The organism is Sphingobium sp. (assembly GCF_036170395.1).
Lineage (GTDB): Bacteria > Pseudomonadota > Alphaproteobacteria > Sphingomonadales > Sphingomonadaceae > Sphingobium.
The window spans coordinates 1-53,145 of sequence record NZ_JAVHPD010000058.1 but is presented as its reverse complement, the minus strand read 5'-3'; the positions used below and the strand labels follow the sequence as shown (position 1 = coordinate 53,145).

The 53,145-nt window shown below is 67.4% G+C and carries 50 protein-coding genes and 1 pseudogene; 23 read left to right on the top strand and 28 right to left on the bottom strand.

What is annotated here, in order from left to right; genetic code table 11:
• The 7 genes from V2B31_RS14910 to V2B31_RS14880 all read right to left on the bottom strand — a co-directional run.
• A partial coding sequence (locus tag V2B31_RS14910; protein ID WP_328279870.1) for a murein hydrolase activator EnvC family protein occupies positions 1-1,090 on the bottom strand: 1,090 nt, incomplete at its 3' end.
• 169 nt (positions 1,091-1,259) lie between these two features.
• A complete protein-coding gene (locus V2B31_RS14905; RefSeq protein WP_328279868.1) occupies positions 1,260-1,697 on the bottom strand; it encodes a 23S rRNA (pseudouridine(1915)-N(3))-methyltransferase RlmH in 438 nt (145 codons plus the stop codon).
• A 123-nt stretch (positions 1,698-1,820) separates the two neighbouring features.
• Positions 1,821-2,210 (bottom strand): ribosome silencing factor, encoded by a 390-nt coding sequence (rsfS, locus tag V2B31_RS14900; protein ID WP_328279866.1) that lies wholly within the window; start codon positions 2,208-2,210, stop codon positions 1,821-1,823.
• 12 nt (positions 2,211-2,222) lie between these two features.
• Positions 2,223-2,852: a nicotinate-nucleotide adenylyltransferase gene (locus tag V2B31_RS14895; RefSeq protein ID WP_328279864.1), complete on the bottom strand. Its 630-nt coding sequence runs from the start codon at positions 2,850-2,852 to the stop codon at positions 2,223-2,225.
• Positions 2,853-2,904: 52 nt separating this feature from the next.
• A complete protein-coding gene (locus V2B31_RS14890; RefSeq protein ID WP_328279862.1) occupies positions 2,905-3,081 on the bottom strand; it encodes a hypothetical protein in 177 nt (58 codons plus the stop codon).
• A 244-nt stretch (positions 3,082-3,325) separates the two neighbouring features.
• Entirely contained in the window at positions 3,326-4,789 is a 1,464-nt protein-coding gene (rmuC, locus tag V2B31_RS14885) for a DNA recombination protein RmuC (RefSeq protein ID WP_328279860.1), read from the bottom strand.
• A gap of 232 nt (positions 4,790-5,021) precedes the next feature.
• Positions 5,022-6,005 (bottom strand): GlxA family transcriptional regulator, encoded by a 984-nt coding sequence (locus V2B31_RS14880; RefSeq protein ID WP_328279858.1) that lies wholly within the window; start codon positions 6,003-6,005, stop codon positions 5,022-5,024.
• A gap of 130 nt (positions 6,006-6,135) precedes the next feature.
• Between V2B31_RS14880 and V2B31_RS14875 the strand changes: the two genes are divergently transcribed.
• The 3 genes from V2B31_RS14875 (at position 6,136) to V2B31_RS14865 (ending at position 8,517) form a co-directional block, all read left to right on the top strand.
• Positions 6,136-6,969, top strand: a complete 834-nt coding sequence (locus tag V2B31_RS14875) for an alpha/beta fold hydrolase (protein WP_328279856.1) — start codon at positions 6,136-6,138, stop codon at positions 6,967-6,969.
• A 135-nt stretch (positions 6,970-7,104) separates the two neighbouring features.
• Complete coding sequence (locus V2B31_RS14870) at positions 7,105-7,884, top strand: SDR family NAD(P)-dependent oxidoreductase (protein WP_328279854.1); 780 nt, start codon at positions 7,105-7,107, stop codon at positions 7,882-7,884.
• 120 nt (positions 7,885-8,004) lie between these two features.
• On the top strand, positions 8,005-8,517 hold the full coding sequence (locus tag V2B31_RS14865; protein WP_328279852.1) for a hypothetical protein: 513 nt from the start codon (positions 8,005-8,007) through the stop codon (positions 8,515-8,517).
• Here the strand turns inward: V2B31_RS14865 and V2B31_RS14860 are convergent.
• Positions 8,472-9,656: an aminotransferase gene (locus V2B31_RS14860; protein ID WP_328279850.1), complete on the bottom strand. Its 1,185-nt coding sequence runs from the start codon at positions 9,654-9,656 to the stop codon at positions 8,472-8,474. The two genes, V2B31_RS14865 and V2B31_RS14860, sit on opposite strands and share 46 nt — an antisense overlap.
• A gap of 348 nt (positions 9,657-10,004) precedes the next feature.
• Between V2B31_RS14860 and V2B31_RS14855 the strand changes: the two genes are divergently transcribed.
• The 3 genes from V2B31_RS14855 to V2B31_RS14845 all read left to right on the top strand — a co-directional run bounded on the left by V2B31_RS14855 (position 10,005) and on the right by V2B31_RS14845 (position 17,417).
• Complete coding sequence (locus V2B31_RS14855; protein WP_328279848.1) at positions 10,005-16,121, top strand: SdiA-regulated domain-containing protein; 6,117 nt, start codon at positions 10,005-10,007, stop codon at positions 16,119-16,121.
• 319 nt (positions 16,122-16,440) lie between these two features.
• The gene (locus tag V2B31_RS14850) at positions 16,441-17,133 is read left to right on the top strand and encodes a Bax inhibitor-1/YccA family protein (RefSeq protein WP_328279879.1); all 693 of its coding nucleotides are present in this window, start codon (positions 16,441-16,443) and stop codon (positions 17,131-17,133) included.
• On the top strand, positions 17,133-17,417 hold the full coding sequence (locus tag V2B31_RS14845) for a TFIIB-type zinc ribbon-containing protein (protein ID WP_328279878.1): 285 nt from the start codon (positions 17,133-17,135) through the stop codon (positions 17,415-17,417). Before V2B31_RS14850 ends, V2B31_RS14845 begins: the two co-directional genes overlap by 1 nt.
• A gap of 115 nt (positions 17,418-17,532) precedes the next feature.
• Here V2B31_RS14845 and V2B31_RS14840 read toward each other — a convergent pair whose 3' ends face one another.
• The 4 genes from V2B31_RS14840 to V2B31_RS14825 all read right to left on the bottom strand — a co-directional run bounded on the left by V2B31_RS14840 (position 17,533) and on the right by V2B31_RS14825 (position 22,146).
• The gene (locus tag V2B31_RS14840; protein ID WP_328279846.1) at positions 17,533-17,826 is read right to left on the bottom strand and encodes a GIY-YIG nuclease family protein; all 294 of its coding nucleotides are present in this window, start codon (positions 17,824-17,826) and stop codon (positions 17,533-17,535) included.
• Between the two features lie 62 nt (positions 17,827-17,888).
• Positions 17,889-18,182 carry a hypothetical protein gene (locus V2B31_RS14835; RefSeq protein WP_328279844.1) on the bottom strand — a complete coding sequence of 98 codons (294 nt, stop codon included), beginning with the start codon at positions 18,180-18,182 and terminating at the stop codon, positions 17,889-17,891.
• Positions 18,182-20,968: a DNA polymerase I gene (gene polA / locus V2B31_RS14830; protein WP_328279842.1), complete on the bottom strand. Its 2,787-nt coding sequence runs from the start codon at positions 20,966-20,968 to the stop codon at positions 18,182-18,184. Before polA ends, V2B31_RS14835 begins: the two co-directional genes overlap by 1 nt.
• 41 nt (positions 20,969-21,009) lie before the next feature.
• Positions 21,010-22,146: a serine hydrolase gene (locus V2B31_RS14825; RefSeq protein ID WP_328279840.1), complete on the bottom strand. Its 1,137-nt coding sequence runs from the start codon at positions 22,144-22,146 to the stop codon at positions 21,010-21,012.
• 176 nt (positions 22,147-22,322) lie between these two features.
• On the opposite strand from V2B31_RS14825, the gene V2B31_RS14820 reads away from it, so the two are divergent.
• A complete protein-coding gene (locus tag V2B31_RS14820; RefSeq protein ID WP_328279838.1) occupies positions 22,323-23,156 on the top strand; it encodes an alpha/beta fold hydrolase in 834 nt (277 codons plus the stop codon).
• Positions 23,157-23,185: 29 nt separating this feature from the next.
• Here V2B31_RS14820 and V2B31_RS14815 read toward each other — a convergent pair whose 3' ends face one another.
• Positions 23,186-23,932 carry a glutaminyl-peptide cyclotransferase gene (locus V2B31_RS14815; RefSeq protein WP_328279836.1) on the bottom strand — a complete coding sequence of 249 codons (747 nt, stop codon included), beginning with the start codon at positions 23,930-23,932 and terminating at the stop codon, positions 23,186-23,188.
• The gene (ygfZ, locus tag V2B31_RS14810) at positions 23,929-24,666 is read right to left on the bottom strand and encodes a CAF17-like 4Fe-4S cluster assembly/insertion protein YgfZ (protein WP_328279834.1); all 738 of its coding nucleotides are present in this window, start codon (positions 24,664-24,666) and stop codon (positions 23,929-23,931) included. Before ygfZ ends, V2B31_RS14815 begins: the two co-directional genes overlap by 4 nt.
• A 153-nt stretch (positions 24,667-24,819) precedes the next feature.
• Here ygfZ and V2B31_RS14805 point away from each other — a divergent pair, with 153 nt between their 5' ends.
• A complete protein-coding gene (locus V2B31_RS14805) occupies positions 24,820-26,151 on the top strand; it encodes a dihydroorotase (protein ID WP_328279832.1) in 1,332 nt (443 codons plus the stop codon).
• Here V2B31_RS14805 and rarD read toward each other — a convergent pair.
• Positions 26,148-27,050 (bottom strand): EamA family transporter RarD, encoded by a 903-nt coding sequence (rarD, locus tag V2B31_RS14800; protein ID WP_328279876.1) that lies wholly within the window; start codon positions 27,048-27,050, stop codon positions 26,148-26,150. The genes V2B31_RS14805 and rarD overlap by 4 nt on opposite strands.
• On the bottom strand, positions 27,047-27,268 hold the full coding sequence (locus V2B31_RS14795; RefSeq protein ID WP_328279874.1) for a hypothetical protein: 222 nt from the start codon (positions 27,266-27,268) through the stop codon (positions 27,047-27,049). The genes rarD and V2B31_RS14795 overlap by 4 nt, the downstream gene beginning before the upstream one ends.
• 157 nt (positions 27,269-27,425) lie before the next feature.
• On the opposite strand from V2B31_RS14795, the gene V2B31_RS14790 reads away from it, so the two are divergent.
• A complete protein-coding gene (locus V2B31_RS14790; protein WP_328279830.1) occupies positions 27,426-28,166 on the top strand; it encodes a hypothetical protein in 741 nt (246 codons plus the stop codon).
• Positions 28,167-28,234: 68 nt separating this feature from the next.
• On the opposite strand, the gene queF is transcribed toward V2B31_RS14790, so the two are convergent.
• Positions 28,235-28,696 carry a preQ(1) synthase gene (queF, locus tag V2B31_RS14785; RefSeq protein ID WP_328279828.1) on the bottom strand — a complete coding sequence of 154 codons (462 nt, stop codon included), beginning with the start codon at positions 28,694-28,696 and terminating at the stop codon, positions 28,235-28,237.
• A gap of 98 nt (positions 28,697-28,794) precedes the next feature.
• Here queF and V2B31_RS14780 point away from each other — a divergent pair, with 98 nt between their 5' ends.
• From V2B31_RS14780 to V2B31_RS14750, 7 genes are all read left to right on the top strand, one after another.
• Entirely contained in the window at positions 28,795-30,006 is a 1,212-nt protein-coding gene (locus V2B31_RS14780; protein WP_328279826.1) for a hypothetical protein, read from the top strand.
• Between the two features lie 153 nt (positions 30,007-30,159).
• Positions 30,160-31,005 (top strand): sulfurtransferase, encoded by an 846-nt coding sequence (locus tag V2B31_RS14775; RefSeq protein ID WP_328279824.1) that lies wholly within the window; start codon positions 30,160-30,162, stop codon positions 31,003-31,005.
• Entirely contained in the window at positions 31,002-32,231 is a 1,230-nt protein-coding gene (gene metC / locus V2B31_RS14770; RefSeq protein WP_328279822.1) for a cystathionine beta-lyase, read from the top strand. Before V2B31_RS14775 ends, metC begins: the two co-directional genes overlap by 4 nt.
• Entirely contained in the window at positions 32,232-33,488 is a 1,257-nt protein-coding gene (locus tag V2B31_RS14765) for a mechanosensitive ion channel family protein (protein ID WP_328279820.1), read from the top strand.
• Between the two features lie 44 nt (positions 33,489-33,532).
• Entirely contained in the window at positions 33,533-34,051 is a 519-nt protein-coding gene (locus tag V2B31_RS14760; protein WP_328279817.1) for a sterol desaturase family protein, read from the top strand.
• A gap of 79 nt (positions 34,052-34,130) precedes the next feature.
• Positions 34,131-34,997, top strand: coding sequence for a prolipoprotein diacylglyceryl transferase (gene lgt, locus V2B31_RS14755; RefSeq protein ID WP_328279813.1), 867 nt, complete (start codon positions 34,131-34,133; stop codon positions 34,995-34,997).
• The gene (locus tag V2B31_RS14750; RefSeq protein WP_422247660.1) at positions 34,987-36,051 is read left to right on the top strand and encodes a class I SAM-dependent methyltransferase; all 1,065 of its coding nucleotides are present in this window, start codon (positions 34,987-34,989) and stop codon (positions 36,049-36,051) included. Before lgt ends, V2B31_RS14750 begins: the two co-directional genes overlap by 11 nt.
• 35 nt (positions 36,052-36,086) lie before the next feature.
• Here V2B31_RS14750 and V2B31_RS14745 read toward each other — a convergent pair whose 3' ends face one another.
• The 4 genes from V2B31_RS14745 to secB form a co-directional block, all read right to left on the bottom strand.
• On the bottom strand, positions 36,087-36,755 hold the full coding sequence (locus V2B31_RS14745; protein ID WP_328279811.1) for a DUF4136 domain-containing protein: 669 nt from the start codon (positions 36,753-36,755) through the stop codon (positions 36,087-36,089).
• A 161-nt stretch (positions 36,756-36,916) separates the two neighbouring features.
• Entirely contained in the window at positions 36,917-37,921 is a 1,005-nt protein-coding gene (gene trpS, locus V2B31_RS14740) for a tryptophan--tRNA ligase (RefSeq protein ID WP_328279808.1), read from the bottom strand.
• Positions 37,922-37,941: 20 nt separating this feature from the next.
• Positions 37,942-39,516 (bottom strand): murein biosynthesis integral membrane protein MurJ, encoded by a 1,575-nt coding sequence (gene murJ / locus V2B31_RS14735; RefSeq protein ID WP_328279805.1) that lies wholly within the window; start codon positions 39,514-39,516, stop codon positions 37,942-37,944.
• A gap of 123 nt (positions 39,517-39,639) precedes the next feature.
• Positions 39,640-40,140: a protein-export chaperone SecB gene (secB, locus tag V2B31_RS14730; protein ID WP_328279803.1), complete on the bottom strand. Its 501-nt coding sequence runs from the start codon at positions 40,138-40,140 to the stop codon at positions 39,640-39,642.
• A 183-nt stretch (positions 40,141-40,323) separates the two neighbouring features.
• On the opposite strand from secB, the gene V2B31_RS14725 reads away from it, so the two are divergent.
• From V2B31_RS14725 to V2B31_RS14710, 4 genes are all read left to right on the top strand, one after another.
• Positions 40,324-40,977, top strand: coding sequence for a Tim44/TimA family putative adaptor protein (locus tag V2B31_RS14725; protein WP_328279800.1), 654 nt, complete (start codon positions 40,324-40,326; stop codon positions 40,975-40,977).
• 4 nt (positions 40,978-40,981) lie between these two features.
• Positions 40,982-42,241, top strand: a complete 1,260-nt coding sequence (gene mltA / locus V2B31_RS14720; protein WP_328279795.1) for a murein transglycosylase A — start codon at positions 40,982-40,984, stop codon at positions 42,239-42,241.
• 3 nt (positions 42,242-42,244) lie between these two features.
• Positions 42,245-42,796, top strand: a complete 552-nt coding sequence (locus V2B31_RS14715) for a Smr/MutS family protein (RefSeq protein WP_328279793.1) — start codon at positions 42,245-42,247, stop codon at positions 42,794-42,796.
• A gap of 103 nt (positions 42,797-42,899) precedes the next feature.
• Entirely contained in the window at positions 42,900-44,585 is a 1,686-nt protein-coding gene (locus V2B31_RS14710) for a putative bifunctional diguanylate cyclase/phosphodiesterase (protein WP_328279791.1), read from the top strand.
• A gap of 217 nt (positions 44,586-44,802) precedes the next feature.
• Here the strand turns inward: V2B31_RS14710 and dapE are convergent, their stop codons facing one another.
• Complete coding sequence (gene dapE, locus V2B31_RS14705; RefSeq protein ID WP_328279789.1) at positions 44,803-45,942, bottom strand: succinyl-diaminopimelate desuccinylase; 1,140 nt, start codon at positions 45,940-45,942, stop codon at positions 44,803-44,805.
• 54 nt (positions 45,943-45,996) lie between these two features.
• On the opposite strand from dapE, the gene V2B31_RS14700 reads away from it, so the two are divergent.
• Positions 45,997-46,440: a cupin domain-containing protein gene (locus tag V2B31_RS14700; RefSeq protein ID WP_328279788.1), complete on the top strand. Its 444-nt coding sequence runs from the start codon at positions 45,997-45,999 to the stop codon at positions 46,438-46,440.
• Entirely contained in the window at positions 46,440-47,468 is a 1,029-nt protein-coding gene (locus V2B31_RS14695; protein WP_328279785.1) for a S66 peptidase family protein, read from the top strand. Before V2B31_RS14700 ends, V2B31_RS14695 begins: the two co-directional genes overlap by 1 nt.
• Before the next feature lie 145 nt (positions 47,469-47,613).
• On the opposite strand, the gene V2B31_RS20065 is transcribed toward V2B31_RS14695, so the two are convergent.
• Positions 47,614-47,838 carry a DUF3601 domain-containing protein gene (locus V2B31_RS20065; protein WP_443022113.1) on the bottom strand — a complete coding sequence of 75 codons (225 nt, stop codon included), beginning with the start codon at positions 47,836-47,838 and terminating at the stop codon, positions 47,614-47,616.
• A 300-nt stretch (positions 47,839-48,138) separates the two neighbouring features.
• Positions 48,139-49,395: a dipeptidase gene (locus V2B31_RS14690; RefSeq protein WP_328279782.1), complete on the bottom strand. Its 1,257-nt coding sequence runs from the start codon at positions 49,393-49,395 to the stop codon at positions 48,139-48,141.
• 90 nt (positions 49,396-49,485) lie between these two features.
• On the opposite strand from V2B31_RS14690, the gene aat reads away from it, so the two are divergent.
• The gene (gene aat, locus V2B31_RS14685; RefSeq protein ID WP_328279780.1) at positions 49,486-50,235 is read left to right on the top strand and encodes a leucyl/phenylalanyl-tRNA--protein transferase; all 750 of its coding nucleotides are present in this window, start codon (positions 49,486-49,488) and stop codon (positions 50,233-50,235) included.
• A 35-nt stretch (positions 50,236-50,270) separates the two neighbouring features.
• Here the strand turns inward: aat and V2B31_RS14680 are convergent.
• From V2B31_RS14680 to ftsH, 4 genes and pseudogenes are all read right to left on the bottom strand, one after another.
• A pseudogene (locus V2B31_RS14680) lies at positions 50,271-50,441 on the bottom strand (DUF2155 domain-containing protein); the annotation flags it as partial.
• A 245-nt stretch (positions 50,442-50,686) separates the two neighbouring features.
• A complete protein-coding gene (locus V2B31_RS14675; protein WP_328279778.1) occupies positions 50,687-51,085 on the bottom strand; it encodes an NADH:ubiquinone oxidoreductase subunit NDUFA12 in 399 nt (132 codons plus the stop codon).
• A gap of 50 nt (positions 51,086-51,135) precedes the next feature.
• Positions 51,136-51,669: a DUF192 domain-containing protein gene (locus V2B31_RS14670; RefSeq protein ID WP_328279776.1), complete on the bottom strand. Its 534-nt coding sequence runs from the start codon at positions 51,667-51,669 to the stop codon at positions 51,136-51,138.
• Positions 51,670-51,786: 117 nt separating this feature from the next.
• A partial coding sequence (ftsH, locus tag V2B31_RS14665) for an ATP-dependent zinc metalloprotease FtsH (protein WP_328279774.1) occupies positions 51,787-53,145 on the bottom strand: 1,359 nt, incomplete at its 5' end.

The window sequence follows — 53,145 nt, the reverse complement described above, 5'->3', positions numbered from 1 at the left end:
GGCCGGTGATGAGGGTGGTCCAGCCCTGGCCATGGTCGATGATGAGGATCTGGCCGTAATCGCGATAGGGGCCGGCGAAGGCGATGCGGCCCGTCGTCGGCGCGATCGCCTGCGCGCCGGGCTGCGTCACCAGGGTGAGGCCGCGCGAGCGGACGCCGCCGTCATTGACTTCGCCCATTCCGGTGACGAGCTGGCCGATGACGGGGAGGCGGTAGGCGGGCGGGCCGCTGGCGCTGCGTTCGCGTTCGGGGGCGGGCGCTGTGGCTTCGCTCGGGCGGGCTGGGCGGAGCAGCGGGCCGGAGAGGGCGGCGAGCCGGTCGCGCAGGTCGCCGGCTTCTTCCAGCCGGTCCATCAGGTCGACGATGTCGCGGGCTTTCTCACCCAAGGCCAGCGCGCGTTCGCTTTCGAGGCCGGCATTGGCGCGATAGTCGCGGGCGGCGACGCGCTTCTGCGCTTCCAGTGCGGCGAGCGCGTCCTGCCGCTGCTGTCGGTCGGCCTGAGCGCGGGCGAGCGAGTCGGCGGCCTGCTGGGCGGTGGCGCGGAGCGCCCGGCTTGCTTCCAGCTCGGCGCGCAGGCCGGCGGTGCGCTGTTCGATGACGGGAAGAACCTGGCCCAGCACGGCGCGCATATGGACGGCGTTGGCGACCGATCCGGGCTGCACCAGCGCGAGGGCGAGGGGGCGGCGGGCCATCATCTGGAGCGCGGCGGTCAGGCGGACCACGGGTTCCTGCTTGGCGGCGAGGCGGGCAGCCTGGGCGCGCTGCTGGCGGGCGATGATAGCGATCCGGGCGCGGGCGGCGGCGATGTCCGCCTCCGCCTGCTGGATGCGGGCGGCGAGCGCGGCGGCGCGGCGGCGGGCCTGCTCGGCCTCATCGCGGGCGAGGCTGGCCTGCTGCTCCAGCCGGGCGGAACGCTCGCGCGCCTCGTCCGACTGGCGGCGGGCGTTTTTGAGCGCCTGCTGTTCCTGCGCCAGCGTCGTGCCGGCGGTGCCGGGGAGGATGATCGCGTTGTCGGGGGCGGCTGGCAGGCGCGTGGCGGCGAGGGCCGCTAAGCCCGTCAGTCCGACCGCGATGAGGAAAGCCCGCTTCACCCTATGCCCCCGATTTCCGCCTGAGTAAGGGCAAAGGGGCGGTATGGCTAGAGCAGCGCCCCCATGAATATGAGCCGTTTGCCCTGCGCCTGTGGAAGGGGGTAGTGAGGGCTTCGACAGGCTCAGCCCGAACGGACGTGGGGTGATCTCGATTCGAGGCGGGTTGCCCTTAGCCGTCGCGATGATAGGGGTGGCCTGAGAGGATCGAGCAGGCGCGCCAGAGTTGCTCGGCGAGCATGGCGCGCGCCATCATGTGCGGCCAGGTCATCGCGCCGAAGGCGATGAGGAGGTCGGCATTATTGCGATCGGCGTCATCGAAGCCGTCGGCCGCGCCGATGAGGAAGCGGCATTCGCGCGTGCCCGCGTCGCGCCAGCCCTCGACCCGGCGGGCGAAATCGAGCGAGGTGAGTTGCTTGCCCTTTTCGTCCAGCATCACCGTTATGGTGCCGGGCGGGGCGGGGGGTAGCTTGCCGCCCCCGCCCTTGCCCAAGGCGTCGGGGAGTTCGGTGATGCGGTGGGGCATGGTCAGCCGCTTGATATAGCGGTCGACCAGATCGGCCTCGGGTGAGCGGCCGATTTTCCCGCGGGCGATGATGTGGAGGAGCAAGGCGGCACCTGACACCGTTCGCCCTGAGCGAAGTCGAAGGGCGAGGCTGAGCGGAGCGAAGCACTTCGCCTTCGCTCAGTGATGGGCTTCGACTTCGCTCAGCCCGAACGGAACAGCGTGATATCAGGCGTTGCCGGCGATCGGTGCGTCGACGAAGCCCCACATGCGTTCCAGATTGTAGAAGCTGCGCACTTCGGGCTTGAACAGATGCACGATCACGTCGCCCGCGTCGATCAGCACCCAGTCGGCGACCGGGAGTCCTTCGACCCGCGCGGAGCGGCCGGTTTCCTTCTTGATCCGCTCGGCCAGATGCTGGGCCATCGCCGCGACCTGACGCGACGAGCGGCCGCTCGCGATCACCATATGATCGGCGATGCTGCTCTTGCCTTCGAGAGGGATGGAGATGGTTTCCTGCGCCTGGTCGTCGTCGAGCGACTGCATGACAAGGGCGTGCAGGGCGGCCACGGAATCGGCGCTGGGCGCGATGTCGTTGGCGGGGGCGGGGTTAGACAAACAAGCTCCAATCTAGACGATGTACCGGCGCGTGAGCGGGTCGCGCACACGCGTTGCTTCATATTCGCGATGCCAGAGGGGGTCCGCCTGCCGCAGCAGGGTCGCCGATCTTGGATCAGGGCGGAAGCGCAATAGCACGAGCGCCGGCACACTCCAATTCGTCCAGTCTGCACTCTGGCGCGCGGGCCGGACGAAGCGCCGCAGCCAGCTCGTGGCCGCAGAGCCACGGGCGGCGTCATCATAACCCGGTCGGGCGATGACGGCAATGGGCAAAAGCCGGGCTATGCCGCGCCAGTCCCTCCACTGGCCGAACTGGGCGAGATTGTCGCCCCCCATCAGCCAGATGAAGTCATGGCGCGGATAGCGGTGACGCAGGCTGCGCAGCGTGTCGATGGTGTAGCGGGTGCCGAGCTGCCGCTCGATCGCGGTGACGCGGATCGGCGCCCGCCGGGCGATGCGCCGGGCGTGCGCGACGCGGGCGCGGAGCGGGGCCATGCCCTTGGCAGCCTTCAGCGGGTTGCCCGGCGATACCAGCCACCAGATTTCATCGAGGTCGAGCGCGTCGCGGGCGAAGAGAGAGATGGCGCGGTGGCCGCCATGGGCCGGGTTGAAGGAGCCGCCGAGCAGGCCGATGCGTGACATGGCCCAGCCATGCCAGCGCATGGGGCGCGGGGCAATGGGCGCATCGCGGGGTTTAGCGCCCGTCCATCATCGGCCGACGCTTGGCGACATAGGGTATCTGATCGAGCTTCGCCATCAGATCGGCGAAGGGATTGTCGCGATCGGGCGCGTCCCGCCGGGCGGGCGGACGCGGCTCCCGCTCGCCATCGCGCCGCTTGGGCGGACGGCGGATGAAATTCACCTTCCACATGGCACTCTCCGTGGGGCAGGCGGCGCGGATTGTAAGGTCGCTGTGCTGCCTTGTTCAGGTGAGATACGCGGGGGGAAGGCGTATGTTCCTGTATTTCTCGGGCGTGACCACCAGGTTGATGCAGCGGCGTCAAACCCTGACGTCACCCCGGGCTTGACCCGGGGTCCCGCTTATTATGCCTGAGCTGCGAAGAAGCGGGACCCCGGGTCGAGCCCGGGGTGACGAGGTATTTGATGACGATGCTTCAGTCGGCCAGCGACAGGTCGGCCGAGGGCAGGGCGCGGGCTTCGTCGGACTGGGGGTCGCGGGTGAGGACGTCGAGCGGCTCCACCGCCTCGATCTCCTTGCCGCCGGTTTCGACATTGAGGTCGCGGAAGCGGCGACCGGCGGGGAGGACGCTGCGGTCGAAGCTGCCGACGAACTTGTTGTAATTGTCGACGGCGCTGGTGAGTCCCGAACCGAGGCGCTTCAAGTGCGTGGCGGCGGTGGCGAGGCGTTCGTAGAGCTGCTTGCCGAGTTCCGCGACTTCGCGGGCCTGGTCCTGCATCTTGGCCTGCCGCCAGTGGCCGGCAAGGGTGCGGGCCAGCGGCAGGAAGGTCGCCGGGCCGCAGATGATGACGCGGTTGCGGGCGGCGCGTTCCCACAGGTCCATGTCGGCTTCCAAGGCGGCGGTGACGAAATTGTCGCCGGGGACATACATGATGACGAAGTCGGGGGCCTTGGCGAACTGTTCCCAATAGGCCTTGCGCCCCAGCGCGTCGGCATGGGTGCGGACGGCGCGGGCATGGTCGGCGAGGTGGCGGTCGCGCAAGGCCGGATCGACCTGATCGACCGCGTTCAGATAGGCTTCGAGCGAGCATTTGACATCGACCACCAGCTGCTGGTCGCCGGGCAGGCGGATGATGAAGTCGGGGCGCAGACGGCCTTCCTCCACCGCGACCGAGACTTCCTCCTGAAAATCGACGAAGGGGGAGAGGCCGGCGGTTTCGATGAGGTTCTTGAACTGCTGCTCGCCCCAGCGGCCGCGGGTCTTGGGCGCGGCGCGCAGGGCATTGACGAGCTTGGCGGTTTCCTCGGTGACGCGGCCCTGGCCCTGCTGCACCTGGACGATCGCCTCGCGCAGTTCGGCATAGCTGCCGACCCGCTCCTTTTCGACCCGGGCCAGCCCTTCCTCATAGCGTTTGAGCGTGGTTTCGACCGGGTTGAGCAGGGTCTTCAATTGCGCCTCGCTCTTCTCGCTGGCCTGGGCGAAGCGCTGGTCGGCGCGGGTCAGGAACTGGGTCTGGGCGCTTTCTAGCAGGCGGCCGCCGATTTCGCTGAACTGGGCGGACAGCTGCTCCTTGGCGTCGCGGAGCGCGACGATCTGCGCCTCGAAGGCTTCGGCGCGGGCCTGGGCGTCGGAGCGCAGCGCCGCGAGGTCACGGAGAGCGGCTTCGCGCTCGGTGCGGAGGGCGTCGAGCTGGCGGGCGGCGTCGGCTTGCGCCGATTCGAGGCGGGCGGCGTGGGCAGTTGCTTGACTTACGCGCTCCTGTTCGACGGCGAGTTCGGCGATGGCGGCGTTGCGCTGGGCCGTCGCGGTGTCGAGGCGAGCGGCGAGGTCGGCCTTTTCGGCGGCGAGCGGCGCGAGGGCGCGGCTGCGCAGCAGCCAGCCGGCAAGGAGGCCCACCAGCAGCGCGACGACGATCGAAAGGGCGGCGAGGCTGTCCATTTGCTTTCCCGATAAGAACGAAAGGCGAACCTAGCGGCAGGGGGCGATGGCGGCAAGTGGAACAGCGAGTGGGACAGCTGATTGGCGGTGTGAAAAGTCGTTAGGTGGCTGGCAAACTCCCTCTTTCGTCATGCCGGGCGCGACCCGGCATCCCGCTTTTCAGTGACCAACGCAGAAGAAAAGCGGGGCCCCGGATCAGGTCCGGGGCGACGAGTGAAGGGAGGTTCGTCGGTCACGCCGCCTGTGCCGTGGGAGCGGCGAAGCGGGTGCGGTAGTCGCCGGGGGAGAGGCCGACGAGGCGGTGGAAGAGTTTGCGGAAGGCGGCGGGGTCTTCGTAGCCGACGCTCCAGGCGATCTGGTCGACGGTGCGGCGGGTGAATTCGAGATGCTCGCGCGCTTTCGCGACTCGCAGATGCTGGACATATTCGATCGGAGTCATGGCGGTTGCCGCCTTGAACCGGCGCTGGAAGGTGCGTTCCTCCAGCCCCGCCTGCGCCGCCATGTCGCGCGTGCCGATCGCCTTGCCCTCGCGCGCGGCGAGCCAGTGCTGGACCCGCAGCACGGCTTCGTCGCCATGGGTCATGCGCGGCATGAAGCGGGCGAAATGGCGCTGCTCGCGCCCCGCCGGATCGACCAGCATGAACTTGCCGGTTTCCAGCATGACGGTGGGGCCGAGCATCCGGTCGACCAGCCGGAGGCCGAGATCGGTCCAGGCCATGAGGCCGCCGGCGGTGATGAGGTCGCCATCGTCGATCACGATGCGGTCGCAGTCGAGCTTCACCGCCGGGAAGCGGGCGCGGAAATCCTCCGCGAACCACCAGTGGGTCGTCGCCGGGCGGCCGTCCAGCAGGCCGGTCGCGGCGAGCAGGAAGGCGCCGCCGCAATTGGAGGCGAGCGTCGCGCCCGCGCCGTGGCGGTCGAGCAGCCAGCGGGCATAGGGGGCGGCTTCCTGCGCGTCGGGGACGCCGGAGAGGCGGCCGGGGACGAGCCAGATGTCGGGGGTGCCGTCACCGCCCGGATGCGTGTCATGGCTACGGGCGAAGCAGCCATCCGGTTGGCTTTGCCAGTGGCTGACGCGCAGGATCGGACCGCCATGGCCGGCCGAGAATTGCCCCGCGATGGCGAGCAGGTCGGTCATGCCATGGACCATCGCCTGCTGGCAGCCGGTATAGAGAAGGATGCCGATTTCGCCCCTGATCCGGTCGGTCATGTCCATGCGGGTGCCCTTTGTCGGAATCGGCCCGCTTAATGTCGGGGCCGCCAATGCCGATCCTCCGTCATCTCCCCTAATCCTGCAAGCACAGGGCGCATGGGCGTCCAGACCAAGGGACGGAAGGGACTTCATCATGAGCAGCTTCATCACCACCAGCAAGGACGGCGCGCGCATCTTCTACAAGGATTGGGGTCCGCAGGGCGGACAGCCGATCGTCTTTTCGCATGGCTGGCCGCTGTCGGCCGACGCCTGGGACGCGCAGATGGTCTATTTCGCCGACCGGGGCTTTCGCACCATCGCCCATGACCGCCGCAGCCATGGCCGCTCGGACCAGACATGGGCCAACAACAATATGGACCAATATGCCGACGATCTGGCCGACCTGATCGAGGCGCTCGACCTGACAGATGTGATTCTGGTCGGCCATTCGACCGGGGGCGGGGAAGTGACCCGCTATGTCGGCCGGCATGGCACGGCGCGGGTTGCCAAGCTGGCGCTGATCGGCGCGGTGCCGCCGCTGATGCTCAAGACCGAGGCCAATCCGGGCGGCCTGCCCATCGAGGTGTTCGACGGCATCCGCAAGGGGACGTTCGACAATCGCAGCCAGTTCTTCCGCGACCTCACCATCCCCTTCTACGGCTATAATCGCGACGGGGCGGCGGTGTCGGAGGGGATCAAGGACGAGTTCTGGCGGCAGGGGATGATGGGTGGCCTGAAAGGGCAGCTCGACAGCATCCGCGCCTTTTCCGAGAGCGACTTCCATGCCGACCTCGCCAAGGTCGATGTGCCGACGCTCGTCCTGCATGGCGACGACGACCAGATCGTGCCGATCGGCGCGTCCGCGCTTTCCACCGTCAGGATCGTTACGGGTGCGACACTGATCGTGTATGAAGGCGCGGACCATGGGCTGACCCAGACGCATCAGGACCGGTTCAACGCCGACCTGCTCGATTTCATCAAGGGCTGACCACGCCAATCCGTTCGCCCTGAGCGAAGTCGAAGGGCCTGACCGACCGAAGGGAGGTCACTTCGCCTCCGCTCAGTGAGGGGCTTCGACTTCGCTCAGCCCGAACGGACTTTAGGATTTTCAAGGAGATTTCCCATGAGCAACGATACTATCCTCATCACCGGCGCGTCGGACGGGATCGGCGCGGTCTATGCCGACCGGTTCGCCAAGCGCGGCGCGAACCTGATCCTGGTCGCGCGGCGGGCCGACCGGCTGGCGGCTTTGGCCGAGCGGTTGCGGGGCGAGATTGGCGTTAGCGTCGAGACGATCGCGGCTGACCTCGCCGATGCCGGCGACCTCGCCCGCGTCGAGGCGCGGCTGCGCGACGATGACGCGATCACCGGCCTCGTTAACAATGCGGGGATCGCAGGCGAGCAGGCGTTCGTCGAGACCGATCCGGCTTACCTCACCGGCATGATTAATCTCAACATGTTGGCGGTGACGCGGCTGTCGCGGGCAATCGCGCCGCGACTGGTGGCGAACGGCGCGGGCATGATCGTCAACATCACGTCGGTGACGGCGCTGATGCCTGATGCGTTCACGGCGGTCTATCCCGCGACCAAAGCCTATGTGCTCGCCTTTACCGAGGCGTTGCGGGTGGAACTGGGGTCGAAGGGGGTGACGGTGCAGGCGGTGCTGCCGGGGATCACCCGCACGCCGATCTGGACCGAGGCGCAGATCGCCAACATACCGCCCGAGATGGTGATGGATGTCGCGGTGATGGTCGATGCGGCGCTGGCCGGGCTCGACATGGGCGAGGCGATCACCATTCCGGCGCTGCCGGATCGGGGCGATCTCGACGCCTATCTCGCGGCGCGGGATGCGCTTCGGCCCAATTTGTCGCTGTGCGAGGCGGCGGAAAGATATCGGGGCTGAAACCTAAGCCGTCATTCCGCGCGGGCGGGAAGCCATCTCCGGCCATGGCGTCTGGTGGCGTCGTCGGGAGATGGATCCCCGCTTTCGCGGGGATGACGGTACTTCAAAGGGAGATGTGTCATGATTTTGGGTTTGTCTCTTCCCGCCTTCATCGCGCTGCATGTCGCGATCAGTCTGGTGGGTATCGTGAGTGGGTTGGTGGCGCTGGCGAGCCAAGCGCGGGGGCGGTTTCTGGGGCGGGTGCAGGGGCTGTTTCTGGGCACCACCTTACTGACCAGCCTGACCGGATTTCTCTTTCCGTTTCGCGGGTTCACGCCGGCGATCGGGGTGGGGATCCTATCGACGCTGGTGCTGGCGGTGGCGCTGGCCGCGCTCTACGGCTTGGGGCTGCGGGGCCGGGCGCGGATCGTCTATGCGGCGAGCGCGACGGCGGCCTTGTGGCTCAACCTGTTCGTGCTGGTGGTGCAGGCTTTCCTGAAGGTGCCGGCATTGAATGCGCTGGCGCCGACCGGGAGCGAACCGGCCTTTGTCGCGGCGCAGGCGCTGGTGCTGATCGCGATGCTGGTGCTGGGCGCGGCCATCGTGCGTCAGCGGAGCGCGGCGCGCAAGCTCGCGAGCCGCTCGATCGCCTGATCGAGAGTCGCGTCGCTCTTGCAGAAGCAGAGCCGCACCAGATGGGTGACTGGCTCCGTGGGGTAGAAGGCGGAAATCGGGATCGCCGCCACCCCGGCCTCCGGGATGATCCGCTCGCAGAAGCTCACATCGTCCAGCGCGATGCCCGATGCCGGCAGATCGATCGTCAGGAACCAGGTCGCGCCGCTTGGGCGCACGGCATAGCCGGCGGCGCTCAGCCCCGCCGCCAGCCGGTCACGCGACGCCTGGTTGGCGGCGCGCTGATCCTCGAACCAGGCGTCGGGCCACGCCAGCGCCTCCGCCACCGCCCATTGCAACGCGGGCGGCGTGGTGAAGGTCAGGAACTGGTGCGCGCGCACCAGCAGGGTGGCGAGGGGCGGGGCGGCGCACATCCAGCCGACCTTCCAGCCAGTGACGGCGAAGATCTTGCCCGCCGACCCGATCTTGACGGTGCGGTCGCGCAATCCCGGCAGCGCGATGAGCGGGCGGTGGCGGCGGCCGTCATAGGTGAGATGCTCCCAGACCTCGTCGCAGATGGCGATGAGATCGTGCGCGACGCAGACCTCGGCCAGCAAGGCCAGTTCCGCGTCGCGCAGGACGATGCCGGTCGGGTTCACCGGATTGTTGAGCAGCAGGATGCGGGTGCGCGGGGTGATCGCTGCGGCGAGCGCTTGACGGGTGATGCGCCAGTCGGGCGGGGTCAGCCTGACGATGCGGGCGACCCCGCCGGCGCGCTCCACCAGCGGGAGGTAGGCGTCATAAAGCGGGGCGAGCAGCAGCACCTCATCCCCCGGCTGCACCAAGGCGAGCAGGCTGGCGGCGATCGCCTCGGTCGCGCCGGAGGTGACGATGACTTCGGCGGGGCTAAGATCAAGCCGCTGGTGCCGGGCATAATGATCGGCCACGGCGGCGCGCAGCTCGGGAAGACCGGGCGCGGGCGGATATTGGCTGGAGCGGGTGAGCAGCGCGTTCGCCGCCGCCTCCAGAATGGCGCGCGGGCCGGGGCTTTCGGGAAAGCCCTGCCCCAGGTTGATCGCGCCGGTGTCCCGCGCGCGGGCCGACATATGATCGAAGATGGTCGCTGGCATGGCGCGATAGACCGGATGGCCGATCGGCGCGCGCGCGGGAATGTCGCTCATCGTCGCGGCTCTGCCGTGGGCGACGGCCGCAGGCAAGGGCTATCAGGCGCGGGCCGACAGCAAAGAGGCTGTTTCAAGATAAAGTCAAACTAACAGGGGCAGAGCGCAAGCAGCAATATTCAGAAACATAAACGGCGCAGCGACCGTAATGAAACATACATAAGGAAAATTTAACCCCTGCTCTGCAAGGCGATTCGATTCGCGAGCGGGGCGTTGAATGGCCATCGTGCGGCAATATTGTCGCGCGACGTCATCACTTGTCTCGATCCCGTCTCGATGGCTTCCGGCACATATTGGGGTTGCGCATGAGGCCGGGAGGGCCGGGCGCTGGGGATTGGGAGCGTTGAAATGGCTGTGGATCTGGGCGGCGTCGCGTTCGGCTGCGATGAATCGAACCTGCTGACCGACGGAAGCGATGCGACGACGGGGCCGGTCGGCCCGCTCGCCAAGAGCGGCAACGCCGCGACCAGCGCCGGCCAGGGGGGCGACGCGAGCGCCTATGGCAATATCAGCGATTATGGCGCTCTGCTCGCCAGCAGCATCGAGTCTGCGCCGGCCGACGCGCCCGTTACGACCTTCGCCGACGCGCCAGCGGCGCCCGGCATCGACATCGACCTGTCGACCTATGTGATGATCGGCCGCTACGACCTGCCCGAACCGACCCGCACGGTCGCGCCCACGGGCAATCTGCTGGGGCAGGAATCCTCGGGCGTCACCTATAATTGGGACACCAACACCCTGTTCATCATCGGCGACGGCGGCACCGCCATCACCGAAGTCAGCCTGACCGGCGAACTGGTCAGCACCATGACGCTGGCGGCGGGCAGCAGCCCGCAGGGCACGACCTTCTACGACACCGAGACCATCACCTATATCGGCAACGGCCAGTTCGTGTTCGCCGAGGAACGCTATCGCCAGGCGGTGAAGTTCACCTATGTCGCCGGCGGCACGCTGACCCGCGAGGCGGCCCAGACGGTCGACCTCGGCACCGACATCGGCAATGTCGGGCTGGAGGGGCTGACCTGGGATCCGCTGACCGGCGGCTTCATCTTCGTGAAGGAAAAAGACCCGCTCGGGGTGTTCCAGACCACGATCGATTTCGACAATGGTACGGCGAGCAACGGGTCGTCGACCACGGTCAACAGCACCAACCTGTTCGATCCGACCGTGCTCGGCCTGTCCGACCTGTCGGACGTCTATGCCTTTTCGAGCAATGCCGCCTTCGTCGGCACCTCGCAGGAAGGCACGCTGCTGATCCTGAGCCAGGAAGCGGGCAAGGTGGTCGAGATCGACCGCGCCGGCAATATCCTGAGCACGCTGGTGCTGACCGCGCCCTTCACCCAGAGCGGCCTCAGCCTTCAGGCGATGACGGTCGAGGGCATCACCATGGATGCGCAGGGCCGCATCTATATCGTGAGCGAGGAAGGCGGCGGCGATTTCGACCATCCGCAGCTCTGGGTCTTCGATTCGGCGACCGGCCAGAATGAAGCGCCGACCGATCTCGACCTGTCGAACGCGCTGACGTCGATCCTGGAGAACACAAGCACGGCGAGCCGCGTGAAGGTCGCCGACCTGGTGCTGACCGACGATGGCCTGGGCACCAACCAGTATAGCGTGACCGGCGCGGACGCCCAATATTTCGAGGCGGACAGCAGCGGCCTCTACATCAAGGCGGGCGTCACGCTCGATTATGAGACCAAGACCAGCTACAGCGTCACGGTCGAGGTGGACGACACGAGCGTCGGCAACACGCCCGACGCCAGCGTCGCCTACAGCCTGTCGGTCACCAATGTGGTGAACGAGAGCGCGGCGGGCACGGTCATCGTCTCCGAAGTCGCGCCCTGGGCGAGCGGCAATTCGACGCTGGGCGCCGACTGGTTCGAGATCACCAACACCGGCTCCACCGCGATCGACATCAGCGGCTGGAGGGTCGACGATAATAGCAACAGCTTCGGCTCCTCCGTGGCGCTGGCGGGCGTCACCAGCATCGGCGCGGGCGAATCGGTGATCTTCATCGAGCGGGGCAGCGCGGTCGACGCAACGACGCTCATCAACAGCTTCAAGTCGCTGTGGTTCGGCAGCAATGTGCCCGCCGGCATCCAGATCGGCACCTATACCGGCAGCGGCATCGGCCTTGGCACCGGCGGCGACGCGGTCAACATCTACAACAGCAGCGGCGTGCTCCAGACCAATGTGAGCTTCGGCAGCTCGCCGTCGAGCGCGCCCTATGCGACCTTCGACAATGGGCTGGGCGCGACCGGCGCGATTTCGACGCTGAGCGCCAATGGCACGCGCGGCGCATTCGTCGCGACCAACGCCTCGACCGAAATCGGATCGCCCGGCACGGTCGGCGGCGTTCCCGCGCCGGTCAACCAGGCCCCGACCGCGATCGGCCTGACCAGCGAAATCACCTCCATCGTCGAGAACAGCAGCACGGTGAGCCGCATCAAGGTGGCCGGCATCGTCGTCACCGACGATGATCTCGGCACCAACACTCTGGCGGTCACCGGCGCGGACGCGCAATATTTCGAGGTGGACAGCACGGGCCTCTACATCAAGGCCGGGGTTCTGCTCGATTATGAGACCAAGGCGAGCTATTCGGTCAATGTGACGGTGGACGACAGCAGCGTCGGCGGCACCCCCGACGCCAGCGTCACCTTCAACATGACGGTGACCGACGTCAACGAGCCGACCATCCGCATCACCGAGGTCGCGCCCTGGTCGAGCGGCAACAGCCCGGTCGGAGCCGACTGGTTCGAGGTGACCAATTTCGGCGCCACCGCCGTGGACCTCACCGGCTGGAAGATGGACGACAGTTCGGCGACCCTCGCCAATGCCGTGTCGCTGACCGGCATCACCAGCATCGCGGCGGGCGAATCGGTCATCTTCCTCGAATCCAGCTCCGCCTCGATCGTCTCGACCTTCATCAGCAACTGGTTTGGCGGCCAGGCGCCGGCGGGGCTTCAGATCGGCACCTATAGCGGCGCTGGCATTGGCCTCAGCACCGGCGGCGACGGCGTCGTGCTGTTCGACAGCGCCGGGGCGGTGCAGGCGGCGGTCGCCTTCGGCGCGTCGCCCTCCTCCGCGCCCTATGGCACGTTTGACAATTCGGCGGGCCTGAACGGGGTCACCCTCTCGACCAAGAGCACCGAGGGCACTAACGGCGCCTTCACCGCCGAAAACAGCCCGACCGAGATCGGATCACCCGGCGAGACAGGCCGCTTCACCCTCCAGCTGCTGCATTTTTCGGACGCCGAAGCGGGTGCGCTGGCGCCGTCTACGGCGCATTTGCTGGCAGCGATGGTGGATGCGTTCGAGGGGGATTATGGCAACTCGATCACGCTGGCGAGCGGCGACCTGTTCCTGCCTGGGCCGTTCCTGGCGGCGGGCACCGACCTGTCGATCAAGGGCGTGCTCAACCAGGTGAGCGGATCGACCATCTCGCTTTCGTCCGGGGTCAACATCCCGATCGGGGCGGTCGACGTGCAGATCATGAACCAGATCGGGGTCGAGCTGTCGACCATCGGCAATCATGAGTTTGACCTGGGATCGCGCGTGCTGCGCGACGCGATCTCGCCCAATCTGGGGGCGGCCGGCTATGTCGGGGCGAACTATGCCTATCTGTCGGCCAATCTCGATTTTTCGGGCGACGCCGATCTCAACCCGCGCTTCACCAACACGGTGGGCACGGGCACGCTCGCCAATGAGGAAGCGTCGGACCTGAAGGGCCGGATCGCGCCGTCGGCGGTGATCTACGAAGGCGGCGAGCCGATCGGCTTCGTCGGCGCGACGACGCAGATGCTGGAGCAGATCAGCTCGCCCACCGGCACCGAGGTCAAGGGCTTCCCGACCGGCCCCGGTGCGAACGGCGAGACCAACGACATGGCGCTGCTCGCCGCGCAGCTTCAGGTCGCGATCGACGATCTGATCGCCCAGGGCGTCAACAAGATCGTGCTGGTCTCGCACCTTCAGGACTATAATTACGAAGTGGCGCTCGCGCCGCTGCTGCATGGCGTGGACATCATCATCGCGGGCGGCAGCCATGCGCGCTTCGGCGATGCCGACGACACCGCCGTCGCCTTCCCCGGCCATGACGCCGATTTCGTCCAGACCTATCCGATCGTCACCACCAATGCCGACGGCAAGACGACGCTGATCGTCAACACCGACGGCGAATATACCTATCTCGGCCGGCTGGTCGTCGATTTCGACGCCAATGGCGACATCATCATGGACAGCGTGACGGACAATGTGCCGATCAACGGCGCCTATGCCTCGACGGAAGAGAATGTCGCCGAGGCGTGGGGCGACCTGGACGGCGACCTCAGCGACACCGCCTTTGCCGACGGCACGCGCGGCGAGCAGGTGCAGGATCTGACCGAGGCGGTCAATGCGGTGATCCTGGCCAAGGACGGCAATGTCTATGGCTATAGCGAGGTCTATCTGGAGGGCGAGCGTTCGGCGGTCCGCACCCAGGAGACGAACCTCGGCAATCTGTCGGCCGACGCCAATGCCGCGGCGGCGCGCAACGCGCTCGGCCTCGCCGACGATGTCGCGATCGTCTCGATCAAGAATGGCGGGGGCATCCGCGCCCAGATCGGCACGATCGTCAATGGCGACGATGGCGTGTCGGTGGTCAAGCTGCCGCCCGAGACCGATGGCGAGGTCAGCCAGCTCGACGTCGAGAATGCGCTGCGCTTCGACAACAAGCTGATGGTGTTCGACACGACCGCGCAGGGGCTGCTCAACATCCTCAATTCGCCCAATGCGCTGGCGCCCAACAATGGCGGCTTCATCCAGATCGGCGGGGTGCAATTCTCCTATGATCCCACGCTCGCGGCCGGCAGCCGGGTGCGCGACGTGGCGCTGGTCGACGCCGACGGCAACAAGGTCGCGATCATCGCCGAAAATGGCGTGGTCAACCCCTATGCCCCGGCGCTGATCCAGGGCATCGTGCTCAACTTCACCGCCAATGGCGGCGACGGCTATCTGTTCAAGGCCAATGCCAGCAACTTCCGCTATGTGCAGGTGGACGGCACGCTGTCGGCGGCGGTGGACGAAGCGCTCGACTTCACCGCCACGACGACGATCGACGCCTATGCCGGATCGTCGGCCAATCTGCTGGGCGAGCAGAAGGCGTTCGCCGACCATATGCAGGATCGCTACGGCACGCCCGAGACCGCGTTCGACGAGGCCGATACCGGCCAGGCGCTCGACACCCGCATCCAGAACCGGTCGGCGCGCGCCGACACGGTGCTGGCGGGCGACTTCATCCTGAAGGGCACGGCCGGCGCCGACGTGCTGATCGGCCGCGACGGCGACGACATGCTCACCGGCTTCGCCAGCAACGACGCGCTGCGCGGCGGATCGGGCAATGACAGGCTGACCGGCGGCGAGGGCAATGACCGGCTGACCGGCGGCACCGGCAACGACATCATCGACGGCGGCGAGGGCAACGACCTCATCTTCATGCGCGGCGCGAACGGCATCGACGCGATCGATGGCGGCGCTGGCGTCGACCGGCTGATCGCCGAGAGCGACAATAGCCGCTTCGCCTTCAGCGCGATAACGGGGGTCGAGAATATCTCGGCCGACGGCCATGCCAATGTCGCTATCTACGGCACCAGCGCGGCGGACAATTTCGACTTTTCCGCGACCTCGCTGGTCGGCATCGTCGCGATCAACGCCGGATCGGGCGACGATGTCATCGTCGGCAGCGCCGGGGCGGATGTGATCCTGGGCGGAGGCGGCCTCGACACGCTGTCGGGCGGCGGCGGCAACGACCTGATCGAAGGCGGCCTCAGCGCCGACAGCATGAACGGCGGCGCGGGCGACGATGTCTTCCGCATCGGCCTTGCCAACGGCTTCGACGCGATCGACGGCGGCGCGGACTTCGACAGCATCCTCGCCACCGCCGACAATGTCCGCATCGGGCTGACCGCGATCAGCAATGTCGAGCTGATCTCGGCCGACGGCTACGCCAACGTCACCATCTCGGGCTATACGACCAACGACGTGCTGGACTTCAGCGCGACGAGCCTGACCGGCATCGCGTCGATCAGCGGCCATTCGGGCGACGACCGGATCGCCGGCAGCGCCGCGGGGGATGTCATCATCGGCGGCAATGGCGCGGACCTGCTGAGCGGCGGGGCGGGCAATGACCGCTTCGTCTACAACAGCTATTTCGAGAGCCGCACCGGCATCCGCGCCGACCATATCACCGACTTTGCGACCGGCGACCTCATCGACCTGCGCACTGTCGACGCCGACCTCAACACCGATGGCGTGCAGACGTTCAGCTTCGTGGGCAGCGCCGCCTTCACCGACGTGGGCCAGCTGCGCGTCGGCACCGTCGGCGGGCAGACCGCTCTCCTCGGCAATGTCGGCGGATCGCTCGGCTCCGACTTCATGATTATCCTCGACAATAACCACGCCATCACCAGCGCAGACCTGCTGCTGGTGTGACGCGCCGGACGCGCCTTCCTTCGGGAAGGCGCGTCCCGTTCGTTGCGGCTGGGCGGAACCGCGAATGTAATAAAGTGTGTCCGCCGTCGCCATCTCTTGCAGCGCGGCGTTGGACCCACCAGATTGCACATGCGGGCCGGGCCCCTCTGGCGACATGGATTTCCCCCCTTGATCCTGTCGCGATGTCGGACCGCATCGAGTGCGCTCGGTGCAGGTTTTGCGACGCTTATAGCCCCCTCTCCAGCGTCGCGGGAGACCGCACCGGGCTCACTCGACCCAGTTTTGGATGGAGTGAACAGACGTGAATAATCCCGTTCGTATGCCTGGCCTGGGCGCCAGCCGGTCGGTCGATACCGACGCCGGGCTGCGCGCGCACATGCTGGGCGTTTTCCGCAACATGGGCGTTGGGCTGGTCATCACCGGCCTGGTCGCTTTCGCCATCGCCAATACGCCGGCGCTGGCCGCCGCGATCTTCGGCACGCCCTTGAAATGGGTCGCGATCTTCGCGCCTTTGGCGTTCATCTTCTTCTTCAGCTTCCGCATCGAGAAGATGACGACGGCCGGCGCGCGCATGGCCTTCTGGGCCTTTTCCGCCGTCATGGGCGTGTCGATGGCGAGCCTGTTCCTGGTCTTCACCGGGGCGAGCATAGCGCAGGCCTTCTTCTCGGCGGCGGTCATGTTCCTCGCCATGGCGCTGTGGGGCTATACCACCCAGCGTGATCTGACGAAAATGGGCAGCTTCCTCATCATGGGCCTGATCGGCATATTGGTGGCGGGGCTTATCAACCTCTTCATCGGATCGTCGGCGGTGGCGATGGTCGTCTCGATGCTGGCGGTGGTGATCTTCACCGGCCTCACCGCATGGGACGTGCAGCGGATCAAGTCTGAATATTTCGCCTATGCCGGCCATGAGATGGCGGCGAAGATGCAGGTGATGGGCGCGCTGTCGTTGTATTTGAACTTCGTCAACCTGTTCCAGGCGCTGCTCAGCCTGACCGGCGAGCGCGAGTGATGCGGGACGCCGCGCAAGTCTCGGCCATGCTCTGCCCGGTCTGTCATGTCGGTTTGGCGATGACGGACCGGCAGGGGGTGGAGATCGACTATTGCCCGCAATGCCGGGGCGTGTGGCTCGATCGGGGCGAACTGGACAAGATCATCGAGCGGTCGGCGGGCGGGATCGCGCCCGCGCCGCCGGTGGCCTCGCCGAGCTATCGCCCGGATCGGGCGCATTACGACCATGGCGTGAGCTTCCAGAAGAAGCGGAAGAAGAGCTTTCTGGAGGAATTGTTCGATTGATCCGGCGGTTCAGGAAGAAGGAAGTGAGATCCCAGCATTCGCTGGGATGACGAGTAATGAACCTTTAACCGTCATGCCAGCGTAGGCTGGCATCTCTCTTGTTCTTGTCCGCCCCTCAATCCGGATGCAACGTATCGAACAGGTCGATCCATTTGGGATTGATGCTTTCGATCAGGCGGACTTTCCAATCGCGCTTCCATGCCTTCATCGCCTTTTCCCGCGCGATGGCTTCCGCGATCGTCGCGTGGCGTTCGGCATAGACCAGCCGGTCGATCCGGTAGCGGCGGCAGAAATCCGACCCGGTCCCTTCGCGGTGTTGCATGGCTCGGTGGGGCAGGCTGGAGGTCACGCCGATGTAGAGCACGCCATAGGCGCGGTTCGTCATGATATAGACCCAGCCGCCGATCATGGGGCCAAGGTGGCGCAGAAGGCAGAGAGATGCCAGCCTGCGCTGGCATGACGGCTATCTTTTTAAGTCGATGTCGCTTGCAGATGCGCACGCAATTCGTCGGGCACGTTCACCCAGGCCGTGTCCGGCGTCAGCTTGAGCCGGATGCCATATTCATCGACAGCGGCAGCCAAGATTTGCGAAAACCATTGTTCATGAGTCCACGCCCGAGGAACCGGACTTTGCAGTTGCCGCCGCGATCCATCCCAATGCACTTCCATTGCAGCACGATAGATAAGGTCAAAGCTGGTCCGCGCGGGGCGAACATAAATTTTGCCCTGGAGGTCGATGCCGACTTCTTCGATCTCCTCTACCATCAATGCGCCGCGCCCCAACTCGGCCCTGTGCCGATTTCCACGCCCAAGGGCACGCTCAGCTTCACTAGGGGTTCGGCGGCGCTCTCCATCACCCGGCGGATGACGGCGCTGGCGGCGTCCACGTCACCCTCCGGCAGCTCGAAGACCAATTCGTCATGGACCTGGAGCAGCATCTTCACGTTCGGCAAGCCGGCCGCTTCCAGCGCCGGTCCCATCCGCGCCATCGCGCGTTTGATGATGTCGGCGCTCGTTCCCTGAATGGGCGCGTTGATCGCGGCGCGCTCGGCCCCCTGGCGCTCATGCTGGATCGGCGCGGAGATGCGCGGGAACCAGGTCTTCCGGCCGAACAGCGTCTCGGTATAACCCAGCCGCCGCGCCTTCTCGATCGTTTCGTTGATATAGACGCTGATGCCGGGGAAGCGTTCATAATAGCGGGAGATCATGTCCTGCGCCTCGTCCGCGCTGATTTCCAGCCGGCCGGCGAGGCCCCAGCGGGATATGCCGTAGAGGATGGCGAAGTTGATCGTCTTGGCCCGTCCGCGCGTGTCGCGGTTGACTTCCCCGAACAATTGCTCGGCGGTGGCGGCGTGGATGTCCTCGCCGGCGGCGAAGGCGTCGCGCAGCGCGGGCACGTCGGCCATATGGGCGGCGAGGCGCAGTTCGATCTGGCTATAGTCGGCGGCGAGGATGACGTTGCCCGGTTCGGCGACGAAGGCATGGCGGATCTGGCGGCCGACTTCGGTACGGATCGGGATATTCTGGAGATTGGGATCGGTCGAGGACAGGCGGCCGGTCTGCGCGCCGGTCAGCGAATAGCTGGTGTGGACACGGCCCGTATCCTTGTTGATCTGCGCCTGGAGCGCATCGGTATAGGTGGATTTGAGCTTCGAGAGTTGCCGCCATTCCAGTATCTTGGCGGCGATCGGCGCGCCCTGCGCCTTCAGCTGCTCCAATATGGTGACGTCGGTCGAATAGGCGCCGGACTTGCCCTTCTTGCCGCCCTTGTAGCCCATCTTGTCGAACAGGATCGCGCCAAGCTGCTGGGTCGAGCCGATGGCGAAGGGCTGGCCGGCGATCTCGTGGATTTCGGTTTCGAGCGCGGCGATGCCGGCGGTGAATTCGGCGGAGAGGCGGGAGAGGGCCTCGCGATCGACCTTGATCCCTTCGAACTCCATGCCCGCGATCACGCCGACCAGCGGGCGGTCGACCAGTTCGTAGACGCGGGTCGCGCCTTCGTTGGCGACGCGGGCCTTGAACCGTTGCCAGAGGCGCAGCGTCACATCTGCATCCTCGGCCGCATATTCGGTGGCGCGATCGAGCGGGACTTCGCCAAAGGTGATCTGGTTCTTGCCCGATCCGACCACATCCTTGAAGCTGATGCACTGGTGGTTGAGGTGGACCCGCGCCGCCTCGTCCATGCCATGCCCGGCGAGGGACTGCCCGGCGTCGAGATCGAAGCTCATGACGATGGTGTCGTCATAGGGCGCGACTTCGATGCCGTGGCGGCGCAGGACGGTCAGGTCATATTTGAGATTCTGCCCGACCTTGAGGACAGCGTCGTCCTCCAGCAGGGTTTTGAGTTTCGCGAGCACCAGCGCCTTGTCGAGTTGCGCGGGCCGTTCGGCGAACATGTCGGTGCCGCCATGGCCGACGGGGATGTAGCAGGCGGCGTTCGGGCCGGTGGCGAGGCTGATGCCGACGAGGCCGCAGGAGGCGCAGTCGAGCATGTCGGTTTCGGTGTCGACCGCGACGACGCCCTCCGCCGTCGCCGCGGCGATCCAGCGGTCGAGCGCCTCTTCCGTTACGACCGTCTCATAGAGGCTGCGGTCGATCGCGGGTTCGTCGGCGAAGGCGGGCGGGGGCGGGGCGGCTTCGTCGGTCGCCGCCGCCGCTGCCGCCGCCACCGCGACCGCCGCCGCCGGTGCGCCGAGCCGGCCGAGCAGCGTCTTGAAGCCATGATGTTCGAGGAACGCCTGTAGCGGTTCCTTCGGGATGCCCTTGAGCGTCAGTTCTTCGAGCGGTTCGGGCAGGTCCATGCGATCGTGCAGCGCCACCAGCCGGCGCGACAGGCGAGCCATGTCGGCATGGGCGATGAGATTTTCCTGCATCTTCGATTTCTTCATCAGCGGCGCGGCGTCGAGCGCCGCTTCGAGGCCGCCATATTCGGTGATGAGCTTCGCCGCTGTCTTGGGGCCGATGCCCGGCACGCCGGGAACATTGTCCACGCTGTCGCCCATCAGCGCCAGCACGTCGCCCAGCAATTCCGGCCCGACGCCGAACTTCGCCAGCACATAGTCCGCGCCGCGCCGCTCATTCTTCATCGTGTCGTACATATCGACGCCGGGCTGGATGAGCTGCATCAAGTCCTTGTCGGAGCTGACGATGGTGACGTGCCAGCCCTGCGCGACCGCCGCCTTGGTATAGCTGGCGATGATGTCGTCGGCCTCGTAACCGGCTTCCTCGATGCAGGGGAGGGAGAAGGCGCGGGTCGCGTCGCGGATCATCGGGAATTGGGGCACCAGGTCTTCCGGCGGCGGCGGGCGGTGCGCCTTATACTGGTCGTACATGTCGTTGCGGAAGGTGTGCGACCCCTTGTCCAGCACGACGGCCATGTGCGTCGGCCCCTCGGCGCGGCCCAGTTCCTCGGCCAGCTTCCACAGCATCGTCGTATAGCCATAGACCGCGCCGACCGGCTGGCCGTGCCGGTTGGTGAGCGGCGGAAGCTGATGATAGGCGCGGAAGATATAGCCCGAGCCGTCGACGAGATAGAGGTGATTCTGGGTCATGGGTGGAGGGATAGCGGGTTAGGCCGCCGCCCTCCACCCCGCTACCGAGTCTCGTGGTTCGCGACGACCGCCTTCGCCACCGCCTGCATCAGCGCCCAGCGTTCGGGGATCGGCACCGTGGTCGATCCGATCATCACCGCGACCGCATAGCTGACGCCATCGGGCGCGGTCATGATGCCGATGTCGTTGAAGCCGGTCGAGCGCGGCGGCAAATCCTGCCCCGTCCCCGTCTTGTGCAGATAGGACCAGCCCGCCGGCACCCCGCCCTTGATCCGCTGCGGCCCGGTCTTGGCTTCCTCCATGATCGAGAGCAGCAGCCGCGAGGAGGCGGGCGAGAGCATCTCGTTCCGCTTCAGTTTCGCGAGCGCCTGCACAATCGACGCGGGGGCCGCGCCATCGGGCGGATTGGCGAGATAATTGTCGAGCGCCTTGACCCGGACCGACATCGGCAGCTTCGCGCGGGCGGCGTAGAAATTGCGGCCGATCGCATAATCCTGCCGCCAGTCCAGCCCCGCCGTCGCCGACTGCATCAGCCGCTCGCCGGGGCCGAAGCGGATGTCGCGGATGAGGCGGCGGGCGAGGAAGCCGCGCACCGCTTCGGGGCCGCCGACGGCGCGGAGCAGCGTGTCGTTCGCGGTATTGTCGCTCTGCGTCATCGCGCGGCGCATGAGGTCCGAATAGCTGGTGGTCCACGCCCCGTCCTTGGCGACCAGGGCGGCGGTGGGCTGGTGGAAGAGGGTGAGGTCGTTCCTGGTGATCGTCGTCGTGTCGAACAGGCGCAGCTTGCCGCGATCGACCGCGTCGAGGAAGGTCATCGACACCCAGAGCTTCGACACGCTCTGCTGCGGGAAGAGCGCGTTGCCGTTCCACGCCACGGTCCAGGGCGCGCCGATGCGGCGGACGGCGATGCCGACCTTGCCCTGAAAGCTCTGCCCCAGATTGCGGATAACGCTGACGAGGGCCGGGGGCGGCTCCTCATTCTGGTCGATGTCCTGATAGGGGAGCGGCGGATTGGCGACCGGGCGGATCGGCCATGTGCTGGTGGTGGGCTGCGGCTTTTGCGGGACGGCGGCGGCGGCCTGCGCCGCCGGGCGCTCGGGCGCGCTGACGCAGGCGGACAGGGCTGCGATCAACAGGACGAGGCGCGCGGACCCGCCCCGGTTTTCATTGGATGCCATCTATAACCCCGCACTCTCTGCCGCCATAAGGCGCGGGGGGGCGGCCCAGCGGCAAGAGCGATGCGACGAATGATTCCGCAAATGCGGTGGAGGGAGGCGCGGGAATGAAACCGGCTGATCGCGCAGCCTTTTTTCGCTCATTGCCCATTCAGCGGCGGGCGGGCAAAGGCGGCGGCATGGCATATCGGATCGACAGGCGGGGGGTGCTGCTGGGCGTGGCGGCGCTGGGTGTAAGCGGCGGGGCGCGGGCGGCGGCGCCCTTCGCGTCGCGGCGGATTGCGGTGACGGTGCGGGGCAGCGGGGCGGACGTGCTGCTGATCCCCGGCCTCGCCAGCGGTCCGGGCGCATGGAGCGGAGTCGTGGCGGCGCTGCCCGCCTATCGCTTCCATCTGGTGCAGGTGCGCGGCTTTGCGGGCCTTGGCGCGGAGGCCAATGCGAGCGGCGCGGTGGTGCAGCCGGTCGCCGACGAGATCGCACGCTATATCGGCGCGGCGGGGCTGCGGCGGCCGTCGGTCGTCGGCCATTCGATGGGCGGCACGCTGGCGATGATGCTGGGCCTCAAGGAAATGGCCGGTCGGGTGATGGTGGTCGACATGCTGCCCGCCGGCGCGGCGATGGTGGGCGGGACGGCGAGCGGCCTTGGCTTTCTGGCGAACCAGCTTGGCGGCTACCTCACCGGCACGGCGGCGGGGCGGCGATATCTGGCGCAGATGGTGGCGCAGGCGCCCGGCGCGCAGGGGAGCGACCCCGATGTCATCGCCAATGCGCTGCGCGACCTCGCCAATGTCGATCTGGAGCCGCAACTGCCGCGCCTCTCGGTGCCGTTGGAGGTGGTCTATGCAGTCGGCGACGACGCGCAGATGAACGCTGCCATCAACGCCCGTTTCCGCACCGCCTATGCGGGCAAGAAAGGGACGGCGCTGCGGCCGATCGGTCCCAGCGGCCATATGGTGATGCGCGACCAGCCGGCGCGGTTCGCCGCGCTGCTGAAGGCGTTTCTGGGCGGTTAGAGGGTGGGATCGGTCCCCGGCGCGGCCTGCTACCGCCCCACTTTGATCTCGAACAATTTGGGCCAATATTTGCCGGTGACAAACACGCGGTCCTTCGCCGCGTCATAGGCGATGCCGTTCGCCACCGCCTCGCTGTCGGTCACGCCCGCCGCCTTGCGGAGCGGGGCGATGTCGATCCAGTCGATCACCGCGCCGGTCGCCGGGTCAATCCGCGCGATGTTGGTGTCGTACCAGATATTGGCCCACACCTCGCCCTTCACATATTCCAGCTCGTTGAGGCGATCGACCGGCCGCCCGTTCCAGGTCACGGTGATGCGCCGCGTTTCGGCCAGCGTTTCGGGGTCGAGGAAGCGCAGCTGCGCTGTCCCGTCGCTCATGATGATCTGCCGCCCGTCCTGCGTCAGCGCCCAGCCTTCGCCTTCGTAGCGGAAGGCGGAGAGCGGCTTGAAATCGCGCAGCGACCAGACGAAACCCTGCCGGTGCCGCCAGGTGAGGCTGACGATCCGGTCCTTCCAGTTGACGATCCCCTCGCCGAAATAGCGTCCGTCGAGCACGCGCCGCTGCTCGACCTTGCCGGTCTTGAGCGCGACCTTGCGCATGTCCGACTGGCCCTCCAGCCCCGTGCTCTCGTAAAGCGCGCCGTCGAGATAGAAGAGCCCTTCGGTGAAGGCGGCGGGATCATGGGGGTGGGTGGCGACGAGGGTCCAGGGGGTGTCGGCACGAGCTGGCGCGGCAAGGCCAATCAGCACAACGGCGGCAAGAAGGAGGCGGCTCATTCCGCCGCCTGACCCGCAACCGCCGCCGCCAGCCACCCCGGCAAGGTCGCCGGGTCCAGCGTCTCCACCCGCCGCAGCTCGATAGACAGCCCCAAGTCCGCCAGCAGCGCCCGCTGCCTTTTCTCGTCGGCGTCCGCCGCAGGCACCGCCACCAGCCGCCGGCTCACCTTGTTGCGATAATGCATCCGCGCGGTATTTTCCTGGCCGACATAGCAGCCCTTGTCATAGTCGACGCCGTTCAGCTCCTCGGCATTGGCCTCCAGCCACAGCACCGCATCCTGCCCCAGCTCGCCCACGCCCTCGAACACGCCGAGCGACAGCCGATGCACCCGGAACGCCGCCGAGGCGTCGCCGCCGTCCGCCGGCGCAAGCCACCGATGCCCCAGCGCCGGCAAGCGCGGGTCGAGCGGCCTGTCCGCCGCCTCCAGAGCCCAATGCACCGCCAGCGCCTCGTCCCGCGCGATCGTCACCTTGCGCCGCAGCCGGTAAAGGGTCAGCCGCTTCGCCAGCGCGTCGGCCTGGGCGGCCTCGCAGTCGATCAGCACATCGCCGCCGTCCGCCCACAATATGAAGTCGAACAACGCCTTCCCCTGCGGCGTCAGCAGCCCGGCCCAGCGTGGCGCGCCGTCCGCCAGCGTCAGCACGTCGCGCGTCAGCAAGCCCTGGAGGAAGGGCCGCGCCTCCTCGCCGGAAATTCTCAAGATCGCGCGGTCGGTGAGGGTGGTGCCTGTCATCGGCTTTAGGTAGGACAGTTGCGCCCTATTACCAACCCGTTCGGGCTGAGCGAAGTCGAAGCCCTTGCCTGAGCGGAGCGAAGGCCTCACTGCGTTCGGCAGAGCCCTTCGACTTCGCTCAGGGCGAACGGAACCGTGAATGGAAAACCGCCCATGCCCCAAACCTTTGACCTGATCCTCAAGCACGGCACCATCCACACCCCCGGCGGATCGGAGCAGGCCGATATCGGCGTCACCGGCGGCAAGATCGCCGCGATCGGGACCGCCTTGGGCGACGCGGGCGAGGTCATTGACTGCACCGGCCTCGACGTGCTGCCCGGCTGCATCGACAGCCAGGTGCATTTCCGCGAGCCGGGCCTCGAACATAAGGAAGACCTCGAATCGGGCAGCCGCGCCGCGGTGCTGGGCGGCATCACCGCCGTGTTCGAGATGCCCAACACCAATCCCAACACCGACACGGCCGAGCGCGTCCATGACAAGCTCGCCCGTGCGCACCACCGGATGTGGTGCGACCATGCCTTCTATGTCGGCGCGACAGCGGACAATGCCGAGCAATTGAGGGAACTGGAGCGCATCCCCGGCACATCGGGGGTCAAAATCTTCATGGGCGCCTCGACCGGCAGCCTGCTGGTCGATGACGACGATGCGCTGTCCCGCGTGCTGGCGTCGGGCACCCGCCGCGTCGCCATCCATGCCGAGGACGAGGGGCGGATGAACGCGCGCAAGGACTTGCGGGTCGAAGGTGACCCTGCCTCCCACCCCGTCTGGCGGGACGACGAAAGCGCGATGATCGCCACCAAGCGCATCATCGCGCTTGCGCGCAAGGCCCGCCGCCGCATCCACATCCTGCACATCACCACGCCGGCCGAGCTGGAATATATCGGCGCGAACAAGGGCATCGCGACTTGCGAGGTGACGCCGCAGCATCTGACGCTCGCCGGAGAGGACGCCTATCCGCGCCTCGGCACCTATGCGCAGATGAACCCGCCGATCCGCAGCGCCGCGCATCGCGATGGCCTCTGGCACTGGCTGAACCAGGGCGTGCCCGACGTGCTGGGCAGCGATCATGCCCCCCACACGATCGAGGAAAAGGCCAAGACCTATCCCGCTTCGCCCAGCGGGATGCCCGGCGTCCAGACGCTGGTGCCGCTGCTGCTCAACCATGTGGCGGAAGGGCGGCTGACCCTGCGCCGCTTCATCGAACTCACCTCTTCGGGGCCTCAGCGCGTGTTCGGCCTGACCGGCAAGGGCCGGATCGCGGTCGGCTACGACGCCGACTTCACCGTCGTCGATTTGAAGAAACGCTGGACCGTGGGCAAGGACTGGCTCGCGTCGCGCTGCGACTGGTCGCCGTTCGAGGGGATGGACCTGACCGGCAAGGCGGTCGGCACCATCATACGCGGCCACCGCGTCATGTGGGAGGATGCGCTGGCGGACGCCGCCATCGGCGAGCCCGTCCGCTTCGAGGCGACTCAGTTCGGCTAAGCGGTCGCCAGCCGGCTGCGCCGCGCGCTGGCGATGCCGTCGCTGGCGAACAGGATAAGGCCCACCCAGATCAGGCCGAAGCTCAGCATCTGCCCGGTGCTGAGCGTTTCGCCGAAGATCAGCACGCCGCACAGAAACTGCAAAGTCGGCCCCAGATATTGCAGCAGCCCCAGCATCGCCATCGTCAGCCGCTGCGCGGCGAAGGCGAACAGCACCAGCGGCACCGTCGTCACCGCGCCCGCCAGGATCAAGAGCGCGCTGGTGCCTGCGTCCTGGCCGAAGCCGATGCCGCCATGGCGGGCTTCCCACAAGAGATAGGCGAGGGCGAGGGGCACGAGCAGAGCAGTCTCGACGCCAAGGCCGGTCATCGGCGCGACCGGCGTCAGCTTCCGCATGAGGCCGTAAAAGGCGAAGGTGAAGGCCAGCGTCAGGCTGATCCACAAGGTCGTGACCGCTGACGCCGCGAGGATCGCGACGCCCAGGGCCGCCGCCCCGATCGCCATCATCTGCGGCCGCCGCAGCTTTTCCTTGAGCACCAGAACGCCCAGCGCCACATTGACCAGCGGATTGAGGAAATAGCCTAGGCTCGCGCCGACCACATGCCCCTGGTTGACCGCCCAGACATAGGTCAGCCAGTTGCCCGCGATCAGCAGCGCCGACAGCCCCAGCGGCAGCAACAGCTTCGGTTCGCGCAGGGCGGCGATGAACGGGCCGATGCTCTGCCGCGCCGCCAGGACCGCAAGGATCAGCAGCAGCGACCAGATGATCCGCTGCGCCACGATCTCGGTCGGATCGACATGATGCAGCAGCCGGAAATAGAGCGGCAGCAGGCCCCACAGACCATAAGCGATCACGGCCGCGATCAGGCCCCGGCGCGTCTCGGCGGCGGCGTCGGTCAGAAAATGCCTCCGCCCAGGAACAGCCGCAAAGCGCCGAACCCGGCGACCAGCAGGCAGAAATTCTGCCCGCTCCTGTGCCGCGACATCAGGCCTACCAGCGCGCCCACCAGCGCCATCGGCACCAGCAGCCAGTTCAATGCCCCCAGCAGCGGAAAGACCGCCGGGATCATCAGGATCAGCGTGACGAGGCCGATCGCTATGGACAGAAGGTTCAGCATCGGCTTCACATGGCCCCGCATCTGTGCCATCGCAAGACATGCGGCGCGTGCCACTATCGTCAAACTGGCATCGTGCGGGAAATTCACGCGATTTACCAATATTCCTAACGGAAAATTAACCTCCGTTCTTCATCGCTCGTTTACGAAGGAGTGAAGGATGGCGCTTTCCCGGTCTGTGGCCCGCACGATGGGCATGGTTTCGCTGGCGCTGGCGCTCGCCGCCTGCGGGAAGGGCGACAAGGACGCCAGCCTCGCCGCGCTCGACGCGCAGCTCACCAACAATGCCGCCGATCCTGCGCTCAAGGGCGCGCTGGCCGACCCGATCGTGGTCGATCCGCAGTTGGTCGGCCAGTCCAACCGCAACGCGGTGCGCCCCGCCGATCGCCCCGCCAACGGCGCGGTGCCGGTGCTGCCCGGCGACGCGGCGGCGGCGCAGGCAGCGGCGGTGAAGCAGGCCGGCGGCAAGCTGCTCGCCGCCCCGGCCGCCCGGGAAGCCGCGGCGCTCGAGTCGACCGTCACGCTGGGCGCGGTCGCGCGGGGCAGCGGCAATGCCGGCTGCGCGAAGAAGCTTGTCTATGGCATGGACTGGGCGCAGCGCCTGCCCGACCCCTTCACCCTCTATCCCGGCGCGCAGCTGACCGAAGCGGCCGGCGCGGATGCCGACGGCTGCACCCTGCGCGCGGCGAGCTTCGTCACCCCCGCGCCCAAGCAGGGCGTGCTCGACTATTATTACACGCTCGCCCGTCGCGCTGGCTATGATGGCGAGCACAAGATCATGGGCGGCGACCATGTGCTCGGCGGCATGCGCGGCGCGGATGGCAGCGCTTACTTCATCCTGCTGACCGATGCGCCCGGCGGCAAGACCAGCGTCGATATCATCGCCGACAACGGCCGCTGACTCTCAATCCCTAGATCACTGTTCCCCGGCCTTCGCCGGGGAACGCAATCAATCGCATTGTCAGCGCCTCACCCCCGCCCGCGATACCCCGGCACATCCTGGGGCGGCAGCCACAGGCCCGCCGGCGGCTCGCCCGATTGCCAGAACACGTCGATGGGTATGCCCCCGCGCGGATACCAGTAGCCGCCGATCCGCAGCCATAGCGGGCTCATCTCGGCAACCAGCCGCTCGCCGATCCCGACCGTGCAATCCTCATGGAAAGCGGCGTGGTTGCGGAATGCGCCCAGGAACAGTTTCAGCGACTTGGATTCGACGATGGTGTCGCCCGGCGCATAGTCGATCACCAGATGGGCGAAGTCGGGCTGCCCTGTCACCGGGCAGAGCGAGGTGAATTCGGGCGCGGTGAAGCGCACCAGATAGGGTTTGCCGGGGCGCGGATTGGGCACATAGTCGAGCACCGCTTCTTCGGGCGAGGCGGGGAGGGCGCTGGTCTGGCCCAGATGCAGCGGGGGGATGGGAAGCTCTGTCATGCGCGCCATCTAATGGATGGCACGGCCAATGTCATCGGGCGGCGGCGAAAAGCGATTGTTCACTTGCGGTTCAGCGCCGCTTGTGCCTTGGCACGGACATGGGGTTTCGTCGCTGTCTGATGCTCGCCGTCGCGCCGCTGCTGCCGGCCGCGCTTTCCGCCGCCGCGCAGGCGCAGGAGACGCAGCAGCCCGCGCCGACTTTCTCGCTGCCCCCCGCCAGCACCGCGCCGGCGCCCAATCCCAATCGGCAGGGGCCGGAACTCGACGTCTATCGCGATTCGCCGGCAACGCTGGGCGCGCCTCCACCCGCCGTCACGCCGACCGTCACTCCGCCGCCCGCGACGGTGCAGCCCGCTCCGCAGACCGCTCCGACCCGCCCGGCGCCCGAGCAGTCCCGCGCCACCCGCCCGGCGGAGCGACCGACCGCTACGCCAGCGCCCGCAGCGCCTGCCAACCAGAGCGAAGCCGCGCCGCCACCCGCCACCGCGCCGGTCGAAGCGCCGCCCGCACCCGCTGCCAATGCGGCAGAGCCTTCGCCCACCACGCCCCGGCCAGCGCCCGAGAACGCGCCGCAAGCCGGCATCCTGCCCTGGATCGTCGGTGGCGCGCTGGCCCTGCTCGCGCTCGCCGGGCTCCTGCTGCTGCGCCGCCGCCGGGTCGATGATTCGCAGCCCGATCCGCGCCCCGCGCCCGAGGCTGCGGCTCCTCCGATCGCGCCACCGCCGCCAGCACCAGCGCCAGCCGCCTCCCCGTCGCCGCCGCCCCCAACGCTGCCCGAGCCCGACACGGGTCGCCCCTGGCTCGACATGGATTTGGCGATCACCCAGGCGCGCTTCTCGCTGGTCGGCGTCACCGTCGCCTACAGCCTCATCCTCCACAATCGTGGGGAGACCGCCGCACAGGACATCATGGTGCGCGGGGTCATCGGTAATGCCGGCGCGCAGCAGCAGGCGCTGCTCCAGGGCTTTTTCGGCGGCGACGAGGGGATGCCGCTGCATCACAGCGTCGCCATCGAGCCCGGCGAGACCCGTGTTCTGGCCGGCGAGCTGCGCCTTGCCGCCGACGCGATCCAGCCGGTGCAGATGGGCCAGCGCAGCCTGCTCATCCCGATCGCCGCCTTCGACGCCGCCTATCGCTGGGGCGGGGAGGGGGATGATCCACTAGGGGAGGGCCGCACCGCGCGCGCCTTCATCGTCGGGCAGGAGCAGGAGCCGCCGACCGACCGGCTCGCGCCGCTGCGCCTCGACCAGGGGCCGCGCCAGTATCGCCGCCCCGCTGCCCGCGCCGCTGTGGAACTGACGCCCGCCTGACCCCCTTCCCAGCACCGGCCGGGCATCCTACTACATGCCCGTTCCCCGGCGCAGGCCGGGGTCCAGTTCGGAGCGTGGGACTGGACCCCGGCCTTCGCCGGGGAACAAAAACGTCAGTCCAACACTCGTTGGCGCAAGGCGCAAAGGCAGGGCATGACCATCTTCATCACCACCGACGAACTGGCGGAGCAGCTGGGCGCGCTCGGCCTCGTCATCCTCGACGCGACCCTGTTCCTTCCCGGCACCCCGCGCGACGCCCGCGCCGAATTTGAAGCCGCCCATATCCCCGGCGCGGCCTTTCTCGATCTCGACACGCTCGCCGACCCGGACGATCCCGCGCCGCACATGCTGCCCCCCGACGCCATGATGACCCAGCGCGCGCAGGCGATGTGCATCAGCCCGGACAGCCGCATCATCCTCTACGACAACAGCCCGATCCGCAGCGCCGCGCGCGCCTGGTGGATGATGCGCGCCTATGGCCTGGGCGCGTCCGCCGCGATCCTCGACGGCGGTATGCCCAAATGGCTGGCGGAGGGCCGGCCCACGGAAAGCGGCGAAGCGCAGCCAACCCCCGGCACAGCCATTGCCCGGCTCGACCGCGCGCAGGTCCGCACCAAGGGCGACATTCTCGCCCATCTCGACAGCGGTTCAGCGCAACTGCTCGACGCGCGGGGCGCGGGCCGCTTCACCGGCGCGGAAGCCGAGCCGCGCCCCGGCATGGCCTCGGGCCACATCCCCGGATCGCGCAACCTGCCCTATGCCGCGCTCTTCGCCCCCGACAACAGCCTGAAGCAGCAAGACGAACTGCGCGCCCTCTACGAATCGGCCGGCATCGACCTCGACCGCCCGGTCGTCACCACCTGCGGCAGCGGCGTCACCGCCGCCATCCTGCTCGCCGGCCTCGAATCGCTCGGCAAGACCGACGTCGCCCTCTATGACGGCAGCTGGTCGGAATGGGGCATCGACCCCGCCACGCCCAAGGCCACAGGGGACGCATGAGCGACGACGCTTCCGACCGGGACGAGCGCAAGCCGCTGACCCGCCTTGCCCAGGCGGGCCGCAAGCCCGAATGGACGGGGATGCCAGGGCAACCCGGCGCGATCGTCAGTCCGCCGGTCTGGCGCGCCTCCACCATCCTCTACGACGATGTCGCGCATTTGCGCAAAGCCGCCGCCAGCAGCACCCATGAGCGGCTCTTCTATGGGCGAAAGGGCACGCCGACCGCCTGGTCCCTCGCCGACGCGCTCACGGAGATGGAGCCGGGGGCGGAGGGGACGATGCTCTTCCCCTCGGGCGTGGCGGCGGTCGCCTGCGCGCTGATGGCGGTTTTAAAGCCTGGCGACACGCTTTTGATGGTGGACAGCGCCTATGATCCGACCCGCGCCTTTTGCAAGCAAATCCTGGATAGTTACGGTATCGAAACGATATTTTATGTCCCCACAGCTGTCCCACTCGCTGTTCCACTTGACGGTCGCCGCGTCCGCGCGCTGTTCCTCGAAAGCCCCGGCAGCCTGACCTTCGAGGTGCAGGATGTGCCCGCGCTGACCGCCTGGGCAAGGGCGAACGGCATCGTGACCCTCATGGACAATAGCTGGGCGACGCCGCTCTATTTCCCGGCTTTGCCCCACGGCGTCGACATTTCGATCCTCGCCTGCACCAAATATATCGTCGGCCACAGCGACGTGATGATGGGCAGCGTCACCGCCAACGCCGACTGGTTCGCGACAATCCGCCAGACCGCCTATCTCTTCGGCCAGATGGTCAGCCCTGACGACGCCTGGCTCGCCGCGCGCGGCCTGCGCACCCTCGGCGTCCGCCTCGCCCAGCATCAGGCGGGCGCGCTCGCTGTGGCGCATTGGCTCAAGGACCAGCCGGAGGTCGCTCGCGTCCTCCATCCGGCGCTGCCCGATTGCCCCGGTCATGCCTATTGGGCGCGCGATTTCAGCGGCTCGACCGGCCTCTTCACCTTTGTCTTGAAGGGCGGCGACGAAGCGGCCCGCGCCGCGCTGATCGACGGGCTCGCCCATTTCGGCATCGGCTATAGCTGGGGCGGCTTCGAGAGCCTCGCCCTGCCGATCGATCCCGCCCGCTACCGCAGCGCCACCAGTTGGAAGGCGGAAGGCCCGGCCATCCGCCTCCATATCGGCCTGGAAGACCCCGCCGACCTCATCGCCGATCTCGCCGCCGGCCTCGCCCGCTTTCGCGCCGCGCGGGACGGCGGCTGAGTGGGTCTGCCCGGCCTCTTGGGTCGTCTGCCCGGCGACCCTGAACTGGTGCAGCCGCTGCTGGCGCTGGCGGTCGCCCTCATCCTCTACGCCGCCGCCTGGGGTATCGCCCGCATCGCCGCGCCGCGCCTCGCCCAAGCGCTGCCGCCGCTGGGGGAGGCGCTTGCCGGCCATGTCCGCGCCGTGCTGCGCCATGGGCTGGCGGCGCTGCTGCTGGCCGCTGGGCTGGCGCTCTGGCCGATCGGATCGCTCGGCCATCTGGTGATCGGCATAGTGCTCGGCGCGGCCGTCGCGCTGGCAACCACCCATATCCTGCGCGCGCTCGCCATCCCGCGCTGGGCGGTCGTGCCGCTGGCGCTCATCCTCTTCATCCTGATCGTGTCGGGCAGCGGCGGCGGCATCGCCCCGGTCGGCGAAATGCTCGACCGGGTCGGGGTGACGCTCGGCAAGCGGCGCGTGACTCTGCTCGGTCTGCTGTCGATCGCCGCCACCTGCGTCGCCCTGTTCGCCGCCGTGCGCCTGGGCAACCGCATCGTTGGCCGCTCGATCCAGAAAGCGCAGGGCTTCGACCCGACGCAGAAGCTGCTGGCGCAGAAGCTCGCCGCGATCGCCATGGTCGTCACCGCCTTCTTCGTGGGCGTCGACCTCCTCTCGATCGACCTCACCGCCTTCGCGGTCTTTTCGGGCGCGCTGGGCCTCGCCATCGGTTTCGGCCTGCAAAAGACCTTCGGCAACCTGATCGCGGGCATCATCCTGCTGATGGACCGCTCGATCAAGCCGGGCGACGTCATCGTCGTCGGCGACAGTTTCGGCTGGGTGAACAAGATCGGCGTCCGCGCCGTCAGCGTCCTGACGCGCGACGGCAAGGAACATCTGATCCCGAACGAAAATCTGATGACGCAGGAGGTGGAGAACTGGTCCTATTCCGACCGCAACGTCCGCGTCCGCATCCCCGTCGGCATCGGCTATGACAGCGACCTCAAACTCGCCCAGGCGCTGATGCTCCAGGCGGCGCAGGACAGCCCCCGCGTCCTGCGCTCGCCCGCGCCCAATGTCTGGCTGACCGGCTTTGGCGAAAGTCGGATCGAGCATGACATCCTGGTCTGGATCAGCGATCCCGAAGGCGGCGTCGGCAATGTGAAGTCCGACGTTCTGGGCCGCGTCTGGCATCTGTTCCGCGACCATGGCGTCACCATCCCCTATCCGCAGCGGGTGCTTCACCCCGCGCCAGGTACGGGCGATTTGCCCCATGGCTGAACCGACACATGGATTTCGCGGCCGCGCCGGCCTATAAAGGCGCCATGCCCCCGGTCTCGCTCCTGCTGATCTTCGTCGCTACCGTCGCCGCGATGGAGGCGTTCGCCTATGTCATGCACCGCTGGGTGATGCACGGGCCGGGGTGGTTCCTCCACGCCAGCCACCATCGCCCGCGCACCGGCAATTGGGAAGCGAACGACCTCTATTTCGTCATCTTCGCGCTCCCCTCCATCCTGCTGCTGCTCGGCGGGGTGCAATGGGGCTGGGGCGGCTGGGCGACTGCGATGGGCGCGGGGATTGCGGCCTATGGCGCCATTTACCTCGGCTTCCACGACATCATCGTGCACCAGCGGGTGAAGAACCGCTACGTCGCCCGCTCGCGCTACATGAAGCGGATCGTCCAGGCCCACCGCCTGCACCATGCGGTGGAGACGAAGGACGGCACGGTGAGCTTCGGCTTCCTCGTCGCGCCCAGCCCGGCGTCACTCAAGCAGGAACTCGCCCGCCGCGGCCGCGGAGGCGTGCGCGCGCCGCAGGGACAGGCCAGCGTCGAAGCGCGCTGAACGCCGCCGCCCGAAACGCCCTTCATATCGCGCCGCGCATGATCTATGGCGCAATCCCATTCCCCGGAGGGACGCCGATTTGATCCTGGACCTTGCCGCCGCCGCTTCGGGCGCCATCCGCTTTGAAGACCTTGGGCTCGATCCCGTGGCGCTGAACCTCGGCTTCTTCGCGCTCAAATGGTACAGCCTCGCCTATCTGGCCGGCATCCTGATCGGCTACTGGTATCTGCTGAAGCTGGTGGCGCAGCCCGGGTCGCCGATGGCGCGCCGCCATGCCGACGACATGATCTTCTACGCGACGCTCGGCATCATCCTGGGCGGCCGGCTCGCTTATGTGATCTTCTACAAGCCCGATATCCTCCTCCACCCGCTCGACATCTTCAAGCTGTGGGAAGGGGGCATGTCCTTCCATGGCGGGGCGATCGGCGTGTCGCTCGGCATCCTCTACATGGCGTGGAAGGAAAAGCTCAATTGGCTGCGCATTCACGACTATGTCGCCTGCGTCGTGCCCTTCGGCCTCTTCTTCGGCCGGCTCGCAAACTTCGTGAACGGGGAGCTTTGGGGCAAGGAAACCGACGTGCCTTGGGCGATCATCTTCCCCACCGGCGGGCCGTTTCCGCGCCATCCGAGCCAGCTCTATGAAGCAGCGCTCGAGGGCGTCCTGCTTTTCCTCATCCTCGCTTACGCCTTTTGGCGGACCAAGGCGCGCTACGAGCCGGGGAAGCTCGTCGGCCTCTTCCTGCTCGGCTATGGCGTCTTCCGCTTCGGTGTCGAATATGTGCGCGAGGCCGACGCCCAGCTCATGGAATTCGCCGACCGGACCGGCCTCCATATGGGCCAGTGGCTGTGCGTGCCGATGATCGTCGGCGGCCTCTACCTCATCGCCACCGCCAAGCGCCGCCGCCAGCGTGTCGAGTCCGTCGCCGGGGGACAGAGTGTCGCCTGAAGCCGCCCCGCTGGCCGAACGGCTGGCGCGGCAGATCGCCTCGGGCGGGCCGATCTCGGTCGGCCATTATATGGGGGAGGCGAACCAGCATTATTACGCCACCCGCGATCCGCTGGGGGCCGACGGCGATTTCACCACCGCGCCTGAAATCAGCCAGATGTTCGGCGAACTGATCGGCCTCGCGCTCGCCGATGTCTGGCTCCGGTCGGGCCGCCGCCCCGATCCCGCCTATGTCGAACTGGGGCCGGGGCGCGGCACGCTCGCTGCGGACGCGCTCCGCGCCATGGAACGCGCCGCGCTTGCCCCCAAGCTGCACCTCGTCGAAACCAGCCCCACCCTGCGCGACCGGCAGAAGGCGCTGCTGCCCCATGTCATCCATCATGACAGCGTCGACGGCCTGCCCGACAAGGGGCCGCTGCTGGTCGTCGCCAACGAATTTTTCGACGCCCTGCCGGTCCGCCAGTGCATCCGCGTCGGCGACGAATGGCGCGAGCGGGTGGTGATCCGGCGCGAGGCGGAGGGGCGCTTCATGGCCGTACCCGGCTACCGCCGCATCGAATCGGGCCTGCCGCCGATCGCGGGCCAGGGAGAGGACGGCGCGATCCTGGAGGTGCCGATCGTCGGCGCAGGGATCGCCTATGCGCTCGCCCAGCGGATCGCGCGGCAGGGCGGGGCGGCGATCCTGATCGACTATGGCTATGAAGGCCCGGCCTTCGGCGACACGCTCCAGGCGGTGAAGGCGCACAAGTTCGCCGATCCGTTCGCCGATCCGGGTGAGGTGGACCTTACCACCCATGTCGACTTTACGGTGCTCGGCAATATGGCGCGTCAGGCGGGCTTGCGCGTCTATGGCCCGGTGGAGCAGGGCGCCTATCTCCGCCGCCTCGGCATTGACGCCCGCGCGGCGCAACTGGCGCAGACCAGCCCGGCCCGCGCCGTCGAGGTGGAGGCCGCCCGCGCGCGCCTGACCGACGCGGACGCCATGGGCACCCTGTTCAAGGTGATGGCCTGGACTCAGCCCGACTGGGCTGACCCGGCGGGGTTCGACGGGTAAGGCCTTGCCCGCCCCTTGCGGGACGGGCGACCGGCTCAGCCGCGTTTTTCGGGCGGCAGGGTGATCTTCACGCTTTCGCCATTCTGGCCGGGGAAGTTCACGAACATCGCGTCGATCAGGTTCGGCACCAGATAGGTGAGCTTGTTCGACAGCGACTGGGCCTGCGCCTTGCCCTCGAACAGACGGCGATTGTCGGCGGCGCGATCGATCTTGAGGCTGAGGTCGCTGGTATAGACGGTGTAGCTCGACACGTCGTTGTAGCCCGGCCCGCCGAACAGCCAGGGGTCGTAGAAGCCATAGCCCCACGGCCGGCCCCAATAGCCGCCATAGCCGAAGCGGCCGCCCCAGCCCGGACCCCAGCCGGGGCCGAAGCCGCCACCGGCAAAGCCGGTCGAGCGCACCTTTTCGCGGCCATTGTCGACATCATAGGCGACGCGAACGATCAGGTCGGCGCGCGCCGGATCGCTCGCCGCGACATAGCCCGTCTGACTGAGGCGCTGACCGACCAGCTCGGCATAATGGGCGAACTCCAGACCGCCCGCCAGACGCGGATCGTCGGCAACGATAGTGAAGCTCTGTCCCGCCGGGGCGGGGAGCTGCTGGAACCGGGCGACGTCGGCCTTGAACCCGGTGGCGCAGCCCGACAGCGCCATCAGCGCCAGAGCGGGCGCTGCGACCAGACCGATTTTCTTGAAGCGGCTCATTTTTTCACGTCCTGTATCAGGCCAGATGCCTGCTGATCTTCTGCGCCGTGCCCTAGCAAAACGCAACTGAACATCGATTGAACGCGCGAACCGACCGAACGGGCGCAAACCATGTTCCGTCAGACGAGAGACGGCGCGGAACGGGCAAAGCCGTAGGTCTTTTATCGCATCAGTCCCATCGCGTCATAGGCTGCGCGCAGGGTCGGTTCCGCCGCCGCCGCCGCCTTGGCCGCGCCTTTGTCGAGGATCGCGTCGAGCGCGGCGTCGTCGGTCCGCAGCTCCAGGAAGCGTTCGCGGATCGGGCGCAGCGTCTCGACCAGCAGCTCGCCCAGCGCCGGCTTGAACGCGCCGAAACCCTTGCCCGCGAAATCGGCGCAGACGGCGTCGGCGGTCGCGCCGGACAAGGTGGCGAAGATGCCGACGAGATTGCCCGCCTCCGGCCGTCCCGCCAGACCTTCGGCCGTTTCCGGCAGCGGCTCGGGATCGGTCTTGGCCTTTCGCACCTTCGCCATGATCGCGTCGTCATCGTCGGTCAGGTTGATGCGGCTCATGTCCGACGGATCGGATTTGGACATTTTCGCCGTGCCGTCGCGCAAGGACATGATCCGCGCCGATTCCTTGGGGATGATCGGGTCGGGCAGGGTGAAGAGATCGACGCCGAAATCGGTGTTGAACTTTGCCGCAATGTCGCGCGCCAGCTCCAGATGCTGCTTCTGGTCCTCGCCCACCGGGACATGGGTCGCTTGATAGGCGAGGATGTCGGCTGCTTGCAGCACCGGATAGACGAACAGCCCGACCGATGCGCCCTCGCGGTCCTTGCCCGCCTTGTCCTTGAACTGGGTCATGCGGTTGAGCCAGCCGATCCGCGCGGTGCCGTTCAGCAGCCAGCACAGCTCGGCATGGGCGGGCACCCGCGCCTGGTTGAAGAGGACGGAGCGGTCCGGGTCGATCCCCGCCGCCACCAGCGCGGCGGCCATATCGCGCACGTTGCGGATGCGCGCCTCCCGCCCTTCATGCACGGTGATCGAGTGCATGTCGGCGAGGAAGAAGAAGCATTGCGCATCGCCGGTCATCTCGTCCTGCATCCGCACCCAGTTGCGGATCGCGCCCAGATAATTGCCCAGATGCAGATTGCCGGTCGGCTGGATGCCGGAAAGGACGCGCATGATGTGATCCGTTGCTTTATTCAGGTTGTGGACTTGGCGCGCAGCAGCGCCCTTATGTCGGACAGGCGGTAGGCGCCCACCGCGACGCTCGCAGCCCCGTATAGCGCAACGCCCGCGCCGACAAGCAGCGAGAGAGCGACATAGCGCTGGAGCATCGCGCCGGTCAGCCAGGGATCGAGCAGATGCTCGCCCGCCAGCAGCGCCGCGCCCATCAGGATCGCGGCGAGCGCCAGCCGGGGCAGGCGGCGGCGCAGCCCGGCGTCGGCAGCGAAATGGCCGCGCTTGACCAGCGTGTGATAGAGCATCGCGACGTTTACGGTCGAGGACAGCGCCGTCGCCAGCGGCGGGCCGATATGCCCCAGGGTCGGGATCATCGCCATATTGCCCGCGATGTTGATGAGGATCGAGAGCATGGCGTAGCGCACCGGCGTTCGGGTGTCGCCGCGCGCATAATAGCCGGGCGTCAGCACCTTGACGAGCACATAGGAGGGCAGCCCGATCGAGAAGGCCGACAGCGCCCAGCCGCACCGCATCGCATCCTCGGCGGTGAATCGGCCATATTGGAACAGCCCGCGCACGATCGGCTCGGCCACGGTCAGAAAGGCGACGGTGGCGGGCAGCGTCAGGAACAGGGCGAGTTCGATGCCGCGATTCTGCGTCTCCATCGCCTCCGCCTCCTGACCCTTCGACAGCATGCGCGAGATGGTGGGGAGGAGGATGGTGCCAAGGCCGATGCCGATGAGGCCCAGCGGCAACTGGTTCAGCCGGTCGGCATAATAGATATAGGTGATCGATCCCGAAGCCAGCAGCCAGCCCGACAGGGCCGTCGAAATCAGCAGGTTGATCTGCGATGCGCCAGCGCCAGCGGCGGCGGGGACGATGAGGCGCAGCAGTTCCTTGACGTCCGCGTCGAATTTCGGCCGCCGCAGCTTCAGCGACACGCCGGCGCGGCGGCAGGCGAGCATCAGCCACAACAGTTGCAGCGCGCCGCCCACCGTCACCGAAATCGCCTGCACGCGGGCCGTCTCATATTCGTTCGGGCCATGGAAAAACCACAACCCCGCGATCATGCTGAGGTTGAGCAGGATGGGGGCTGCGGCATTCACCCAGAATTTGTCGAGCGAATTCAGGATGCCGCCCAGTAGCGAAGCGAGCGAGATGAGCGCCAGATAGGGCAGGGTGATGCGCGAGAGCATGACCGCGAAGGCGAACTGTTCGGGCGTCGGGTTCTGCCGCGAAAAGCCGCCGGAGAGCGCCCAAGTGACGGGCCAGGCGGCCGCGATCAGAATAGCGGTGAAGAGGATCAGCACCGGCAGCAGCACGGCGAGCGCCCGCTGGGCGAAATCATAGCCGGCAGGGAGACCGCCGTCGCCCGCCGCCTTCCGGTTGAACAGCGGGATAAAAGCGGCGGAGAAGGCCCCTTCCGCAAACAGCGCGCGGAACATGTTGGGCAGGCGGAAGGCGACGCCGTTGAACGCGTCCGACGCGAAACCCGCGCCGACATAGCGCGCGGCGAGCGAATCGCGCACCAGCGCGAGGATGCGGCTGGCAAGCGTCAGCCCGCCGACCGAGCCAAGAGCGCGCGCGAGTTTCACTTTTTTCTCCGTTCGGGCTGAGCGAAGTCGAAGCCCGGCATTGAGCGAAGCGAAATGGCTTCGCTTCGCTCTGCCGAGCCCTTCGACAGGCTCAGGGCGAACGGAGATTTGGTCATCGGCCGATCAGGCGTGGCCGGCCGGCTCGCCTGCGGTCGCTTCCATCTGCTGCGCCTGCTGGAGGTACAGCCCGCCGAAATCGATCGGGTCGAGCAGCAGCGGCGGGAAGCCGCCGTCGCGGATCGCGTCGGCCAGCACGCGGCGAGCGAAGGGGAAGAGCAGGCGGGGCGCTTCGGCGAGCAGGAAGGGCTGGGCCTGGTCCTCGGGCACGTTGCGCATCCCGAACAGGCCGGCATAGAGCAGCTCGACCGCAAAGGCAGTGCCCTGCGGCGCGATCGCCTTGACCTCGACCTTCAGCGACACCTCGACCACTTCCTCGCCGACCTTGTCCGCGCCGATGTTGAACTGCACGTCGATCTGCGGCTGGTCCTGCCACTGATAGACGGCGGGTGCGTTCGGATTCTCGAACGAGAGATCCTTCACATATTGGCTGATGAGCGCGATCTGCGGCGCGGTGTCGATGCCGTTGCCGATGCTGCTGGTGATGTGGTCCGTTTCGTCGGCCATAACTGGTCCTGGCTTTCCCTGTTGGAATGGCGGCGCGGCGGCCCCCGATGACAATGACCCGCGCGCTTAGCAGGGGCTTGGGACAGGAGCAATGGCGCGCGGCCAAGCGCTATTTGAAGTCTCGTGCAAACATGCCTATGTTGCGCGTTGGAACCTGATTTCGAGCAAAGGGTATTAGCCCCCGTGTATGTGATCGTCATCCTCGCCATGATCGCCGGTTTTCTGGCGCTGCGGCTCTATTCCGTGCTGGGCAAGCGGACCGGGCATGAGCAGGAGCCCGCGTTGCGCCCGGCCGAGGAGCGCGCGAAGGTAACCGTGCTGCAACCCAGCCCGGTGCCGCAGGGCGCGGGCGATTCGGTGCGGCTGGCCGAAGGGCTGATCGCGCCGGGCGCGGAACATGGCGTCCGCGCGCTGATCGCCGTCGATCGTAGCTTCGACGTGCCGCAATTCGTCGATGGGGCGAAAAGCGCCTACAAGATGGTACTGGAGGCCTTCTGGCGCGGTGATCGCGATGAACTCGCCTGGTTGTGCGATGCCGACGTGCTCGCCTCGTTCGATGCCGCCATCGCCGCGCGCGAGGCGGAGGGGCATGTGCTCGACAACCGGCTGGTCCGCATCGAAAAGGCGCAGATCATCGAGGCGTCGGTCAAGGACCGGATCGCCGAAGTCGCGCTGCGGTTCGAGGCGGACATTGCCGCCGTCACCCGCGACAAAGACGGCAATGTCGTCGCCGGCTCCATGACCGACGCGGTCGGCACCCGCGACGTGTGGACCTTCACCCGCGACATTCGCAGCGCGGACCCCAACTGGAAGCTCAGCGAAACCGACGAAGGCTGATCGCATGATCGGCATGAAGTCGGCGGGCGCGCTGCTTGCGGCGCTGGCCCTGTCCGCCTGCGCGGGCGGTATGATCCCGCCATCGGCCGGCGGTCCGGCACCGACACGCCCGGCGCCGCCGGCGACCAGCGGGCAGGCGACCCGCCCCATTCCCGCCACGCCGCGTCCCACGCTGCCGGTCGATCTCCCCGCCGATCCCGCGCTCGACAAGAGCAGCGCCGCTGGCCTTGGCATCACGCGCGGCCCGGACATCGCCGCGCTTATCCCCTCGGGCGAACGCTCGCGCCGCGCGCTCGCTGCGTTCCGCCTGTCCTGTCCGACATTGATGCGCCGCGCCGACCAGAGCGGCCTGACGCGCGGGTCCGACTGGAACAATGCCTGCGCCGCCGTGTCGAGCTGGCCCGACGCATCGGCCAGCGAATTTTTCGCCCGCTATTTCGAGGCGGTGCAGGTCGGCGACGGTGCGGCCTTCGTCACCGGCTATTATGAGCCGGAGATTGCCGGATCGCGCACCCGCCAGCCCGGCTACGAGGTGCCGATCTACCGCCGCCCGACCGACCTGATCGACGTCGATCTCGGCCAGTTCAGCGAGAGCCTGAAAGGCCGCACGATCCGGGGCAAGGTGAACGGCACGAAGTTCGTCCCCTATGACGAGCGCGGCCAGATCGTCGCCGGATCGCTCGCCGGGCGCGGACTGGAACTCGCCTGGGCCGCCGATCCGGTCGAATTCTTCTTCCTTCAGGTGCAGGGATCGGGCCGGCTGCTGCTGGCCGACGGCGGCGTCATGCGGATCGGCTATGACGGGCAGAATGGCCGCGACTATACCGGCATCGGCAAGCTGATGAAGGACCGCGGGCTGATCCAGGCCGGATCGATGCAGGACATCATGGCCTACCTCCGCGCCAATCCCGCCGAGGGCGCGGCGATCATGAACGAGAATAAGAGCTTCGTCTTTTTCCGCGAACTGACCGGCGCGGGGCCGATCGGCGCGCTGGGCGTGGCGGTGACGCCCGAAGCGACGGTCGCGGCCGATCCCAAATTCGTGCCGCTGGGCGCGCCGGTCCTGCTCAGCCTCGACCGGGCCGAGCCCAACGGCATCTGGATCGCGCAGGACACCGGCGGGGCGATCAAGGGCGCGAACCGCTTCGACAGTTTCTGGGGCGCGGGCGCGCGGGCGCGGGGGATTGCAGGGGGCATGTCGGCGCGGGGCAGCGCGCTTGTGCTGTTGCCGATCGGCTCGCTCGCGCGCCTGACCCAGCCCTGATCCATGGTCCGGCGGCGGCTGTCGGCGGAGGAGGAGGCGCTGTGGAGCGCGCTTACCCGTAGCGTCCGGCCGCTGCGGCCCGGCGCAAGGGCGTCGAAGATCGCCGGGGCGGCCCCGCCGGCACAGACGCCGCCGATCGCCGATCCGCCGCAAAGGTTAACCATTGCGCCACAACCGATCCTTGCTGCGCCGCCCGCGCGATCGCCCGCGCCGATGCTCGACAGCAGTTGGGAACGGCGCATCCGGGGCGGAACGATCAGCCCGGACATGAGCATCGATCTGCACGGCGATACGCTGGCGGCGGCGCATGCCCGGCTCGACCAGGCGATCGCCGCCGCTCTGGCGCGCGACGCGCGGGTTCTGCTGGTCGTGACCGGCAAGCCACCGAAAAGCGGGATGGTTTCGGGATCGTCACGACGCGGCGCGATTCGGGCCGAGATCGGCCACTGGCTGGAAACCAGCCGCCACGCCGACCGGATCGCCAGCGTCCGCGTCGCACATCCGCGCCATGGCGGCGACGGCGCGCTTTACCTCATTCTGCGCCGCAAAAAATGAAGCAATTCAGCGACTCTCGCTGATCCTTTCTTAACCAGTCTCCTTCATACCGGCCGGATTGAGCGCTCCAAGGCGGGGCAGGGGCATCGGGGCAAGGAGGCACATGCAGGGCGTGACGTTGAAAAGCCGCGCCGCTGCCTTCGCTTGCGCCGCGGGGGCGCTGGTGTTCACCCTGTCGCTCGTGCTCGCCTACACCGCCGGCGAGCAGGATGACGCGGTCGCGATCGGCCGCTCGCTCATCATCGCGATCCTGTGCGGCACGATGAGCTGGGCGTCGGCCGCCCGATCGATGGCGACCACGGCGAGCGCGATCGACGCCGCGACCGAGCGGCTGCTGGCCGCGGCGCATGGCGATCTCCAGTCTGCGGTCCCGCCGGAAATCGGACAGGAACTGCCCGACCTGTCGGTGGCGATGGAAAGCCTGTTCAGCCAGGTCCGTACCAATCTGGATCATGTGCAGGCGCTGGCGCTGTTCGACCAGATCACCGGCCTTGCCAACCGCACCAGCTTCTGCCGGCAGGTCGAGCGGCTGCTGGCCGAGCATGACGATAGCGGCCAGCCGACACTTTTCTTCATCGACCTCGACGGGTTCAAGGGTGTCAACGACACGCTGGGCCATGCGGCGGGCGACCAATTGCTCGCCCGCGTGGCGGGGCGGCTGCGCGAAGTAGTGATGGCACAGGTCAGCACCGGCGGCGGCGACGCCGTCATCGGCCGGCTGGCGGGCGACGAGTTCACCCTGTTCTTCCCGCATCTGACCGGGCCGGCGGCGGCGCAGCGGATCGCGCGGGCGATCCAGTTCGCACTCGGCGAGCGTTTCGACCTCGGCAGCCAGCATGTCGAACTGGGCGCGTCGATCGGCATCGCCTGCTATCCCGATCATGGCGACACGCTTGCCGGGCTGCTGCGCGCGGCCGACATCGCCATGTATCATGCCAAGCATGAGGGGCGCGGGCGCGCGGAAATCTACACCGACGCGCTGGCGCTGGAGGCGCAGGATCGCGCCGAGCTGGAGCGCGACCTCTTGACCGGCCTGCAACGCGACGAGTTCCTGCTGGAGTTCCAGCCGCAGATCGATGTGGGGCAGGGCCGCGTCGTGGCCGCCGAGGCGCTGGTCCGCTGGGCGCACCCCGAACGCGACTTGGTCATGCCCGGCGCGTTCGTGCCGATGGCGGAGGAAAGCGGCGCGATCGTCGCGCTCGGCGACTGGGTGATGAGCCGGGTGTGCGAGACGGCGGCGCGCTGGGCAAAGGCAGGGCTCAGCCAGCGCATCGCGATCAACATATCGACCCGGGAACTGAGCCAGCCCGATTTCTTCCTGCGCCTGCGCCACGCCATCGCCACCCATGGCGCGCCGGCGACGATGCTGGAACTGGAGATCACCGAATCGCTGGCGATGGACATGGACCCGCGTGTGCTCGACCAGCTCGCGGCGCTCCGCAGGGACGGGGTGCGCGTCGCGATCGACGATTTCGGCACCGGCTATTCCAACCTGTCGCGGTTGAAGGAACTGCCCGTCGACCGGGTTAAGATCGACCGCAGCCTGGTGCGCGACATCGCCACATCGGCCGAAGCGCGGACCATCTGCTCCGCCGTCGTCGGCCTGATCCAGGGGCTGGGTATGGAAGTGGTGGTCGAGGGGATCGAAACCCAGGCGCAGATGGACGTGCTGCGCGTGATCGGCTGCACTCTGTTCCAGGGCTATCACCTGGCGCGGCCGGCGGGGGAGCGAAACTATCTGGCGCAATTTGGCGGTCAGGCGCCGATGCCGCTGAGGGATGCGGGGTAGTTTGACATGTGCATCATATCCCTCTCCCTCTAGGGAGAGGGCTGCGCAGACTTGGCAGCTTGCTGCCTTAGTCGAAGCTGGGTGAGGGTGAAGCGACCTCGCTGAGATAGGCAAATGTCCCGCCAATCCCCCTCATCCAACTCCGCCTAGCCGCTACGCGGCAAGGCTTCGTATCCTTCTCCCTCCGAGGGAGAAGGAGGGTTATGCACCGCCTGCCTCACCCCAGCGCCCGTTCCACCGCCAGGGCATAGATGCGCGTCAAGTCGCGCAGATCCTGCACCGCCACCGCTTCGTCCAGCTTGTGCATGGTCGCGTTGCAGAGGCCGAATTCCACCACCGGGCAGAGCCGCGAGAGGAAGCGCGCGTCGGAGGTGCCGCCGCTGGTGGAAAGTTCCGCCGCAACGCCGGTCACGTCGCGGATCGCGCCCGCCAGCAGGTCGGACAGTGCGCCCGGTGCGGTCAGGAACGCTTCGCCGCTGATCTTCGCCTCCACCGTGCCGCCCTCGACCGCGGCGAGCGCCTTGATCCGCTCGATCAGCGATGTGCCGCTGTGCCGGTCGTTGAAGCGGATGGAAATGCGCGCGGTCGCCTTCGCCGGGATGACGTTATGGGCGGGGTTGCCGACCTCCAGGTCGGTGATCTCGATATTGCTGGGCTGGAACCAGTCGGTGCCCTCGTCCAGCATCTCCGCCTCGACCGCGTTCAGGATGCGCAGCAGCCGTGGGATCGGATTGTCGGCCAGGTGGGGATAGGCGACATGGCCTTGGCTCCCCGCAACGCTGATCCACATATTGACCGATCCGCGCCGGCCGATCTTCATAACGTCGCCCAGCCTCGCCGAGGAGGTCGGCTCGCCGACGATGCAGAGGTCGGGCCGAAGCTCTCGCGCCGCCATCCTGTCCATCAGCGCCAGCGTGCCATAGGTCGCCGGCCCTTCCTCGTCGCCGGTGATGATGAGGCTGATCGTGCCGGGCAGATCGTCAGGCAGCAGGCCAAGCGCCGCGACGAACGCCGCGATCGATCCCTTCATGTCCACCGCGCCCCGCCCGTAGAGCAGATCGCCGCGCAGTTCCGGCGCGAAGGGATCGCTGGCCCAGCCCGCGCCGGGCGGCACCACGTCCAGATGCCCGGCAAAGGCGAGATGCGGCCCGGCGCCGGTCGTGCGCCAGGCGAGCAGATTCTCCACCGGCCCATCGGGCGCTTCCCCCACGACGAACCGATCGACGGCGAAGCCGAGCGGGACCAGCATCGCCTCCAGCGCGTCGAACACCGCGCCGGTGGCCGGCGTGACGGACGGACAGGCGATCAGGCGCTGCGCAAGGGCCACGGCATCGTCATTGGTGCTGGTCATGTGCATCCCGCCGCGTTAGCGAACACAGCGAGGGTTGACCAGCGGCAGGAGACACGCACCGTGCCACGGATCGAACTGGAATTGATCGCGCAGACCGACAGCACCACCTACCCGGCCGAACATGCCGCGATGGTGGCGGGTCGATGGGTGCGGCGGCTGGGGCCGGCGAGCGGCCTTGCCGACTTCGGCGTCAGCCATGTCGTGCTGAAGCCCGGCGCGGGATCGTCGCACCGGCACTGGCACGAGGATGAGGACGAGTTCGTCATCCTGCTCTCGGGCGAGGCGGTGCTGGTCGAGGATGAGGGGCGCACGCTATTGATCGCGGGCGACATGGCGGCTTTCCCGAAGGGCGAGCCAAATGGCCATCATCTGGTCAATGAAGGGCAGGAGGAATGCGTGTTCCTGGCCTTCGGGCGGCCGCCGGCGGGCGATTGCCATTATTCGGATATCGACATGCTCTATTCGGCTGGGAAGTACCGGCGTCGGGATGGGAGCGCCTATTGATGCGGGTGAGCCGGCGGTCCTGGATGGCGGGCGCGGGTGCGTTGCTGGCGGCTACGCAGGTGGAGGCAGCAGGCACGGGGCCAGTCAAGCCGCCCCGGCTGCGTCCCGGCGACACGGTCGGGCTGATCGAGCCGGCGGGCTTCACCGACGACAGCTTCGACCTCGATGTGGTCAAGGAGACGATCGTCGCGATGGGCCTCAAGCCCAAGGCCGCGCCGCACCTGGGGGGACGCTATGGCTATCTGGCCGGCACCGACAAGGACCGGGCGGCGGACGTCAACGCGATGTTCGCCGACCCGCAAGTGCGCGCGATCTTCGCGGTGCGCGGCGGATGGGGCTGCGCGCGCATCCTGCCTTTGCTCGATTTCGCGATGATCCGCCGCAATCCCAAGCTGCTGGTCGGCTTTTCGGACATCACCGCGCTGCATCTGGCGATCGCGGCCAAGGCGGGCTTCGTGACCATCCACGGCCCGGTCGCGGCGAGCGGCTGGAACCGGTTCAGCTGGGACGCCTTCCGCGCGGTGGCGTTCGACGGCGCGACGCCGACGCTCTCGCCGCCCTTGGGGCAGGAGGACCGGCTGGCGCAGCGCGCGGGCCGCATCCGCACCTTCCGCCCCGGCTTGGCGCGCGGGCGGCTGATCGGCGGAAACTTGAGTGTCCTCGCGGCGCTGATCGGCACCCCCTATGTGCCCGACTTCACCGGCGCGATCCTGTTCCTGGAGGACATCAGCGAACAGCCCTACAGCATCGACCGGATGCTGACGCAGCTGGCGTTGGCCGGGGTGCTGGGGAAAGTCGCGGGCGTGGCGTTCGGCCAGTGCACCGACTGCGGCCCATCGGGCGCGAGCTATGGCGGCTTTACCTTGTCGGTAGTGCTGCAACAGCATCTGGAGCCGCTCGGCGTGCCGGCGTTCCAGGGCGGCCAGTTCGGCCATGTTGCCAACCAATATAGCCTGCCGATGGGCGTGATGGCGGAAATGGATGCAGGCGCGGGGACGATCCGGTTGTTGGAGGCGGCGGTTGGTTAAGCCGCCTCCACCTTCCGTCATCCCGGCGTAGGCTGGGATCTCTCTTTTCTTTCGAGCGCGCCGCCAGAAGGAGAGAGATGCCAGCCTTCGCAGGCATGACGGGGAGGGGATGGCGGACGGTCTGCTAAATGCTCTGTAGAGCGTATTAGCAGACTTCCTCTAGTTGAACGTACCGTTCGAGATAATCCAGGATGTGCCCCTGCGCATCAGGTCGCCATTGTAGGCGGATCTGCCACTCAGATTTGCCGTCCAACGAAACGAAAAGTGACTGCCCATCGTCATAGGGTAGGAAGCTAGCACCAAGAAAGGTCCATGCCTCGCCCTCTCTGTGAACGTATCCGTCAAAATCAACAAACTCTGAAACAACCATATATCGATGATTTGCGGCCAAGTGCTGGAGTGCTGGCTTACACCCTGCGCCTGTCCAATGTCCCGAAGGATGCGGTCCAATCATGAGGCTGGCTTATGCTGTCATGCCTATGTCCGCAATCGGGATCAGAACTGGATAGTCTAAACTGCCAAAAATGGTCGTTCGTGGCTGTTCCCCTCCCGCTCGCGGGAGGGGCAGCGAGACTTGCGCGCGTAGCGTGTTAGTCGCAGCGGGGTGGGCTGTCGCAACGCCTGGCCCACCCCCTAGCCCCCTCCCGTAAACGGGAGGGGGAACTACAGCCTACCGCCTCACCCCATCCACCCCATCCATCCCATCCACCCCCGTCATCCCCGCCGCCACCTTCTCCGCCGCCGCCATCACCCGCAGCACATTCTCGCCCGCCAGCTTGGCAAGGTCGCGGTCGGTCCAGCCGCGGCGCATCAGTTCGGCGAGGAGGGCGGGGTAAGTCTCCACCCCGCCCAGCCCCTGCGGCAATGAGCCCACGCCGTCATAGTCGCTGCCGATCCCCACATGATCCACCCCCGCGACCTTGGCGATATGGTCGATATGGTCGGCCGCCTGCGATAAAGTAACGACCGGCTCGGGATTGGCCTTCTCCCACGCCGCGAGCGCCGCCTTCGCCGCCGCCGGGTCGCCGATGTAGAGCCCGCCGAAGGGCGGGGCATTGTAGCGCGCGACCTCCGCGCTGCGGTTGGCGCTCCAGACGCGGCGCGCTTCGGAGACATATTGCGGCGCATAGTTGACCATCACCACGCCGCCATTTTTCGCCACCTCGCGCAGCATCGCGTCGGACACGTTGCGCGGCGTGTTGCAGAGCGCGCGGGCGCTGGAGTGGGAAAAGATGACGGGCGCCTTGCTGACCCGCAGCGCGTCGAGCATCGTCGCCTCGCTGACATGGCTCAGGTCCACGAGCATCCCCAGGCGATTGAGTTCGGCCACCACACTCTCGCCGAAGGGGGTGAGGCCGTCATGCTGCGGATTGTCGGTGGCGCTGTCGGCCCAGGCGATGGTGCGGCTGTGGGTCAGCGTCAGATAGGATGCGCCAAGGTCGCGATAGGCGCGCAGCACGGCGAGGCTGCCGTCGATCTGCCCGCCGCCCTCGACCCCGATCATCGACGCGATCCTGCCCGCCTTATGCGCCGCGCGCAGTTGGGCGGCCGTGGTGACGAAGGCGAAATCCTTTGGGTAACGGCGCGCGAAGCTGTGGGCGAGGTCGATCTGCTCCACCGTATCCTGCACCTGTTGCACTTCGGGCAAGTCGGCCGATACCCAGACCGACCAGAATTGCCCGCCCACCCCGCCTGCGCGCAGCCGCGCGATGTCGGTATGATAGACGGCCGGGTCGAGCCGGGTCAGGTCCATCGTCCAGCGCGCGTCCTTCGCCTTGTCGGTCAGCGCTTCGGGCCAGTCATTATGCCCGTCGATCAGCGGCGTGGCCTTGAGCAGGCGCGCGATCCGCGCGGCATAGAGATCGTCAGCGGCATGGGCGGCGGGCGCGGCGAGGCAGAGGGCGAGCAGGATCAGGCGTGTCTTCATGGCGGCAAGCGTAGGAGCGGGACGGCGGCTGTCAATCGGCCGCGTCATTCGGGCTGTTCGCGCGCCCAGCCTCTGCTAAAGTCATGGTCCGTGACCAGCATCGAACCGCTCATCCTGCTGCAAGCTTATTCGATCGGCGTCTTTCCCATGGCCCACCATCGGGACGCGCCGGACGTCTATTGGGTCGAGCCCAAGCGCAGGGCGGTCGTGCCGCTGGACGGGTTTCACCTGTCCCATTCGCTGCTGAAGGTCATAAGGCGGGATCGTTTCCGCGTCACCGCCAACCGCGACTTCGCCGGGATCGTCGCGCTTTGCGCCCAAAGCGCGACCGACCGGCCATCGACCTGGATCAACCATGCGATCGAGCGCGCCTATCGCCAGCTGCACGCGATGGGATACGCCCATTCGATCGAGGTGTGGGACGGCAAGGAACTGGTCGGCGGGCTGTATGGGGTGGCGCTGGGCCGCGCCTTCTTCGGCGAATCGATGGTGTCGCGGCGCACCGATGCGTCGAAGGTGGCGCTCGCCTGGCTGGTGGCGCGGCTGCGCTTTGCCGGCTTCACCCTGCTCGACTGCCAGTTCATGACCGATCATCTCCGCACCATGGGCGCGGTGGAGATCAGCCAGCGCGACTATCTTCAGTTGCTGGGTGCGGCGGTCGGCGAGGTGGCGCTGGGCGCGGGCGCATTGCTGGCGGGTTCGGGCGAGGCGGCCTCGCTCGCGTTCGATCCCCTGGCGCGGGAAGAGGCGGCGACCGGCTCGCCCTTGCCGCCGAGCTTGACCGTCGACGGGCCGCTTTCGGGCCATTCCATCGCGCAACTCTTGACCCAGACGTCATAGACCGGGTGCTGCACGACATTACGGTCGGGCCGGTCGCGGAACAGCCAGCCTGAAAAGGCGCGCCGCCATTTATTGTCGGCGCTCGACCGGACATCGAGCTGCACGAACGCGCCGGTTTCCTGCACATTTTCCCAGGGCGCGGTGGTCTCGCAGGCCTGGAGCCGGACGATCGCGTCGCCCACGCGCAGCGCCTCGCCGGGCTTCATGCTGAGATCGCGGGTAAGGCCGTTGCGCTTGTTGAGCAGGCCGACCACGGCGGTGCGCTGCGCCATTGGCGTGCCCGAAAGCGCACCCGAATCCACGCTGCGGATCGGGCTGCTCTCCACCTTCACCGGGCCGGAGCGGTTCGCCGTCGGCATGTCGTCCCCGCCACAGCCACCGAGCGCCGCGACGCAGCAAAGGGCGGGCAGGGCGCGCAGGATCGGCGGGAGGACGCCCGCCGCGGGCCGGGTCATGCCGCGTCGGGGCTCCACGCTTCATAGTCGCCGGTCGCCTTCTGGCGCAGGCCGCCCTTTTCCAGAGCGCCGGACGGGCGATAGGCATTGGGCGTGCCGGTGGCGTTGGGGGTGTAGTCCCTTTCCCAGATGCGCGGCGGGGGCAGCAGGCTTTCGGGCGCGCCTTCGATCGTGTGGTGCAGCCAGCCATGCCATTCGGCGGGCACGCGGCTGGCGTCGTTCGGTCCGTTGTAGATCACCCAGCGGCGCGGGCGGCCGTCAATGCCGGTGCCGCCTTCATAGTAGAAATTGCCCATATGATCCTCGCCCACCTTCTTGCCCTTGCGAGCGGTGAAAAGCGAAGTGCCGATGGTCGCGCCATCCCACCAGGTGAAGATCTTGCCGAGGATGCCCATGGGTCCAGCGCTTAGCCGCTGCGGCGGGCGCGGGCAAGAGGCGGCGGGCGTCAGGGCGGCGGGCGCGGACAGAAATTGAGGTCGGTCTCGACCTTCTCCTGCGGTACGGCGCAACCACCCCAGGCGACGCTGTCGCCTTCCTTGATCCCGAGCGCCGCCGCGCGCCCGCCCGCCAGTTCGAGCACGGCGGCGACGGGGACGCCGGCCGACACCGGGACGCGCGAATAGGGTTCGGTGTTGGATTTGAGGAAAGCGATCGTCCCGTCGGTGTGGATGAACAGCATGTCGAGCGGGATCAGCGTGTCCTTCATCCAGAAGCTGGCGGTGCGGGGCGGGTCCATGGGAAAGAGCATCCCGGTGTCGGGGCCGAGGCTCTTGCGGAACATCAGCCCCTGTTCTTGCTGCTGCGGCGTGCGGGCGACCTCCACGTCGAAGCGGTGCGTAGTCTTCGCCGTGCGGATGACGAGCGGGATGGTGGTTGCTTGCGCCTCGCTGCGCGCTTCCGGCTGAGTCGCGTTGTTGGCGGCCGGCTGACTGGCGCAGGCGGCGAGGGCAAGGGCGAGAAGGGCAGCGAAGCGGGTCATCCCGCCTGCCTAAAGCGATTCGCGCGGCGAGGGGAGGGGATTAACCCTGATCCTCCACCACGGGCACGAAAAAGGGGCGCGGCCTTGCGGCGGCGCCCCTTTGTTCATGTGTCGGCGTCAGGCCCCGAGCGGGGCGGGATCGCCGAACGGCCCCTTGCGCTTGCGGCTCCGGGGGATCGAGCTTCCGGCCGCCGGTATGGTCGAAGGCTTGATCGTGGTACCGTCGTCGCGGGTGATCTCGCCCTTGTCGAGCAGGGTCTTGATCTCCTCGCCGGTCAGCGTCTCATATTCGAGCAGCGCGTTGGCGAGCAGGTGGAGCTGGTCCTCATGGCCCTTCAGCACGTCCTGCGCGCGGGTATAGCCCTTTTCGACCAGGCTGCGGATTTCCTTGTCGATCAGCTTGGCCGTCTCGTCCGACATATGGACGCGCTGGCTCTGTGAATAGCCGAGGAAAGTCTCGCCCTGCTGCTCCTCATATTGGAGCGGGCCGAGTTCGTCGGACATGCCCCATTGCGTGACCATGTCGCGCGCCAGGCGGGTGGCATATTGGATGTCCCCCGATGCACCGCTCGACACCTTGTCATAGCCGAAGATGATCTCCTCGGCGACGCGGCCGCCCATGGCGACGGCCATGTTGGCGTGCATCTTGTCGCGATGATAGCTGTAGCTGTCGCGCTCCGGCAGGCGCATCACCATGCCCAGCGCGCGGCCGCGCGGGATGATCGTCGCCTTGTGGATCGGGTCGGACGCCGGTTCATGGACCGCGACGATCGCGTGCCCCGCCTCATGATAGGCGGTCATCTTCTTTTCATCGTCGGTCATGACCATCGAGCGTCGCTCGCTGCCCATCATGACCTTGTCCTTGGCCGCCTCGAACTCGTCCATGGCGACGAGGCGCTTGCCCCGGCGCGCGGCCATCAGCGCGGCTTCGTTGACCAGATTGGCGAGGTCCGCGCCCGAGAAACCCGGCGTGCCACGCGCGATGGTGCGCGGATTGACGTCGGGGGCCAGCGGCACCTTCTTCATGTGGACGGCCAGGATCTTCTCGCGCCCTTCGATGTCGGGGCGCGGCACCACGACCTGCCGGTCGAAGCGGCCGGGGCGCAGTAGCGCGGGATCGAGCACGTCGGGGCGGTTGGTCGCCGCGACGATGATGATGCCCTCGTTCGCCTCAAACCCGTCCATTTCGACCAGAAGCTGGTTCAGCGTCTGCTCGCGCTCGTCATTGCCATTGCCGAGGCCCGCGCCGCGATGACGGCCGACCGCGTCGATTTCGTCGATGAAGACGATGCAGGGCGCGTTCTTCTTAGCCTGCTCGAACATGTCGCGCACGCGGCTGGCGCCGACGCCGACGAACATCTCGACGAAGTCGGAGCCGGAGATAGTGAAGAAAGGCACGCCCGCTTCGCCCGCGATCGCGCGGGCCAGCAGCGTCTTGCCGGTGCCGGGCGAACCGACCAGCAGCGCGCCCTTGGG

Excerpts from the sequence above, each read along its gene's own strand:
- V2B31_RS14865 (WP_328279852.1), top strand. The coding sequence starts at position 8,005 with ATGATTTTGGGTTTGTCTCTTCCCGCCTTCATCGCGCTGCATGTCGCG.
- V2B31_RS14875 (WP_328279856.1), top strand. The coding sequence starts at position 6,136 with ATGAGCAGCTTCATCACCACCAGCAAGGACGGCGCGCGCATCTTCTAC.
- ygfZ (WP_328279834.1), bottom strand. The coding sequence starts at position 24,666 with ATGACAGGCACCACCCTCACCGACCGCGCGATCTTGAGAATTTCCGGC.
- mltA (WP_328279795.1), top strand. The coding sequence starts at position 40,982 with ATGATCGGCATGAAGTCGGCGGGCGCGCTGCTTGCGGCGCTGGCCCTG.
- V2B31_RS14670 (WP_328279776.1), bottom strand. The coding sequence starts at position 51,669 with ATGACCCGCTTCGCTGCCCTTCTCGCCCTTGCCCTCGCCGCCTGCGCC.
- V2B31_RS14675 (WP_328279778.1), bottom strand. The coding sequence starts at position 51,085 with ATGGGCATCCTCGGCAAGATCTTCACCTGGTGGGATGGCGCGACCATC.
- V2B31_RS14805 (WP_328279832.1), top strand. The coding sequence starts at position 24,820 with ATGCCCCAAACCTTTGACCTGATCCTCAAGCACGGCACCATCCACACC.
- V2B31_RS14850 (WP_328279879.1), top strand. The coding sequence starts at position 16,441 with ATGCCTGGCCTGGGCGCCAGCCGGTCGGTCGATACCGACGCCGGGCTG.
- V2B31_RS14795 (WP_328279874.1), bottom strand. The coding sequence starts at position 27,268 with ATGCTGAACCTTCTGTCCATAGCGATCGGCCTCGTCACGCTGATCCTG.
- V2B31_RS14775 (WP_328279824.1), top strand. The coding sequence starts at position 30,160 with ATGACCATCTTCATCACCACCGACGAACTGGCGGAGCAGCTGGGCGCG.
- V2B31_RS14835 (WP_328279844.1), bottom strand. The coding sequence starts at position 18,182 with ATGGTAGAGGAGATCGAAGAAGTCGGCATCGACCTCCAGGGCAAAATT.
- trpS (WP_328279808.1), bottom strand. The coding sequence starts at position 37,921 with ATGCGCGTCCTTTCCGGCATCCAGCCGACCGGCAATCTGCATCTGGGC.
- V2B31_RS14845 (WP_328279878.1), top strand. The coding sequence starts at position 17,133 with ATGCGGGACGCCGCGCAAGTCTCGGCCATGCTCTGCCCGGTCTGTCAT.
- V2B31_RS14760 (WP_328279817.1), top strand. The coding sequence starts at position 33,533 with ATGCCCCCGGTCTCGCTCCTGCTGATCTTCGTCGCTACCGTCGCCGCG.
- dapE (WP_328279789.1), bottom strand. The coding sequence starts at position 45,942 with ATGCACATGACCAGCACCAATGACGATGCCGTGGCCCTTGCGCAGCGC.
- V2B31_RS14890 (WP_328279862.1), bottom strand. The coding sequence starts at position 3,081 with ATGTGGAAGGTGAATTTCATCCGCCGTCCGCCCAAGCGGCGCGATGGC.
- polA (WP_328279842.1), bottom strand. The coding sequence starts at position 20,968 with ATGACCCAGAATCACCTCTATCTCGTCGACGGCTCGGGCTATATCTTC.
- V2B31_RS14825 (WP_328279840.1), bottom strand. The coding sequence starts at position 22,146 with ATGGCATCCAATGAAAACCGGGGCGGGTCCGCGCGCCTCGTCCTGTTG.
- V2B31_RS14820 (WP_328279838.1), top strand. The coding sequence starts at position 22,323 with ATGGCATATCGGATCGACAGGCGGGGGGTGCTGCTGGGCGTGGCGGCG.
- V2B31_RS14855 (WP_328279848.1), top strand. The coding sequence starts at position 10,005 with ATGGCTGTGGATCTGGGCGGCGTCGCGTTCGGCTGCGATGAATCGAAC.
- V2B31_RS14745 (WP_328279811.1), bottom strand. The coding sequence starts at position 36,755 with ATGAGCCGCTTCAAGAAAATCGGTCTGGTCGCAGCGCCCGCTCTGGCG.
- V2B31_RS14790 (WP_328279830.1), top strand. The coding sequence starts at position 27,426 with ATGGCGCTTTCCCGGTCTGTGGCCCGCACGATGGGCATGGTTTCGCTG.
- V2B31_RS14690 (WP_328279782.1), bottom strand. The coding sequence starts at position 49,395 with ATGAAGACACGCCTGATCCTGCTCGCCCTCTGCCTCGCCGCGCCCGCC.
- V2B31_RS14880 (WP_328279858.1), bottom strand. The coding sequence starts at position 6,005 with ATGGACATGACCGACCGGATCAGGGGCGAAATCGGCATCCTTCTCTAT.
- secB (WP_328279803.1), bottom strand. The coding sequence starts at position 40,140 with ATGGCCGACGAAACGGACCACATCACCAGCAGCATCGGCAACGGCATC.
- V2B31_RS14860 (WP_328279850.1), bottom strand. The coding sequence starts at position 9,656 with ATGAGCGACATTCCCGCGCGCGCGCCGATCGGCCATCCGGTCTATCGC.
- V2B31_RS14895 (WP_328279864.1), bottom strand. The coding sequence starts at position 2,852 with ATGTCACGCATCGGCCTGCTCGGCGGCTCCTTCAACCCGGCCCATGGC.
- V2B31_RS14780 (WP_328279826.1), top strand. The coding sequence starts at position 28,795 with ATGGGGTTTCGTCGCTGTCTGATGCTCGCCGTCGCGCCGCTGCTGCCG.
- V2B31_RS14715 (WP_328279793.1), top strand. The coding sequence starts at position 42,245 with ATGGTCCGGCGGCGGCTGTCGGCGGAGGAGGAGGCGCTGTGGAGCGCG.
- rmuC (WP_328279860.1), bottom strand. The coding sequence starts at position 4,789 with ATGGACAGCCTCGCCGCCCTTTCGATCGTCGTCGCGCTGCTGGTGGGC.
- metC (WP_328279822.1), top strand. The coding sequence starts at position 31,002 with ATGAGCGACGACGCTTCCGACCGGGACGAGCGCAAGCCGCTGACCCGC.
- V2B31_RS14695 (WP_328279785.1), top strand. The coding sequence starts at position 46,440 with ATGCGGGTGAGCCGGCGGTCCTGGATGGCGGGCGCGGGTGCGTTGCTG.
- V2B31_RS14710 (WP_328279791.1), top strand. The coding sequence starts at position 42,900 with ATGCAGGGCGTGACGTTGAAAAGCCGCGCCGCTGCCTTCGCTTGCGCC.
- V2B31_RS20065 (WP_443022113.1), bottom strand. The coding sequence starts at position 47,838 with ATGGTTGTTTCAGAGTTTGTTGATTTTGACGGATACGTTCACAGAGAG.
- queF (WP_328279828.1), bottom strand. The coding sequence starts at position 28,696 with ATGACAGAGCTTCCCATCCCCCCGCTGCATCTGGGCCAGACCAGCGCC.
- V2B31_RS14840 (WP_328279846.1), bottom strand. The coding sequence starts at position 17,826 with ATGATCGGCGGCTGGGTCTATATCATGACGAACCGCGCCTATGGCGTG.
- V2B31_RS14815 (WP_328279836.1), bottom strand. The coding sequence starts at position 23,932 with ATGAGCCGCCTCCTTCTTGCCGCCGTTGTGCTGATTGGCCTTGCCGCG.
- V2B31_RS14870 (WP_328279854.1), top strand. The coding sequence starts at position 7,105 with ATGAGCAACGATACTATCCTCATCACCGGCGCGTCGGACGGGATCGGC.